Genomic DNA, 57,671 nt, shown 5'->3' on the forward strand with positions numbered 1-57,671 from the left:
GCGTTGACTTTTGGCACGCTGTTGAGTTCTCAAGGAACGGACGCTTCCTTCGTACTCACCCTCTCGGGCTTTCCTCCGGGCGCTTCCCTTCGGTGTTTCCGACTCTATCAGATCTTTTCGATCCGATTTCCTCGGTGCTTTCCAGGTTCACGCTTCCGCGTTTCCCTTTCCGGCGGATCCGACTTTATCAGAGATTCTGAGCCGGTTTTCCCACCCGCTTCCGGGACTGGTCCCGGCGCACGAAGCGTCCGGGTGCCCGATCGGGGGGAGCTGTAAACGTACTGGAGCGGGGCGCCCCGATGCAAATCGTGGCGCCCCGCTCCCTGTTCGTCCCTCGTCGGCTCCCCGACGGGTCGTCAGACCTCGACCACCACGGGCAGGATCATCGGCCGGCGCCGGTAGGTGTCGGAGACCCACTTGCCCAGCGTGCGGCGGACCAGCTGCTGCATCTGGTGCGGTTCGACGACACCGTCCTGGGCCGAGCGCTCCAGCACCTCCGTGATCTTCGGAATCACCTCACCGAAGGCGGAGTCCTCGATGCCGGAGCCGCGGGCCTGCACATGCGGGCCGCCCGTGATCTTGCCGGTGGAGGAGTCCATGACGACGAAGACCGAGATGATGCCCTCGTCGCCGAGGATCTTGCGGTCCTTGAGTGCCGGCTCGCCGACGTCTCCGACGGAGAGGCCGTCGACGTAGACGTAGCCCGCCTGGACCTTGCCCGAGATCTTGGCCTTGCCCTCCACGAGGTCGACGACCACGCCGTCCTCGGCGATGACGATGCGGTCGTGCGGGACGCCGGTGAGGGCGCCCAGCTCGGCGTTGGCGCGCAGGTGGCGCCATTCGCCGTGCACCGGCATCAGGTTCTTCGGGCGGCAGATGTTGTAGAAGTACAGCAGCTCACCGGCCGAGGCGTGGCCCGAGACGTGCACCTTGGCGTTGCCCTTGTGCACGACGTTGGCGCCCCAGCGGGTCAGGCCGTTGATCACGCGGTAGACCGCGTTCTCGTTGCCGGGGATGAGCGACGACGCCAGGATCACGGTGTCGCCGTCGACGATGCGGATCTGGTGGTCGCGGTTGGCCATCCGGGACAGGGCGGCCATCGGTTCGCCCTGGGAGCCCGTGCAGACCAGCACGACCTCGCTGTCCGGCAGGTCGTCCAGGGTCTTCACGTCCACGACCAGGCCTGCCGGGACCCTCAGGTACCCGAGGTCACGGGCGATGCCCATGTTGCGGACCATGGAACGGCCGACGAAGGCGACCCGGCGGCCGTACTCGTGCGCCGCGTCCAGGATCTGCTGGATGCGGTGGACGTGGCTGGCGAAGCTGGCCACGATGATCCGCTTGCGGGCTCCGGCGAAGACCTGACGCAGGACGTTCGAGATGTCACGCTCGGGCGGGACGAAGCCCGGGACCTCGGCGTTCGTGGAATCGGACAGCAGAAGGTCGATGCCTTCCTCACTGAGCCGGGCGAACGCATGCAGATCCGTGAGGCGGTTGTCCAGCGGGAGCTGGTCCATCTTGAAGTCGCCGGTGTGCACCGCCATGCCGGCGGGGGTGCGGATGGCCACGGCGAGGGCGTCGGGGATGGAGTGGTTGACCGCGACGAACTCGCAGTCGAAGGGGCCGATGCGCTCGCGCTGTCCCTCCGCCACCTGAAGGGTGTAGGGGCGGATGCGGTGCTCCTGGAGCTTCGCCTCGATGAGGGCGAGCGTGAGCTTGGAGCCGATCAGCGGGATGTCCGGCTTCTCGCGCAGGAGGAAGGGGACGCCGCCGATGTGGTCCTCGTGGCCGTGGGTGAGGACGATGCCCTCGATGTCGTCGAGACGGTCCCGGATGGACGAGAAGTCCGGCAGGATCAGGTCGATTCCGGGCTGCTCCTCCTCGGGGAAGAGGACTCCGCAGTCGACGATGAGCAGGCGGCCCCCGTACTCGAAGACCGTCATGTTGCGGCCGATCTCGCCGAGGCCGCCGAGCGGGGTGACGCGCAGGCCGCCCTTGGGGAGCGGCGGCGGCGGGCCGAGTTCAGGATGCGGATGACTCAAAAGACTCTCCTCAAACACGCGCGCCACGTACCGGTGGCACGTGGCGCGCGTGACGTTCGTGCAGAAGCAGTTGTCGTTGTGGGGTGCGGGCACCGGTGTCCCGCCTGTTCAGTTGTGAAGTACGTCTGCGCGGGCCGTCGCGCGAAGTCTGGTTACTGGAGTTGTACCCCGCCGGCGGCAAGATCGATCTTGAGCTGCTCGATCTCTTCCGGCGTGCACTCGGCCATGGGGGCGCGCAGGGGCCCGGCGGGCAGGCCCTTGAGGGTGAGCGCCGCCTTGGTGGTCATCACGCCCTGGGTGCGGAACACGCCCGTGTAGACGGGGAGCAGCTTCTGGTGGATCTCGGTGGCCTTCTGCACGTCTCCCGAGGTGTAGGCCTCGACGAGGGTGCGCAGCTCGGGGGTGACGAGGTGGCCGACGACCGATACGAAGCCGACCGCTCCGATGGAGAGCAGGGGCAGGTTGAGCATGTCGTCGCCGGAGTACCAGGCGAGGCCGGAGCGGGCGATGGCCCAGCCGGCGCGGCCGAGGTCGCCCTTGGCGTCCTTGTTGGCGACGATCCGCGGGTGCTCGGCGAGCCGGACGATCGTCTCCGTGCTGATCGGGACGCCGCTGCGGCCGGGGATGTCGTAGAGCATGACCGGCAGCTCGGCGGCGTCGGCGACGGCCGTGAAGTGCCGGTAGAGGCCCTCCTGCGGGGGCTTGTTGTAGTACGGCGTGACGACCAGGAGGCCGTGTGCGCCGGCGCGTTCCGCGGCGCGCGCCAGTTCGGTGCTGTGGTGGGTGTCGTTGGTGCCGACTCCGGCCACGACGTGGGCCCGGTCCCCGACGGCCTCCACGACCGCCCGTACGAGATCCGATTTCTCCGCGTCGCTGGTGGTGGGGGACTCGCCGGTGGTGCCGTTGATGATCAGGCCGTCGTTGCCTGCGTCCACCAGGTGGGCGGCGAGCCGCTGTGCGCCGTCGAGGTCGAGTGCGCCGTCCGCCGTGAAGGGCGTGACCATGGCGGTGAGGACCCGCCCGAAGGGGGTCTGCGGAGTCGAGGTCGGAGCCATGGGTTACACGCTACTCGTTGCTCAGGCCGGGGTCTTCCCTCGGGGGAGGCGACAGGGTGGGGCGAAGGGGGAGCCCGGCACTGCCTGCTCGGGGGTTCAGGCAGTGCCGGGCCCGTTCGATCAGGCTAGATGAACTTCACGAAATGTCGCAATACGGACACTTCGCGCGGCTGATCCGTACATGTGTGCTCGCTTGTGGGAGCGGGTCCCGTTACGGGGCGACGCGTCCGTTGGCGTTGAACGCGGCGTACGTGAGCGGCATGAGCCGGGCCCACTCGGCCTCCATCTTCTCGCCGACCATCTCGATCTCCCGCTGCGGGAAGGACGGGACCTTCGCCTGCTCGTGCTGGGTGCGCAGACCGAGGAAGTGCATCAGCGAGCGGGCGTTGCAGGTGGCGTACATCGAGGAGTACAGGCCGACGGGGAGCGCCGCGCGGGCGACCTCGCGGGCGACGCCCTCGGCCAGCAGCTTCTGGTAGGCCTCGTACGCCTGGTGGTACGTGTCGCTCAGCACCGTCCCGACGGCCGAGTGCTGCGCCGGGGTGCCCTCGACGAAGACGTACTTGCCCGGGCGGCCTTCCTGCACGAGCTTGCGCGAGGCGTCGGGGACGTAGAAGACGGGCTGCAGCTCCCGGTACCGGCCGGACTCCTCGTTGTAGGACCAGCCGACCCGGTGCCGCATGAACTCCCGGAACACGAAGATCGGCGCGCTGACCAGGAAGGTCATCGAGTTGTGCTCGAACGGGCTGCCGTGCCGGTCCCGCATCAGGTAGTTGATCAGTCCCCTGGAGCGCTCCGGGTCCTTCTGCAGTTCACCGATGGACTGCTCCCCCAGCGTCGAGACGCGGGCGGCGAACAGGACGTCGGAGTCGGAGGCGCTGGACTTCACCAGCTCGACGGTGACGTCGCTCCGCAAGGTGACGTCGGTGCGCGGTGACGGCTTGGGATCGTCGGCGGAGGTCAAGGGGGTCCTTCCCATCGCGGCTGCTGTGCGGCGCCCACTCTACGGGGCTCCCGAAGCCGTGGGGGAAGTGCCCTGCCGTGACGGAATGGGCGGGTGCGGGCACCTTTCGGGGCATCCGTTCGTCTGTGTTGGTGACAGTGACTCGTTCGATCCCGAAGTTCGATCCCGAAGTTCGATCCGGAAGTTCGACCCCGAAGGGAGACGCACCCCGATGTTCGGTCGGCGCGAACCCGTACCGTTCGCCTTCGTCGCCGAGGCGGACAGGTTCCGCAGCAATGTCACCCCGCCGCCCCGTGAGCGGGCCACCGCCGGTCAGATGGCCGGGCGCTGGCTGCTCGGGCTCACCCTGGTCGCCGGGCTGGTGGGTTCCCTGCTCATAGGGATGCCTTCGATGTCCACCGCCCCCTCCGGCGCGGACACACAGCGGTCGCAGGCCACCGACGGGCGCTGAGCCGCCCCGGCCGGCCCCGCACCGGCGCCGTCCGGACCCCCGAGGGTGGTGACGGGTGACACAGATAGGTAGCCTCACCGGGCACTGCCCACGCATGGATCGAGTGAGGACCAGCCGTGCCCCTGCCCTTCCTGACGGCCGACCGCGCCTTCGACACGGCGGACGACATCGCCCTGCCGCACGACGACCGGGACCGCTGGCGGCGCCCCTACCGTCCCGGTCCCTGGCGGGTGGGGGCGGCGGCGCTCCTGCTGCTGCTCGCCTCGTTCGTGCTGTTCGCCGCGGTGATCATCGCGGCGACGGCGACACCGGCGTCCGCCGGGACGGTGTTCGCGATCGCGCTGGCCGGTGTCGCCTGCGCGCTGCGCCTGCTGCGCATGGGCGTGTGGGTCAGTGCCCGGGGGCTGCGCCACGTGGCGTTCGTCAGCACGCGTACGACGGCCTGGGACCAGGTCGTCTCCGTGCGCACGGTGCAGCAGCCGGTGCGCTGGCTGGGGCTGCCGCGGACGGTGCAGGGGCAGGCGCTGGTCCTCGCCCGGGGGCGTTCCGGGGAGTCGCTGCCGCCGCTGCTGACCACGCACAACGCGGACTTCCTGGGGCGCGACCAGCTCGCCTTCGACCGGGCGGCCGACACCGTGGAGGCATGGGCCTCCGAGTACGGGCGCGACTGAGCCTCCCGTCCCCCCGCGCGCTCAGGACGAGGTCTTGTGCAGCGTGATCGCCCGCTGCATCGCCTTGCGGGCGCGCGGGGTGTCACGGGCGTCGTGGTAGGCGACGGCGAGACGGAACCAGCTGCGCCAGTCGTCGGGGGCGTCCTCGGTCTCGGCCTTGCGCCGGGCGAAGACCTCGTCGGCCGAGTCCCGGTCGATGCGGCCGCTGGGCAGGCGCTTCAGCTCGTCGACGGGCAGGGCGCCCTCGGCGTCGAGCAGGGCGGCGAGCCGGTTGGCGTTGCGGACGAACTCGGTGTTCTTCCACAGGAACCAGACACCGATGACGGGCAGGATCAGCACCGCGACACCGAACGTGACGGTGAGCGGTGTACCGGCCTCGATGAGCAGCACACCACGGCTGCCGACCAGGACGAAGTAGACGACCAGGACGGCGGCCGTGACGGCGTAGGAGATCTTCGCGCGCATGGGGTCCGCTCGGCTCAGTTCAGGTCGAGGAAGTGTTCCAGGCCGAAGGTGAGGCCCGGAGTGGTCACCACGCGGCGGACGCCGAGCAGGATGCCCGGCATGAAGCTGCTGTGGTGCAGGGAGTCGTGGCGGACGGTGAGGGTCTCGCCCTCGCCGCCGAGCAGGACCTCCTGGTGGGCGAGGAGCCCGCGCAGCCGGATCGCGTGCACCGGGACACCGTCGACGTCGGCGCCACGGGCGCCGTCGAGCGCTGTGGCCGTGGCGTCCGGGGCGGGCGCGCTGCCGGCCCGGCGGCGGGCCTCGGCGACGAGCTGGGCGGTGCGTGTGGCGGTGCCGGAGGGGGCGTCGACCTTGTTCGGGTGGTGCAGCTCGACGACCTCGACCGATTCGAAGTACGGGGCGGCGATCTGTGCGAACTTCATGGTCAGGACGGCGCCGATCGAGAAGTTCGGCGCGATGAGCACGCCGGTCCCCGGGGACTGGTCCAGCCGGCCCCCGAGCTGCGCGAGGCGGTCGTCGGTCCAGCCGGTGGTGCCGACGACGGCGTGGATGCCGTGGCGTACGCAGAAGTCGAGGTTGCCCATGACCGAGGCGGGGGTGGTCAGCTCCACGGCGACCTGGGCACCCTGTTCCGCGAGGGTCTCGAGCTTGTCGCCCCGGCCGAGGGCGGCCACCAGTTCCATGTCGTCGGCGGCCTCGACGGCCCGTACCGCCTCGGAACCGATCCGGCCCCTGGCGCCGAGAACCGCCACGCGCAGCTTGCTCATGTTCTTTGCTTCCTTACCGGGATGGGTCAGGCGACGGCGTCGTGCAGGCGGGACGCCTGCTTGTCCTTGAGGGGGCCGATGACCGACAGGGACGGCCGCCGTCCCAGGACGTCGCGGGCGACCGCGCGGACGTCGTCCGGGGTGACCGAGGCTATCCGGGCCAGCATGTCGTCGACCGACATCTGCTCGCCCCAGCACAGTTCGCTCTTGCCGATACGGTTCATCAGCGCCCCGGTGTCCTCGAGGCCGAGGACGGTGGAGCCCTTCAGCTGGCCGATGGCGCGCTCGATCTCGTCGTCGGGCAGTCCGTGCTCGGCGACCTGGTCGAGTTCGTCGCGGCAGATCTTCAGCACGTCGTGCACCTGGGAGGGCCTGCACCCGGCGTACACGCCGAACAGGCCGCAGTCGGCGAAGCCGGAGGTGTACGAGTACACGCTGTAGGCCAGGCCGCGCTTCTCCCTGACCTCCTGGAACAGGCGGGAGGACATGCCGCCGCCGAGGGCGGTGTTCAGCACGCCGAGGGCCCAGCGCCGCTCGTCGGTGCGGGCCAGGCCCGGCATGCCGAGGACGATGTGCGCCTGCTCGGTCTTCCGGCCGATGAGCTCGACGCGGCCGGCGGTGCGCAGCGTCCGCAGGCCGCCGCGCGGGGCGATCGGCTCGGCGGCCGGGTTCTTGAGCGCGCCGGCCTTCTCGAAGGCGGCGCGGACCTGGCGTACGACCTTGTTGTGGTCGACGTTTCCGGCGCAGGCGACGACGAGGTGGGTCGGGTCGTAGTGCTTCCTGTAGAAGCGGCGGATGCGGTCGGCGGTGAGGGCGTTGACCGTGTCGACCGTGCCGAGGACCGGGCGGCCGAGGGGGGTGTCGCCGAACATGGTGTGCGCGAACAGGTCGTGCACACAGTCGCCCGGGTCGTCCTCGGTCATGGCGATCTCTTCGAGGATGGCGCCGCGCTCGACGTCGACGTCCTCCTCGCGGATCACGGAGCCGGTGAGCATGTCGCACACCACGTCGATGGCGAGCGGCAGGTCGGTGTCGAGTACACGCGCGTAGTAGCACGTGTACTCCTTGGCCGTGAACGCGTTCATCTCGCCGCCGACGGCGTCGAGGGCCGCGGAGATGTCCAGGGCGGACCGGCGCGAGGTGCCCTTGAAGAGCAGGTGCTCCAGGTAGTGGGTCGCGCCGTTCAGGGCGGGGGTCTCGTCGCGGGAGCCGACGTGCGCCCAGATGCCGAAGGTCGCCGAGCGGACCGAGGGCAGTGTCTCGGTGACGATGCGCAGGCCCCCGGGGAGGGTGGTCCTGCGGACCGTGCCGATGCCGTTCTCGCCCTTGATCAGGGTTTGGGTACGGGCGACGGCCCGCGCCTCCGAGGAGGTGCGGGCCGTCGCCTTGGCGCTACGGGACGTCACTTGTCGGCGTCGTCCTTCTTGTCGTTGTCGGAGGCGCCCTCTTCGCCCTCGATCACGGGGATCAGGGAGAGCTTGCCGCGGGAGTCGATCTCGGCGATCTCGACCTGGACCTTCTGGCCCACGCCGAGGACGTCCTCGACGTTCTCCACGCGCTTGCCGCCGGCCAGCTTGCGGATCTGCGAGATGTGCAGCAGACCGTCCTTGCCGGGCAGCAGGGAGACGAACGCGCCGAACGTGGTCGTCTTGACGACCGTGCCCAGGTAGCGCTCGCCGACCTCGGGCATCGTCGGGTTGGCGATGCCGTTGATCGTGGTGCGGGCGGCCTCGGCGGAGGGGCCGTCGGCGGCACCGATGTAGATGGTGCCGTCGTCCTCGATCGTGATCTCGGCGCCGGTGTCCTCCTGGATCTGGTTGATCATCTTGCCCTTGGGGCCGATGACCTCGCCGATCTTGTCGACCGGGATCTTCACCGTGATGATCCGCGGCGCGTTCGGGGACATCTCGTCCGGCGTGTCGATCGCTTCCATCATCACGTCGAGGATGTGGAGGCGGGCGTCACGGGCCTGCTTGAGGGCGGCGGCCAGGACGGAGGCGGGAATGCCGTCCAGCTTGGTGTCGAGCTGGAGGGCGGTCACGAACTCCTTGGTGCCGGCGACCTTGAAGTCCATGTCGCCGAAGGCGTCCTCCGCACCGAGGATGTCGGTGAGGGTGACGTAGTGCGTCTCGCCCTCGATCTCCTGGGAGATCAGACCCATGGCGATACCGGCGACCGGGGCCTTCAGCGGCACACCGGCGTTCAGCAGCGACATGGTGGAGGCGCACACGGAGCCCATGGACGTCGAGCCGTTGGAGCCGAGGGCCTCGGACACCTGACGGATCGCGTAGGGGAACTCCTCGCGCGTCGGCAGGACCGGGACCAGGGCGCGCTCGGCGAGGGCGCCGTGGCCGATCTCGCGGCGCTTCGGGGAGCCGACGCGGCCGGTCTCACCGGTGGAGTAGGGCGGGAAGTTGTAGTTGTGCATGTAGCGCTTGCGGGTCACCGGGGAGAGGGTGTCCAGCTGCTGCTCCATGCGGAGCATGTTGAGGGTGGTGACGCCCAGGATCTGGGTCTCGCCACGCTCGAACAGCGCCGAGCCGTGCACCCGCGGGATCGCCTCGACCTCGGCGGCCAGGGTGCGGATGTCGGTGACACCGCGGCCGTCGATGCGCTTCTTCTCCTTGATGACGCGCTCACGGACCAGGGACTTGGTCAGCGAGCGGTACGCGGCGGAGATCTCCTTCTCGCGGCCCTCGAACTCCGGCAGGAGCTTCTCGGCGGCGAGCGCCTTGACGCGGTCCAGCTCGGCCTCGCGCTCCTGCTTGCCGGCGATGGTGAGCGCCTGGGCCAGCTCGGGCTTGACGGCGCCGGTCAGCGCCTCGAGGACGTCGTCCTGGTAGTCCAGGAAGATCGGGAACTCACCGGTGGGCTTGGCGGCCTTGGCGGCGAGGTCGGCCTGGGCCCGGCAGAGCACCTTGATGAAGGGCTTCGCGGCGTCCAGACCGGCGGCGACGATCTCCTCGGTCGGCGCCTCGGCGCCGCCCTCGACCAGCTTGATGGTCTTCTCGGTGGCCTCGGCCTCGACCATCATGATCGCGACGTCGCCGTCCTCCAGGGTGCGGCCCGCGACGACCATGTCGAAGACGGCGTCCTCGAGCTCGGTGTGCGTCGGGAAGGCCACCCACTGGCCGCGGATCAGCGCGACGCGGACGCCGCCGATCGGGCCGGAGAAGGGCAGACCGGCCAGCTGCGTGGACGCGGAGGCGGCGTTGATCGCCACGACGTCGTACAGGTGGTCGGGGTTGAGCGCCATGATCGTGGCGACGACCTGGATCTCGTTGCGCAGGCCCTTCTTGAAGGACGGGCGCAGCGGGCGGTCGATGAGGCGGCAGGTGAGGATGGCGTCCTCGGAGGGCCGCCCCTCACGGCGGAAGAAGGAGCCGGGGATCCGGCCCGCCGCGTACATCCGCTCCTCGACGTCCACCGTGAGGGGGAAGAAGTCGAGCTGGTCCTTGGGGTTCTTGGAGGCGGTGGTGGCCGACAGCACCATGGTGTCGTCGTCCAGGTAGGCCACGGCGGAACCGGCGGCCTGACGGGCCAGGCGGCCCGTCTCGAAGCGGATGGTGCGGGTGCCGAAGGAGCCGTTGTCGATGACGGCCTCGGCGTAGTGGGTCTCGTTCTCCACTAGCGTTTTCTCCGTTACTTGTCGTCTTTCGTCCCTGCCCGCCCGTGTGGCGGGGGGACGGTGGCGGAGAAGCGCTCCACTGGTGCGGGCCGGTCTTCGATCGAAGCACCCGGGTTCACTCTCCCGGGGGCCACTACCGAGGACCGGCGGCGGCGAGGTGCGCTCCTCCTCGTACGTCGTGACGTCCGATGACGTCGGTGGCGTGATGGCCCGCATACCCATGCGGGGCGGGGCATCACACCGTGTCGTGTCTCTTGCGTTGTGCTACCACACTACAAAGGCGCGGTGACAGTCCGCACGTACAGCAAAAGGAGCGGCCCCCTTGTCCCAGGGAACCGCTCCCTTCACGGCGTCCTACTTGGCGCCCGCCGCACCGCGGCGGATGCCGAGGCGGTCGACCAGCGCACGGAAGCGCTGGATGTCCTTCTTGGCGAGGTACTGCAGCAGCCGGCGGCGCTGACCGACCAGGATCAGCAGACCACGGCGGGAGTGGTGGTCGTGCTTGTGGGTCTTGAGGTGCTCGGTCAGGTCGGAGATCCGACGGGACAGCAGAGCGACCTGGACCTCGGGGGAGCCGGTGTCACCCTCCTTGGTACCGAACTCGGAGATGATCTGCTTCTTCACTGCGGCGTCGAGCGACACGCGTACTCCTCATAGTCTGTGAGTGGCCACCGAGTGCCCCCGGTCTTCGTCTCGGGGGGTCTTCCATGACTCGGAAGGCGGGGATCCGCTGGGCGCGGCCACCAGGGCGAGAGCTCGCTCCGGGGGTGCGTACACAAACGGCCGTCAGTCAGCGTACCAGGCGGCAGGGGGCTCTCTCCCCCGGTCCGCGGAACCGCCCAGGTCGGGCGGAGGGGGCCACTAGGGTGAGCGATCGAACCGTTCGTACGTCGGAAAGGGGTCGCTGCGGCATGGCGGAGACGACTGAGGAGATCAAGGCGCGCAAGGAGCGGGAGAAGGACGAGCTCTACGGCCTCGACATCTCCGGCGTCGAGTGGCACAGCGCGCCGGGCACCGAGGAGCACGAGGAACGGGTCGAGATCGCCTACCTGCCCGGCGGTGCCGTGGCGATGCGGTCCTCCCTCGACCCGGAGACGGTGCTGCGCTACACGGAGGCGGAGTGGCGGGCCTTCGTGCTGGGGGCGCGGGACGGGGAGTTCGACCTGGAGCCGGCGGGTCCCGAGGCGGAGTGAGCGCCGTACGCGCCCGGGAGGGCGCAGGAGCGCTGTGCGCCCTCCCCCGGCCGCGTGTCAGCCGGTCATCGACCGCACCGACGCGTACACGTCGAACACGGCGAGCGCCAGCGGTACCAGAGTCAGCAGGACGAAGCCCTCGGCGATCTCCAGGAAGCGTCCCCAGAACGGCGTGAGCCCGCTGCGCGAAGCCATCAGCCCGATGGCGGTGATGAGTACGGCCGCCGCGGCGATGGCCGCGACCAGCCAGACCGTGCGGATGTCGAGAGCCGCGCGGTCACCCTCCAGCGCGTCCCGGACCAGGGCGCTCGGCGGGTTGAGCGCCAGGCCGAGACCGAGCGCGATCAGGGATCCGAGGCCGGCCGCCAGGACGGTGGCGACCTGCGCGGTGTAGCGGAACAGCTGCGCGCGCATCAGCAGGGCGATGCCGGTGGCCAGGGCCAGCAGCTGCGCCCAGAGGCCGTCGGAGAAGCCCAGCACCAGGGCAGCGCCGACCGCGATCAGCGAGCAGCCGCCGACCAGTCCGACGAGGAGTTCGTGTCCGCGCCGGGCCTGGGCCTCGATCCGTCCGGCGTCCACCGGCTCATGCGGTTCGGGGTCGTCCGCGTACACGCTGCGCGGTGCGGTGTTCGGCGCTTCGAAACCGATGGGCAGGCGCGCGAAGCGCATGGACATGCCCGGAAGGAAGGCCAGCGCCCCGATGGCGACGGGGGCGCACAGGGCGGCGATCTCGGCCGGCGTCCAGTTCCGCAGCAGTGCCACGAAAGCCGCGACCAGGGCGAGGCCCGAGGCGACCGCGAAGGCGACGAAGGGGCCGTCGCCGCCGGGCGAGCACAGGGTGAGGATCACCGAGGCCACCAGCACGGCCGCGCAGGCGAGCAGGAACTGGAGCTTCCCGATGCCCTGCCCTTCGGAGAGGGTCAGCAGTCCGGAGCCCGCCACACCCACGTTGGGGAGTGCGCCGAGGCCCAGCGCGATGGCCGAGGCCCGGTCGTCGTAGACGCGCGCGCGGACGCAGGCGAGGACGACGAGGAGCACTCCGGCGACGCCCGCGAGGAGGCCGGGGAGGCTGTGCATGTCGTGCCGCGGGTCGGCGCTCCAGGCGACGAAGGCGAGCAGGGCGGGCAGCAGGCCGCCGCCGACGAGACCCGCCACGCGGGTGAGGTCCTCGCGCCACAGGGACCGGTCCCGGGTCACCGCGGAGGCGACCGCCTCGGAGACATCGTCGAAGACGGCCGGCGGCAGCGATTCGGAGAACGGGCGCAGGGTGAGGAGTTCACCGTCGAGAATGCGCTGCGCGGCGAAGGAACGGGCGCTGTCGAGGACGGTGCCGTCGCGCCGGACGAGGTGGTAGCCGACCGGCGCGCCCTCGGCGGCGGTCTGCCGGGACAGCCGGAGGATCTCCGGGTAGAGGTCGGCGACCGGTACGTCGTCGGGGAGAGCCACGTCGATGCGGCTGTCGGGGGCGACGATGGTGACCCGGCAGAAGCCGAACCCCGCCACGGTCCCGGGAGGGGCTCCCCGGCCGGATTCGCTGGTGCCGGTGGCGGCCGTCATGCTCACCTGCTGCTCCCCCTCGGTGCTGCTTCCGTGTCTGCGGTGTGAAGAACCCGCGCGCCTTCCCGGTGTACGCCGCAGGTCCCGGTGGTGCGGGGCGGACGGGAGGCCGGGCCCGGCGCGTGCGCGTCGCGCCACATCCCACGGAATGTCCTGTACGTCCGCCGGGCTTCCTGTGTGCTCACGCGAACATCCGGCACCCTACCGCCCGCCGGTGTGTGATGGGATCAGTAGGATCACGCGGCGGCCCTCGTCCGCCTGAGACGGGGTGGTGGACGGCAAACCCAGCGGGCCGGCAAGGGAATTGGTGAGCAGTGAGCCAGATCGTCGTGAAGCGCCCGCCACGAGCGCTGCCGCCGGAGGTGCCCGCGGGTGAGGTGATGGTCCAGCCGCCGCCCGAACTGCCCCGCAATCAGCACGAGAGCGTGCTGATGCAGTTGTTGCCGACGTTGGGAATGGGCGGCTCGGTCGTCTTCTTCTTCACCAGCGGGCAGCCGTTCATGCGGATCATGGGCATGGTGATGATCGCGTCGACGATCGCCATGTCGATCGCCATGGTGGTCCGCTTCCGCCGGGGGTCCCAGGGGCAGCTGGCCGATCTGCGCCGCGACTACCTGAGTTATCTGTCCCAGGTCCGGCGGACCACCCAGGAGACGGCGCGGGCCCAGCGGGACGCCCAGTACTATCTCCACCCCTCCCCCGAACAGCTGTGGGCACTCGTTGCCGAGGGCAGCCGGGTGTGGGAACGCAGGCCGGGCGACGAGGACTTCGGCCAGGTACGCATCGGCCTCGGCCCACAGCCCCTGGCCACGCCACTGGTCGCCCCCGAGACGGGCCCGGTCGAGCAGCTCGAGCCGCTCACGGCGGGTGCGATGCAGCGCTTCGTCTCGGTTCACGGCACCCTGGACGATCTGCCCATGGCGGTCTCCCTGCGCGCCTTCTCCCACATCACGCTGGGCGGGGAACCGGAGGCCGTACGGTCGTCCGTCCGGGCGCTCACGGCTTCCCTCGCCTCCCTGCACTCCCCCGAGGACCTGATCGTCGCGGTCGTGGCCGGACGGCAGGAGCTGCCGCACTGGGAGTGGGCCAAGTGGCTTCCGCACGTCCAGTCGTCCGGTGTCACGGACGGTGCCGGTACCCGCCGGCTGATCGGCGGTGACCCCCGTGAGGTGGAGGACCTGCTGACTTCGCGGCTGGCCGGACGTCCGCGTTTCCACCCGAACGCCGCGCCGCTGCCGGACACCCCGCACATCGTCGTCGTCCTCGACGGCGTGTCCTTGCCGCCGGAGTCCATGCTGGCGAGCCCCGAGGGCCTGCAGGGCGTGACGGTCGTCGAGGTGGCCGGGCGGGAGACAGCCGCTGCGCACGGTGACCTCTCCGTCGTCGTGGGATCCCGCGCGCTGCGCCTGGAGTCGGCGCACGGCGCGGTCTACGAGGGAACACCCGACGTGCTGTCGCAGGAGTCCGCGGAGGCACTGGCCCGTCAACTGGCGCCGCTGCGCATGGCCTCGGGCGGGGACGACGACGAACCACTGTTGGCGAACCTGGAGTTCACGGACCTGCTGAACCTCGGCGACGCCGCCTCCGTCGACACCAGGCGAACCTGGCGGACGCGGTCGCAGGCGGAACGGCTGCGGGTGCCGATCGGGGTCGGTGAGGACGGCCGGCCGGTGATGCTCGACATCAAGGAGGCGGCCCAGGAGGGCATGGGCCCGCACGGCCTGTGTGTCGGCGCCACGGGTTCGGGCAAGTCGGAACTGCTGCGCACCCTGGTGCTGGGTCTCGCGGTCACCCACTCCTCCGAGACCCTGAACTTCGTCCTGGCGGACTTCAAGGGCGGTGCCACCTTCGCCGGTATGGCTCAGATGCCGCACGTGGCGGCGGTCATCACCAACCTGGCGGACGACCTGACGCTCGTCGACCGCATGGGCGACTCCATCCGCGGTGAACTCAACCGCCGCCAGGAGATGCTGCGAGACGCGGGCAACTACGCCAACATCCACGACTACGAGAAGGCCCGCGCGGCGGGTGCTCCGCTCCAGCCCATCCCCTCCCTGCTGCTGGTCATCGACGAGTTCAGCGAACTGCTGACGGCGAAGCCCGACTTCATCGACATGTTCGTGCAGATCGGACGGATCGGCCGGTCGCTGGGGGTACATCTGCTGCTGGCCTCGCAGCGCCTGGAGGAGGGGCGGTTGCGCGGTCTGGAGACGTACCTGTCGTACCGCATCGGGCTGCGTACGTTCTCCGCCGCCGAGTCGCGGGCGGCGCTGGGTGTGCCGGACGCGTACGAGTTGCCGAACGTGCCGGGTTCCGGGTTCCTCAAGTTCGGCACGGACGAGATGCTGCGCTTCAAGGCGGCGTACGTCTCCGGGGTCTACCGGTCCGGAGGGCAGCAGGGAGTGGTCACGGGCGGCGGCCCCCTGCCGGTGGACCGACGGCCGGTGCTGTTCACGGCGGCGCAGGTGCCGGTTCGGTACGCGCCGGTGCCGCAGCAGGGCACGCGTCCGGCGGGCGGCGCGGACGAGGTGGACGACGCGCTGGCGGACACCGTGCTCGATGTCGTCGTCCGCCGGCTGGAAGCCCAGGGTCCGGCGGCTCATCAGGTGTGGCTGCCGCCGCTGGACAGCCCGCCGTCACTGGACGGGTTGCTGCCCGGACTCACCGCCGTGGAGGGCCGGGGTCTCACCCAGCCCGGCTACGAGGGCGCCGGGCGGCTGGTGGTCCCGGTCGGCATCGTCGACAAACCGTACGAGCAGCGTCGTGACCCACTGTGGGTGGACTTCTCCGGCGCGGCGGGGCACATGCAGGTGCTCGGCGGCCCGCAGTCCGGCAAGTCGACTCTGCTGCGTTCGCTGATCTGTTCGTTCGCGCTCACGCACACGCCGCACGAAGTGCAGTTCTACGGACTGGACTTCGGCGGTGGCGGTCTGTCGGCGGTCGCCGGGCTTCCGCATGTCGGTGGTATCGCCTCCCGGCTCGATCCGGAGAAGGTGCGGCGTACCGTGGCGGAGGTGTACGGCGTCCTGACCCGCCGCGAGGAGTACTTCCGGGCCTCGGGCGTCTCGTCCATCGCCGAGTTCCGCACCCGCCGAGCCCGCGGCGACATCTCGGTCACCGACCAGCCGTGGGGTGACGTCTTCCTGGTGATCGACGGTTGGGCCAACTTCCGCGCCGACTACGAGGCGCTCGACCAGGTGGTCACCGACATCGCCGCGCGTGGCCTGGGTTACGGCATCCACCTGGTCCTCTCGGCGTCCCGCTCGATGGAGGTACGGTCCGCGCTCAAGGACAACTTGCTGAACCGGCTGGAGCTGAGGCTCGGCGACACCATGGACTCCGAACTGGATCGCAAGGTGGCCGCGAACGTGCCCACCGGTGTGCCCGGCCGGGGCCTGTCACCGCAGAAGCTGCACTTCATGGCGGCGGTGCCGCGCATCGACGGACTGACCTCGGACACGGACCTGGCGGACGCCACATCGGCACTGGCGGCCGAGGTGTCGCGGCACTGGCAGTCGCCGGGTGCCCCGGAAGTCCGGCTGCTGCCACGCGAGTTCCCGGCGGAGCAGTTGCCTCCGGGGGACCGTTTCCCGCGGCGCGGTATCGCCTTCGCGCTCGACGAGAACAACCTCGAACCCGTCTTCGTCGACTTCGACCAGGACCCGTTCTTCCTCGTCTTCGGCGAGAGCGAGTCCGGCAAGTCGAACCTGCTGCGCCTGCTGATCAAGCAGCTGACCGCGCGTTACGCGGGTGACGAGTGCAAGCTGTTCGTGGTGGACAACCGGCGCTCCCTGCTGGGTGTCACCCCGGACACGCACCTCGCCGAGTACATCCCCATGTCCAACGACATGGAACACCACATGGCGGCGCTGGCCGACCTGATGAAGCGGCGGACGCCGACCGCGGAGGTGACCGCCCAGCAGTTGCGCGACCGGAGCTGGTGGCAGGGCCCGACGGTGTACGTGGTGATCGACGACTACGACCTCGTCGCCACGTCGAGCGGCAACCCGTTGAGCGGCCTGACCGAGCTGCTGCCGTTCGCCCGCGATGTGGGCGTGCGCTTCGTCATCGCGCGTTCCACGGCTGGCGCGAGCCGTGCGTCGTACGAGTCGTTCATGCAGCGCATCAAGGAACTGGGCGCCCAGGGAGTCGTCCTGGCGGGCGACCCGGCCGAGGGCGACATCCTGGGCGGGGTACGCCCACGGCCGATGCCTGCCGGACGGGGCGTGTTCGTGTCCCGGCGGCGGGGGAGGCCGTTGGTACAGACGGGACTCGTGTCGGAGGAGGAGTGGTGACGGTTCGCCGGTCCTCCGCTCCGGCAGCGCCCGTGGCCGCCGCCGGGAGGCGTCGCGATCCTGAGTGCGGCCACTGCACGGAGAAACCCGGTACGACCACATCCGGCTGACAGCGGTGAGGGGAGCCAAGTCGTGGCATGGGACGAGTGGGAGCGGTTGAAAGCCCAGGCTGCCGACCGGCAGTCGGCGCGCATGCAGGTCAACCAGGCGCCCGCCCAAGGGGGGCCCGGTGGCGGTGACAAGCCCGACCTGGTGGTGCGGCAGGACGACCTGGGTGCCGTGGGGCACGACGCCTTCGTTCTGCACGGTGACCTCGTGAAGAAGGTGGACATCGCCGGGGCGGGCCTGAATTCCGACCAGGCCGGCTCGACCCACCAGGCGGCATCGGCCCTGTCCAGGTCGCACTTCACCATGGGCGACGAACTGATGACGACGCTGTCGGTCTGGGAGAGCCAGGTGAAGGCGGTTCGCCAGGCCTGTGCCCACATTTCGAACCATCTGGACTTCAGCAAGAAGCTGCACGCCAACGACGATGCCGAGATCGCCGCCGTCATCATGAGCCGGGACGGCACCGAAATGCCCGCTTCGGAGCTCGACAAGTACTTCAAGTAGTACGGGGGAAGCCCGCGCATGTCCATCACCTACGACGACCTGATGCAGGTCGACCTCGGCGCGCTGAGTACCGCCGTAGCGGACTGGAAGAAGGTGGTCGGCCATCTGAAGCAGCTCGAGGCCGATGCCCGCGACGGTCTGAAGAAGAAGTCCGACCGTGCCCGCTGGGAAGGCCTGAACGCCGGCGTCACGCGGGAGTTCGTGAACAAGACGGCCAAGGAGTTCGCGGACCTCCATCTGGAGGCCAACAGCATCTTCCAGGTGCTGGACGACGCACACCGTGAACTCGAGGCACTGCAGAAGCGTGTCAGATCACTCACGGACGAGGCCAAGGGCAAGGGCTACACCGTTCAGGACAACGCCGACGGAACGGTGAGTGTCGGCATCCTGCCCAAGCCGGGGACCGGCGGAAAGGAGGGGACGGACGGCAAGGACGAGTCGAAGGAGGACCGGCAGCGCTATGCCGACTCCATTACGCGCAAGCTCGCGCACGCCAACGACATCGACGTCTCCACCAAGCTGGCGCTCAAGCGGGCACACGGAGACGACCCGTACAACGCCGGCCACGCGAAGTACGACTCCCTCAACGACGCACAGGTCGAGCGGGCCCTGGCACTCGCCAAGAAGCGCGAGAACCTCACCGACCGCGAGCTCACCGAGCTGAACAGGCTGCTCCGCCACAACGGGCGGGAGAAGGACGGTGAGTTCGCGACCGAGTTCTTCGAGGGCCTGGGCGGGCCGAGGCAGACACTCGAGTTCTACGCTGCGATGTCGGTCAACGGAACGGAAGAGGACGCCTCGAAGACGCGCCTGGCCGGGGTGCGGGACCTGCAGAGATACATGGGCCACGCACTGGCCAACGCCACCGACCCCTACACCCCGCAGAGTGTCCGAGGGGACCGGCAGCATCTTCCCTCGTGGTGGGGTGCGGAGTTCCGCAAGCTGGGCACCCAGGAGGTCGAGTGGACCCAGGGCATGATGAGCAAGCCCTACGGCTACCAGGTCCTGGGCGGCCTGCTCCGCTACGGGAACTACGATCCCGCCTTCCTGACCCCCATCGCGGAACACGTCACCCAGCTCCACGAGGACGACCCCCACCGCTTCCTGTCCAACAGGCCCACGGGCGCCGACGACAGGCTCGGCTTCAACCCCTCCGGGAAGCTCGGCACCGGCAACGACCCGCTGCACAGCGTGCTCGAGGCGCTGGGGCACAGCCCTGAGGCAGCCGAGCAGTTCTTCACGGAGAAGCCCACGGCGTACAACGAGGACGGGACGATCAGGTCGGGCGGGAAGACGGACTTCAAGTCCTACCTCGACCTGTTCACATCCAAGGACTTCGAGTGGACGATCGACACGAACAGTCACCACGTTCTCGCGGATGAGGAAGCGACGAGGAGGGCTCTCAACTTCGGGCCCAACGCCCTCGGCCACGCCCTCGAGGCCGCCGCGACCGGCCACCCGTACGACAGCGGAACGGCAGACCCCTCGGTCAAGCACAGTGAGGCGCAGGCCACGCTGGTCCACGACATCGTCGAGAAGTTCTCGAACAACCCGGACCTGCTCACGCACAACATGAACGGGGACCTCGAGAACGAGGAGACCGGCCCCCTCTACGCCCTGCGCGACAGTCTGGGCAACATCTCGGCGGATTACATGGGCGACTTCCAGCGGTCGATGTACCTGGAGAGCTCCGACAGCAAGACCTTCCCGGTCAACGGCGCGCCGGCCAACCTCGGATACGGGGACGCGCAGAGGTTCCTGGGTCTGGTGGGACAGGATCCGGACGCCTACGCCGCCATCACTTCGGCGCAGCAGGCGTACACGGCGAACGTGGTGCACGAGTTCCTGAAGGCGGAGGGGAAGGATCTCACCGCGGAGGACGGCGCACGCGTGGGGGACCTGGTCGCTCCGGGGGCGGCGATCGCGGGCATCATGAGCAACTCGCGGGCGGACGCGATTTACGACTACCACACGGCCAAGGACAATGAGTACAACGAAGCCGTGGCTGAGAATGCGAAGTGGGTCAACCGGATCGTGGGCATCGGAACGGGCGCCATCCCCGCCCCCTTCTCCGTCATCGGGGAGCCGATCAACTGGCTGGCGGAGGACATTTCCGAGAGTGTCGTGGAGAGCGTTGAGGAAGACACCACCAATGAAGCCGAGCTCAGCGCGGGTCGAGAGTATTCGAAGGGGAGGGAGGCGACGGTGAAGGCATCCCAAGTAGCTGTCACCACATACTTCGCTCACTACGACAGCACCGACCAGGGCATCAGAGAAGCGCTCCTGCGGGCGATCAGCACTCAAGCAGGAGTGAGCCACTCCGATGGCGCCCAGTGGAACTCCTCAGGAGACGCCGCGTGAAGAACCCCGGTCCCCGTTCAGTCGAATCCCTGCTCAAAGAGAGCAAGAGTCGGAGCGAGGGTCCTGTCCTAACGCCGGTGAGACTGCTTGTTGCCATTGCTCTTGCGGTCACTCTCACCGCCTGCGGGGCATCGGACGACGGGCTCTCTTATCCAGTACCGGATAATATCTGCGGAATCCCCGTAGACCAGGACATCCTAGAGCGCCTACTGCACGACGGCGATGAGCTGAAGCAGGACACAGGGCATTTCAGCCTCACCGAAGGCCAGATTTGCCACATGTATGTGGACGGGAACGACTCCGTACAGGGTATCGGCGACTGGCATGAGAGCGGATTCGAGCTACGCGATCACTTCGTGGGCCTCGACAGAAAGCATCTGCGCTACTCCAAGAAGGGTACGGTCGCCTCTTGGCCGTCGGGGGTGATCACCATCATCCCCTGTCCAGGTATCAGCGAGAAGGGGGATGTCCTGACCGTAGAGGTGAGCGACATCAGATCCGACGAAAACTCGCGCGAACTTCTGGAAGAGCTTGCTCCCGAATATTTCGACGGCTACGCGAAAAGGCTCGGCTGCCCGACCTGAGAGCCGACGTCGAGCGGTGCCCCCATGATCCACAGGCGACGCGCCCGTTGCTAGCCTGGCGGGTGCACGCCAATCGACTGGATGGGGGCGGATGAGGTGGCGTACGGGAGCGGTGGTGGACCGGGGCAGCCGGTCGGTATGGAGCTGAACCAGTATCCGGCCGATCCCGGCGGCTCGCCGGGGTCTGTGGGGGGCGGTTCGAGGGACCTGGCGTCCAGTCCCGCGCAGAAGAAGGCCGCCGCCAAGGCGATCCAGGACCACATCGAGCCGGACACCCGTAAGGCCGGTGACCGGGCGGACGAGGAGACCGGGGCCGCGGTCAAGGCGTTCGCCGCGAAGGACGGGGACGGGTGGGTCACCTCGACGGCGTTGAAGAAGGCGCACAAGACATGGGGTGAGCAGGTGCAGAACCTGATGAACCGCCTGAGTTCCGAGAAGGAGTCGCTGCGGAGCACCGGCATCCTGTTCCAGAACACCGACTTCGGCATCGGACAGGGGATCCGCAAGTCCTCCAACCTGGACGGCTACTGAGCCGTCCGCGTCCACCTCCGACCGACAACGCGCCACGGGGAACCATGCCGACGTACCACGAGATCATGACGACCGACCTGGCCACCCTCACCACGGCAGCCGACGGCTGGGACGACATGGCCAAGGAGTTCGGCAAACAGGAGAAGGCCTACAAGCGGGACGTGCACGGCATCTCCATGGGCCCCGCCTGGCAGGGACTGGCCGCGAACGCCGCCAACCGCCGCTTCGACACCACCCTCAACGAGTACCAGAACGCCCAGACCGAGGCCAAAGCCATCGCCTCCCTCCTGCGCGACGCCCACACCCAGTTCACCGACCTGCGCGGGAAACTGAGAACCGCCCGCCAGGAAGCCGTCGAGGCCGGCATGAAGGTGTCCGACCAGGGCCGCGTCTCCTTCGACACCCAGCAGCTCAGCGAAGGCGCTCGCAACGCCTACCACCACGACCCCGACTACCAGGAAAGTGTCCGCAAGAGCGTGCGCTCCTGGCAGGACCGCATCGACCAACTCGTCAAGGACACCACCGACGCCGACAAAGGCGTCGAGATCGCCTTCAAGGCAGTGATCGTGGATGCGAACCCCTTGGACGGGACCACTGCCGGGTTCAACGGAAAGGCCGTCGGCAACATCGACTTCTACGAGCGGGCCGCCGAGAAGGAGCAAGCGGAACGCAAAGCGGAAGCCGAGCGAAAGCAAAAGGAGAAGGACGAACGAGACAGCGTCAAGAAGGCGGTGGTACGGGGGATCGCGAGCGCGGCGCGCGGCCTCAGTAGTCCGGGTGACCTCGGCACCAAATTCCTCTCTGCCACTGTTGAAGGATTGGCAGGCGCGACGGGATACAACACCACGCAGGGAGTCACGCTCGGAGTCGGTGTCGGATGGGGAGGGGCCGGCGTGGGCTACGAGGTTTCCCTCGCGAGCACAACGACCCCGGACGGAAAGACTCAAATTGGCATTCTGACCTCCAAGTCGGTTTCTTCTTCTGGCGTTGACTTTGGCCTATCTGGGACAGCCGGAACGTTCAAGAGCAACGCCGACGACATCAGCCAGCTCGAGGGGAAGGGGTGGGACAAGGGCGGTTCCCTGAAAGCGGGCGTAGGCCTGTACGGGACCCATCAGACAGCTATCGGGACAAGCAACTCCAAAGGCGAAGGCGTAAACAGTGTGTCCTACGGGCTCGGAGTTGGCCTGGGAGCCGAGGTCAACGGCGGGTACAGTAACGCCGAGACACTCTGGCGCAAGGAATTTGGGGGTAAGAAATGACTGCAGTTGACCCGGTAGCACTTCTCTTCTTCTTTTTCGGCTGGTTTTTCGCGTTGAATATCATGGGTATTGCCGACCGGGTACACCGGCTCGCATCCCGCCGTGTAAAAATGATTGGAACCTCGATTACGTTTCGCATCATGGGTTGGATCTGGATCCTTGTCGGCGGCGTTCATCTCCTCATCCCCCTGCTGAGCTGAATCACCTCGACAACGGCGCTGCAGGACAGAAGAACAGAATGAATAGCAACGCTGGAAAGAGACCCGTGGACCAGGTAAGAATCTTGGGCGCCAGACGACCATCGTGACTCTGTGTATCAGTGGTCTCTTGGCAGGGCTGGGTGCGTGGCTGTACGTCGTTTCCGTGAGGAACCCGACTCCTGCCGGCAGTTGGCGCGGCACGAGCGCGTCTCGGCGGCGCTCGGGACGGGCAACGTGCACGACTCAAGTTGCGCTGAGCTCGGCCTGGCCATCAAGCAGGCGACGACGGGACAGGCGGACGGGGAGCGCTCGCTCGTTCAGGCTCAGGCGATGAAGGACGTGCTGGTGGCGATCGACGGTGTCATCGGGGAAAACGTGGCCCCGCTGGATCCGCGGCTGACCGGTCCCGTTTCCATGGCACTGGCCAGCTATACCGAGGACATCTACGAAATTCTGATCCCCAGTGACGTGGAGTACGTCCGCCATGCCCTGCCCTCCGACGAGGCCTGGACGGACGCCGAGGGGGCACACATGTCGGTTTCGCCCGATTCACTCGTACGCATCATGGTTTCTCTTTCCGTCGACCCTGAAGCGCACGGGAATCTGCGCAATGCGATGACCCGACACGTCGTTCAGAAACTCGCCGCCTCGCCCCGCAACACGTCCGAGGAGGCTCTTTCCTCCTATCCGTCGATCACTGCCTGGGAGCTCGGCACCATGGACGCCGTGGCACGTGCCGCGAGGGACGGGCTCAGCGAGGACAAGCGGGACTCGTGGGAAGAAGAGACCCTCGCCCGCCTGTCGTCGAAGACAACCGAGAGTGTGCCTTCCTTCGGCAACGATCCTGTCGGTCACCTCATCACCTCCTGGCAGAAGAGCCTCCCCTCGGACTCGCCCGACGACCTCCTCGAAGTCCTCGAAGTCCTCGAAGCGCAGAGCACCGAACTGGTCCGGGTGTGGACCACGGCTCTGGGTACGAGTGACGCGGTCCAGGCTTCTCTCGTCAACGAGGCCCGCGGCAAGGCCTGGTCCGCACAGCGTTCGGCACTGCGGGACCTGCGCGGCTGATGCTCCCGGGTGACACCCGGGCTGCCCGCTCCAGTCGTACGACAGGGTGGACACCTCCCGCGCGTGTCCACCCTGTTCGTTCTCGTGATGCCTTGCCGGCCTGCTACAGGAAGTAGCTGGAGCCCTTCAGGTCGCCGCCGCGGTAGTCACCGCCGGCGGTACCGACCCGCTTGCCGATGGCGACCAGGGCCTCGTGGATGCCGGTGGCGTGGTGGTCCCACTCCTTGGTCTTCTTCGTGAACTCCTCGTACGCCTCGCCGCCCCAGCCCGCGGCCGCGTCGAGGACGGCCTTCTTGAGGGCCTGGAGGTCCTCCTCGAGCTTCTTGGCCTGGTCACCGAGTTCGGTGGCGAGGGCGTCCATCGTGCCGTACGTGACGGCGAGTTCGTCGTAGTGGGCTCCGGACATGATTTCCTCGTTTCGTTGGGAGCCGGACGGTGTCGGTGGCTCGCGTCAGTACTTGCTGAGGGCCGAGGTCCGGCCGCCGAGGTCGTCCACCGTGATGCTGGCGATGTCGGCCTCGATCTGGCTCTCGAGGTTCTGCTTGTCCTTCTTGTTCAGCTGGATGCCCTCGATGAAGTCGTCGAGCATCCGGCCGATCGCGGCCATGTGGTTGTTGATGTCCGTCTGCTTCTTGTCGAAGGCGATGGCGCCCTGGCCCGTCCAGTGCTTCTCGATCATGTCGATCGTGCCCTGGAGGCGGGCGAGGTTCTGCCGGATCGAGTCGTAGCGGTCGATGACGTTCGTCTGGAGCTTGTGTACCTGGGCTTCGTAAAGCTTGCGGCCGTCAGCCATGTCGGCGGTCCCTTTCGTGAGAGGGGTGGTGTGCTGGTTGGTTCCGGTGTGGTCGGTGGCCCTATGCGTTCCGGCGTGAGCGGTACACCGCGAAGGCGGCACCGGCGATCGCCAGTACGGCTGCCGTGCCTCCGAGGGCCACCCAGAGGGTGGTGCTGTCGGAGGCGTCCGCGTCCGAGGCGGTTGCCTCCGTCTTGCCGCCCGGCGTTCCCTTCGAGCCCTTCGGGTCCTTCGGATCCTTCGAGGGCTCGGCGGACGGTGCGGTGGAGGAGGCGGCGACCGGGTCGCCTGCCTCGTCCAGGACGCCCGTGACGTTCTCCTTGGCCAGGGGATCGGCATTCGCCGGGCCCGGGTCGTAGTCCTTGTTCTCCAGCACCTTGCGCGGGCGGATCAGGCCGTAACCGAGGTAGGTGCTCGGGTCGTCCCTGGCCCAGTCACGGCCGGCCGTGTCGATGAGGCTGTTCAGAACCTGGTTGGCGGTCCAGTCGGGATGGGCGGACCAGATGAGGGCGGCGGAGGCGGCGGCGACTGCGGAAGCCATACTGGTTCCCTCGCTGGTGCAGTATGCGCGGAGTGTCTTGTCACACCAGGTGGGGATATCGAGTCCCGGAGCCGCCAGGTCGACGTAGTTGCCGCTTTCCGAGAACTTTCCGACAGTTCCGGACTCATCCGAAGCGGCAACTCCGATTACATAGGGGTACGCAGCTGGAAAAGCGATCGTCTCGCCCTTCTCGGCATCATTACCTGTGGCGGCGAAGATCAACTTACCCCTTTCGTGGGCATATTTGATCGCCTCACGATTTTCCGGCCAGGACAGTCTGTCACCGAAGGACATATTGATGATTTTTACGTCACTGTCGGCAATTGCTCGGATCACTTCCGACAGACGCGGGGCGTTCAGAGCTTCTTTTTTATTGAGCCCCGTAAGCGCAACCCGATAAGGGACAATTTTCGCGTCTGGGGCAAGGCCCTTCAAGGTGCCACCGGCACCGGTTCCTGCGATCAGTTCAGCCATGGTCGTGCCGTGGCCGGCATAATCATCGGTCGCCTTGTAACCAAAATCCTTCGGGATTTCATCAGTGAGTACCTGCCCCCTCAGCGACTGAGTGTCAGGGTTGACTCCCGTATCGACGACGGCAACCTTTACTCCCTTACCCGTGCTCACTTTCCACATCTCATCGGCTTTCATCGCCGACAGGTACCACTGCTGCGACTGGGTGTCTGCGGCTGCTGCACCGGTAATCAGCCCCGTAGACAGGAGGGCCACCGCCGCGCCAAGCACTGAGCAGACGCTGGCAGCCCATCTTCCGTAACGCCTGCGAGAAGGTGCACTCCGCCTGGCACGTCGGCTGAACCTTGACACCATCTTCTGTCTGTCCTTTTCAGTCAGGTCGGTCGGTCGCAGACGTGCCGTCACGTCGCTCGTCGCGGCGCGAACGACGGGTGTCGGTGCCGTGACTGCCGAGAGATCCACGCTGCGCCGCGGCGCCCCCTGCGGAGCGTCCACCGCCCGTGGTACCGGGCATTGATCCGTTGGGCATGCCGACGACGCCACCGGGGCTCCCGCTCGAGCGGCGGGGTGCCTGTCCCTCGTTCGGCACCGCCAGAGGCGCTCCGATCACCCCGTGCTGACCGGGCGTCCTCTGCCCGGCCGTACGTGGCCCACGCGTGCTTTCGTTACCGATGACCGTGCCCCGCGGTGACCTGGGACCGTTGCCGACAGGCGCGGTGCCCGTAACGGGCCGCCCTCCCACAACGCCGTCGCCGGCACGCCCGGTGCCACCGCGACCGGGCTGGACGGCACCCATGGTGCCCATGGGCCCACGGGGCGCACTGCCGACAGGGCCGGGTGACGCTACTGGCCTCGGCACCCCACCGACGATGCCACGGCCTTCAGGTCGTGGCCCCTGTCCCCCTGCCTGACCGGGCAGGGCAGCACGACCAGTGGGGCCCAGCGGACCTGCCCCGCGACTACCCATCGGCCCCTGAGGCACGGCACGCGGGCTCTGGCCCACAGGGCCATGCCCCGTTCGATTTGCGGGCCCGTTGCCTGGAGCGCCGTCGACCCGTCGCTGCGCCGACGGAGGGACCTTGGCTGCGGGCATCCCACCCGGTCCGGTTGTGCGCCCCACGGTCCCGCGCACGGCCGGAGGGAACGCATGGGAAGCGACGGGCGGAATCGCACCCTGTGAGCCGACAGGACCGGTCGTTGCCGGTGGTGCGCCCCCACCCGGTCTCACGGCCTCCTGGGAGGGCAGGGTACCGACACTATTGATCTCCGTACCGGCTGGTTGTGGGGCAGGGAGGCCACCACGTTCCTGTGCCGGCAGCTGCTCCCCCGGGCCCATATCCTTCGCACCTGTTGCCATGGAGTTGCGGACAGAGGTCGTTGGCTCGTCCACCGGCGTCAGGGCCTGATGAGAAACGGTCCCCTTGAACTGCTCGTCACCATTGAACGGCACCGGCGCCGGCACCCCCACGTCCGGCATCTTCGGGAAGACCGGTTCCTGTGCCGCCTGCATCGTGCCCGCGGACACCGTGTAGAACGACGCCAGGCGGTACATCTGGTTGATGGCCTCCTGGCGGTGGCCCTCCGCCTTGACCGCGGCCGTGTACTCCTCGTTGCCTTCGACCTGCTTGACCACGGGGATGTCGTCGACGGACTTGGGGTCCAGGCGGGTGTCGCGCGGGGGCATCGACTTGCGGACGGAGGCGAGGCCGGCGCCGGCGGCCAGGACCTGGGTGCCGATGACGTCGGCGTAGTCGGCGATGCCCTCGGCCGTCTTGACGAGGCTGCCGGCCCAGCCCTGGAAGGCGGTGTGTGCGTCGCCCTCCCAGTCGATCTTCCCGAGGTTACGGCTGAGTTCTCCCGCGGCGTCCTTGATGGCGTCGCGGGCGGCGACCAGGGCCTCCCCCGCGGAGTCCAGCAGCGCGGGGTCGGCGGACTCGACGATGTCGATCATGTCGTTGAGGTCGTAGCCCTCGAAGCTCGTGGAGCCGAAGTGGAAGCCTCTGAGTGAGGGGCCGCCGAAGGGGTTGATGACCCGGGACATGTTCGTGAACGCGTCGAGTGCGCCGTTCTGGGCCAGGGCTTCCTGGCGTTCCTCCTGGTGGAGTTCCGGGTTCTTCTTGTCGCCGCTCATCAGTACCCCGCGTCGGTGCTGTCAGCCTTGTTGTCCCGCTTGATGTGCTCGTTCAGCATTTCCTCGCGGGTCTGGTTGACCTCGGCCCGGATCTCGTGGAACCGGTACCGCTGTTCTTCCTCGATGTTGTCGAACGTGACGTCAACGCCGTGCACGGCGATCTGCATGGCCTCGAGTTGCAGGCCCAGCGACTTGGAGAGTGCGGTGATCCTCTCGTGGACGCGCTCGTACTCCCGGTGCAGCCGTTTGCCCTCCGGAAAGGCGCCGCTGCCGAAGGCGCTCTCCGGCAGGCTGTGGGCGCCGACCTTGGGCACGCCGCCCGCCGACGCCTCGAAGTTGGTCAGCAGGTCGTCCACGCGCTTCTTGAACGTCGACAGCGCCATCACGCCGCGGCGCACGTCCGCGCTGCCTCCGCCCGTGTCTGCAGGAAGCACTTCGCTTTCCTCCCCGTTGTCCCCGTGTCGCGACCGGTCCCGGCGCAAGTCGCCAGGCGCCTCACACCGTTGAAGCGGTCATGACGGTCACAAGGTCACTCTAGTTACTGATACCGACAGTCCCAACTGCCATATGCGAGAACGGCACTGTCCACGGATGTCCTCCGTTCCCCCGGTCCCGGCAGAACGGCTCGTCACAAGCGTCCCGTGTGTTCCAACGGCGCTCGGGCGATGTTCGTCACGTTGCACCGTGGCCATCGCGAACCCCCGTGCCACGGGCCCGTCTGCGGGCGTCCCGGACGGCCACGGCCGCCCCGCCGAGTCCGGCCACCAGGATCGCCGCTCCTACGGCCACGTAGGTCGCGAGGCGGGCGTTCCGCTCGTCGGCTGTCTCTCCGAGGGGGAGTTCGGCCGCCGCCGGGGCCTCGGCCCTGGCCGGGCCCTCACGGGGGCTGGGGGACTCGATGGGCCGGTCGTCCTCCGTCAGGGCGCGGACCGGGTCGACCACTCCCCAGCCGACCAGACGGTCATGGCCGGCGATCGAGCGTTCCGCCGTCTGCTCGATCTGGGCGACGATCTGGCGCCCGGTCCAGGTGGGGTGCTTGGCCTTGATCAGCGCCGCGACACCGGCGACGTACGGCGCGGAGAAGCTCGTACCGTTGTCGGAGCAGTGGCCTCCCCGGGGGACCGTGGAGATCATGTCGACGCCCGGGGCCGCCACGTCGACGAAGTCTCCGGACTGGGAGAAGGACGCCCGTTCGTTGTTGCGGTCGGAGGCCGCGACGGCCAGCACTCCTTCATAGGAGGCGGGGTAGGTCTTCTTGACGTTGCCGCCGAGTCCGTCGTTGCCCGCCGACGCGACAACGACGATCTCCTGGGCCAGGGCCTCGTCGACGGCGGCCTTCAGGTCCGGGTCCGGTTCGACGGCGTTCGAGGTGTCCTGGGAGATGTTGATGACGTCCGCCTCGGCCTGGACGGCGTAGCGGATCGCCTTGGCGAGGGATTCGGTGTCACCGTGGCCCTCGGCGTCGTTCTGCTGGATCGGGATGACGGTCGCCTCGGGTGCCATACCGACGAAACCGGTCTTGCCGGCGGGCCGCGCGGCGATGATGCCGGCGACTTTGGTGCCGTGGCCGACGGTGTCGGTGGTGCCGCTCTCGTCTCCCCGCTCGATGGGGTCGCCGTCCTCGTTCTTGAGGCCCTTGGGCAGGAAGTTGCGGCCGCTCTTCACGTCCACCGCGTCCTTCAGCTGCGGGTTGCGCACATCGACGCCGGTGTCGATCACGGCGACCCGTACGCCTTTGCCCTTGGACTGGCTCCACAGCTCGTCGAGCTGGACGCGCTGGAGGGACCACGGGCGGCCGGGGTAGCTGTCGTTGGGGTATTCGCAGTTGTCGGAGAAGGAGTCCGCGGCGGCGGCGGGCGGTGCGACGGCCACGGTGGTGGTCAGCAGGGCGGCCGCGGTGACCGCCGTGTGCAGGAGGGGGAGGCGTGTGTGTCGCATGGCGGCGGCCTTCCCTGTCACGAGCCCTGGGGCTGGCGTGCCGCCGCCGTGGACAGGCGGGGGCCAGTGGGGAGGAACGCGGACCAGGCGGCCGGGATGGGTGCGGGGTCCACGTCGGCGTACCCGAGGCGCGTCTGGGCCTGTTGGGCCTCCTGCTCCAGCCGCTTCCGCTCCTCGGCCGATGTGCCGATGCCGGCATCCTCGGTCGCGCTGTCGGCGTTGGACTGCAGCACGTAGCGCAGGCCGGTGTCGGTGACCAGGAAGACGGGGCCCGCCTCGGTCTCGGTGCCCTGGAACTGGCGGTAGAGCTGGCCGGATCCGGGGGTGACGTAGGCGCTGGAGGAGGCGGCGGGGAGGTCGGTGGGGAAGTCGGTGCCGGCCCAGGTGGTGAGGGTGGTGGCGCCCTTGCCGTCGACGTCGCGCAGGACGTTGCAGACCGTGTTGCGGCTGCCCTTGGCGTCCGACGCCTCGTTGACCGCCCGGGGGGCGCCGGTGGGCCAGTCGTGCTCCGCACCGAAGGGGTCACCCGGGACGATCGCGCCGGGGCTCGTCTCCAGCGCCTGGCCGGCCTGGCCGACCTGCGCCAGGTCCTTGCTGAACAGCAGCAGTTGGGCGACGAAGGCGGAGACCGGCGCGACCCGGCCGGGCAGCACGACGTAGTACTGCTCCTTGTTGTTGTCGAACGCCTTGAGCACGGTGCCGACCCTGTCGGCCGACGCGTCGAGCTGCCCGGGGGCGTCGGCGGGGGCGCCGGGGGTGCCCTTGATCTCGGGGAAGGTGATCGGGTCGCCCTCGTGCAGGGTCGCCAGCCACTCCCGGGACACCTGCTGGGGCTTGCGGCCGGAACCGACGACCGTGCGGAGCAGCAGTTCCAGTTCCTCGCCGGTGTCCGTCCTGTCCACCTGGTACGTCGTGCCGCCGGGGTCCACGATGAAGCGTTTGCCGTCGGGGCTCTCCACGTAGAGCAGTTCGCCTCCGGTCAGCTTCTGCTTGCCTTCGGTCAGTTTCCGCTCCCGGTCGGCGAGGACCAGGGCGGCCTTCTGGATGGACCGGCCGCCGGCACTCGGGCGTTCGCAGACGACCCACCGCTTGGCGGCCTCCGCCTCCTTCGCGGAGGGCAGGCGGTCGGGGGCGTAGGGGATGCCGATGGTGACGCCGTGCCCGATCTTGCCGCTGTCCAGAAGCGACTCGCTGACGGTGACGACATCCCCCTTCTGCGGGGCCAGGAGGAGTTTGGCGGACGCCATGTTCAGCACCGGGTGCAGCTGGACCTCGTCACCGGTTTTCAGTACGACATACCGGGTGGTCGACTCGCTGGCGATGATCACTTTCTCGTTCGGGGTGTCCCAGCCCTTCGGCGCCGTGGGTTTGAGCATGCCCCAGGCTCCGAAGACCGCCATGACGATCACACCGATGATGATCCCGGGCACGACGCCGCGCAGAGGGCGCGGCGCCCCTTCCTCCGACCCCTGCGGATACGACTGGACGAAGGCCGCGAGCAAGCGGCGCTTCGCGAAGGTGTAGGCGTTGAGCTGGTCCCGCCGAGATGCCATGGATGCGTGTCTCTCCCCGTGTTCCGCCCGTGTACCGCACGCGTTCCGCTTGGGGTGCCGAGGGGCGCCGTCCCCCGCCCGCCGCTGTCGGACCGGCCCCCTACTATGCCTGGTGCGGAATGCGATTCGGTGAGCGGGTAGTGTGCCCGGGCCTTCAAGGGCCTGGTGCGATGCTGGGATTGCAGCGAGTTGTCAGCAAATCGGGGGGATGAAGTGATGGCTTCCGGGACGCGAGTGCCGGGCCGTGGCCGGACTCGGGCGGCGCGTGGTTCCGCCGATTCCGGGGCACCGGCGGCACCGCAGGTGCCCGCGCGGGGCGGTCTCCACCTCAAGGTGCGTACGGGTAGGCCGAGTTCGTTTCGGCTGCAACGGCTCGTGCTGCTGGAGCTCGGGGCCGCGGTCCTCCTCGTCGGATGGGTGATCGGCCCCTTGGCCCTGGTGCCCGCGGCCGCCACCGCCGTCGTCCTGCTCCTGCTGGCCTTCGTACGTCGCCGGGGTCGTTCCCTGCCCGAGTGGATCGCCACGGCGAGGGCCCTGCGCGCCCGGCAGAGGAGCGCCGCGGCACTGGTGATACCGCCCGGCACGGAGCCGGGTCTCACCCCGGCCGTGGAGTGCGATCCGAGCCTGCGCACCGATACGTACGGCGGCCGCGAACGACGGCCAGTCGGCATCGTCGGCGACGGGACGTTCGTCACCGCCGTGGTCCAGGTGGAGGCCGACGCCACCGCTCTGCGGGCCGAGCGGAGCCGGCGGCCCCTGCCCCTGGCGCTGGTGCGGGACGCGCTCGAGGTGGACGACATCCGCCTGGAGTCCGCGCAGATCGTGCTGCACACCCAGCCGGCGCCCGCGCTGCATCTGCCGCGTCAGTCCGTGGCCGTGAGCAACTACGCGCCGCTGCAGGAACAGACGGGCGCCCCCGCGGTGCGCATCACCTGGATCGCGCTGAAGGTCGACCCGGAGCTGTGTCCGGAGGCGGTGGCCGCCCGGGGCGGTGGCCCGGTCGGCGCGCAGAAGTGTGTCGTACGTGCCGCCGACCATCTGGCCAGCCGGCTGACCGGTGCCGGTTTCCGTGCCACGGTGCTCGACGAGGAGGAGTTGATCTCGGCGATCGCCACATCGGCCTGCGCCAACCCCCTGGTGACGGCCGAGGCCGGACGGGTGGACCGGCAGGACCGGCGCACCGAGGAGTCCGGCCGCAGTTGGCGCTGTGACAACCGCAGGCACACGACGTACTGGATCCGCAGATGGCCCCAACTGGGCGGCGAGCGGGGTGTGTCCCTGCCCCAGTTCGTCGCGCGGGTCACTGCGGTGCCCGCGCTCGCCACCACCGTCAGTCTCACGCTCGCGCGCGCGGACCGGCAGGAGATGTCACTGAGCGGGCATCTGCGGGTCACCGGGCGCAGCGCCGAGGAACTGACCGCTGCGCGGCGTGCGCTGGAGGAATCCGCCCGGGAGACGGGTGCCGCCCTGGCGCGGCTCGACCGGGAGCAACTGCCGGGCGTGCTCGCCACTTTGCCGCTCGGAGGTGTTCGATGACGGCCACGACGACAAGCTCCGCCGACGGATCCGGCGCGTACGGCGCACTGGGTGCGGCGGCAAGCGGCGCCCGACCGCCGGCCCGGGCACCGCAGCCGGCCTCCGGGCGGCCTCGGGGCGGGCTGTTGCGCACCGGCTTCGGCCTGCTGGGGCCGCGTCATGGCCGGCACACCCTGTCCGCGGACGACCTCGACACACTGACCCTGCCCATCGGGGACGACGGGGTGGTCATCGGTGTGGACGCCGAGGGTCGCCCCGCCGTGCTCGGACTGAACCGGCCCACGCCCTACGATGTCGTGCTGATCGGCGGCCTGTGGACCGCCCAGGTCTTCGCTCTGCGGGCCGCGGCGACCGGCGCGCGGGTGGCTGTGGAGACCGGGCGTGCGCACGCCTGGACCCAGCTGGTCCACGCGATGGGCGGCGGGCAGAACGGGCTCGCGGTGTATGACGTGGGGCGCGTGCCACCGCAGGGCGCTTCAGCCGGTACTCCGGTGCTTGTGGTGCGGGACTGCGGTATGCGGCCGCCGCGGGGGCGTGTGGTGTCGGGGCCCTGGCAGTCGGTACTGACCCTGCTGCCCTACCTCAGCCCCGTCGCCCCCCGATTGCTGAGGCAGGCCCGGCTTGTGGGAGTGCAGCGGATATCGCCGGGCGAGGCCGGGGAGCTGAGCCGCTCGATCGCGCTGCCCCGGAGTGACGCCGAGGCCCTGCCGACCCTCGCCGACGGGCTCACCCTCTGGTGCGCCGACCGCGACCGGCAGTACGTGATGACCCAGCCGACCGATGCGGAGGTCGGCCTGCTGGGCATGCCGCGGCGGATGGACTGAACGGGGCGGGGGACGCGCGGTGCCGTTTCCTCACCCGGTGTTCACCGCATGCGCATATGGTCGCCGCGCTTGCCCGGTTTGCGGGCGGTTGTCGGGCGACTGACCGTCGGCCGTGTTCCGTTGGGGGCCCACAGGGCCGATGGTGGTGGGCGGACGGGCCTGCCGATGTGGGGCCTGTGGTGATTAGGCTGGGAGTGGGCGTGACGTCGGAACCCGTGAACCGGGCGGCGGCGTCCCGGGGGAGGCGGGGGAAACCGGCGGCGCCGGAGGATCTCGCACGACCTCGAGCGGCTTCGGACCACTGCGAAGCACGACGGACGACAGACGCGGTCGCCCCAGCGTGGCATGAGGGTGCACGACCAATCAGGAGGAACTGTGAGCAGCGATCGGGACGGGACGCGCGGGGGCTGGGCGACACCCGGCGATGACCAGCCCGACGCGGAGTCCGCCATCGAGACGACGGGCGAGTTCACCATCGACTACGCGCCGCCGGCCTGGTACACGCAGAACGCTTCGGGGAGTTCGGGTTCGGGGGCTTCGTCCTCCTTCCCCGGCGTCTCCGGTCCCGTCGGTTCCGCGGTTCCTTCCTCTTCGCCCGGTTCCGGTTCCTCGCCGGGGCCGACTCCGCCGCCGCAGGCGGTGGGAGCGTCCGACCCGTCGGTTCCTCCGGCGCCCGCGCCGGGTGCGCCGTTCACGCCGCCCGCGCCGCCGTCCGGGCCGCCGGTGGCGGTGCCCAGGCTTCCGGTGGGGAGCGGGTTCGAACCGCAGCGACCGGAAGCGGAGTCCGGGTCCGGGGCCGAGGGCACGGATTCCGGTGCGTCGCCGGCCGCGGGCGGGCCGGACGCTCCGGCGGGCGGGTTCCCGGCGCCGTGGTCCTCGCCGCAGGCCGGGCCGGGGCAGCCGGAAGCGAGCGATAACGGTGATCTGGAGAGCGGTGCCACGATTCGTTTCTCCGCCGCCGCGTTGAAGCGGGAGATCGCGGAACGCGAGACGGACGCCGAGGCGCCGGCCGGCGCGGCGGCGACGGCTGAGGCCGGAGGACCGGCGGGCGCCGGCGAGGAGCCTCCGGCGCAGCCCGCCGATGCCGCCGGGGAGGGCTCCGGCGGTGCCGGGGACGCCGCGGACGGCTCCGAGGCGGACCCGGACCCGGCGGAGGCGGAGGGCGTCCCGAGGGCCGAGGAGGAGACCGAGCAGCGGCCTGCCGGTGCCGCGAGCGAGGGGGAAGCCGACGGCGACTCCCTCTCCGGGGACGGCGTCGCGGTCGGCGACGGGGGAACCGAGGACACCGGCTCTTCCGTGACCGATGGGGCGGAGCCCGCCGGTGCGGCCGAGCCGGAGGCCGAGCCCGAGGACGCCGCGCCCTCGCAGGACGTACCGGCTCCCGCCGAGCCGGGCGTGAACGACGCGGTGCCCGCCGACGAGGCTTCCGCCGGGGCCGGTGAGGACGGCACCCCTCAGGATGCCGTCCCGGCGTCGGCCGACGTCCCGCCCGCCTGGACTCCCCCTGCGCCGCAGGTGCCGCCGGCGCCCCAGGCGTACCCCACCGCACCGGCGCCCGCCGGGGAGTGGCCCGTACAGCCTCCGCAGGCCCCGGCTCAGCCGCTGCCCGCGGAGGCTCAGGGCGAGCCTGCCGTCCCGGCGCAGCAGCCGCCGTTCCAGCAGCCGCAGGTGCCACAGCCCGCGCCGGCCGCCTGGAATCCGCCGCCGTCCGCTCCGGCTCAGCCCGCACAGCAGCCCGCCGCGCCGGCCGGCTACGGCTTCCCGCCGCCGGGCGCTCCCCAGCAGCCCCCCGCCCAGCCTCCGGCTCCGGCTCCGGCTCCGGCTCCGCAGGCCGGTTACGGCTTCCCGCCCGCCGGTGCGGCTCAGCCGCCGCAGAACCCGACCGCGCCCGGTCCGCTGCCCGACTACGGCCTCCCGCAGCCGGGCACTCCGGCCGCGGGCCAGCCGCCCGCACCCGCCGCTCCCCCGGCCCAGCAACCGCCCGCCCAGCCTCCGGCCCCGCAGGCCGGTTACGGCTTCCCGCAGCCGGGCACTCCAGCTGCGCCGGCCCAGCAGCCCCCCGCGGGGAACTCGCCTGCCCCGGCTGCCGGTTACGGCTTCCCGCAGCCGGGCGCCCCGGCCCCGGCCCAGCCCGGCAGTCACGGCTTCCCGCCGCAGCAGCCGCAGCCGCAGCACCCCGGTGTGCCGCCGCAGGCCCAGCCCCCGCAGGCCGGGCAGCAGATGCCGCAGCAGCCGGTCGATCCGCGGGTCGGGGCCGCCTGGCCGCAGCCCATCCAGCACGACCAGCGGCAGCCGACCAACCCCGGTGCCGCGCCGCTCGGTTACACCGCCGCGGTGGAGCTGTCGTCGGACCGGCTGCTCAACAGCAGGAAGCAGAAGGCGAAGAGCAGCCGGCCCTCGCCCGGCGGGTCGCGTTTCAAGCTGGGCGGGAAGAAGGAAGAGGCCGAGCGGCAGCGGAAGTTGGAGCTGATCCGCACGCCGGTGCTGTCCTGTTACCGCATCGCCGTCATCAGCCTCAAGGGCGGTGTCGGCAAGACGACCACGACGACCGCGCTCGGCTCCACCCTCGCCACCGAGCGCCAGGACAAGATCCTGGCGATCGACGCCAACCCGGACGCCGGTACGCTCGGCCGCCGGGTGCGGCGCGAGACCGGGGCCACCATCCGTGACCTCGTCCAGGCGATCCCGTACCTCAACTCCTACATGGACATCCGGCGGTTCACCTCGCAGGCGTCCTCCGGTCTGGAGATCATCGCCAACGACGTCGACCCCGCCGTGTCCACGACGTTCAACGACGAGGACTACCGGCGCGCGATCGACGTGCTCGGCAAGCAGTACCCGATCATCCTCACCGACTCCGGTACGGGTCTGCTCTACAGCGCCATGCGGGGCGTGCTGGACCTCGCCGACCAGCTCATCATCATCTCCACGCCGTCGGTGGACGGTGCGAGCAGTGCCAGTACGACACTGGACTGGCTGTCCGCGCACGGGTACGCGGACCTCGTCTCGCGGTCCCTCACCGTCATCTCGGGGGTGCGCGAGACCGGAAAGATGATCAAGGTCGACGACATCGTGGCGCACTTCCGGACCCGCTGCCGCGGTGTGCTCGTCGTACCGTTCGACGAGCATCTGGCCGCCGGTGCGGAGGTCGACCTCGACATGATGCGGCCGAAGGTGCGGGAGGCGTACTTCAACCTCGCGGCGCTGGTCGCCGAGGACTTCGTCCGGCATCAGCAGTCGCACGGGCTGTGGACCTCCGACGGCAACCCGCCGCCGGTCGCCGCTCCGCCCCTGCCGGGACAGCCCGTCCCGGGACAGCCCTTCCCGGGCCAGCCCGGCGCGTATCCACAGCAGCCGCAGCAGCCGCAGCCCGGACAGCCGTACGGCGGACCGGCCCAGGCACCTCCGGGACAGGCCGGGCAGCCGTACGCGCCGCCGCACCAGCCCTCCGCCCAGCCCTACCCCCAGGTTCCGGCGCAGCCCCAGCCCGGGCAGCCGCCGGCCGGCTACGGGTACCCCCACGCGGGACAGGGGCAGCAGCCGCCCCCGCAGCAGTAGGACTGTCCGCGACGGGGCGGAGGCGGTGGTCCGACGTTCGCGGCCACCGCCTCCGCCGTCCGTCGTCCGCCGGTCAGGTCCCGGCCCGGAGGGCGGCCGCTTCGCCATCGCCGCCCTTACGGACACGGGTACCGGGTCGTCGTCGCCGCCGTGCCCTCGCCCGTCCGAAAGCGAGCACAAGGCCCCGGTCAGTCACCGGCCGGAAGCGGCCCCGCGGAGGGGGCCGTCTCCGTGTGTGCGGGTGCGGCTACCGCGGTGTGCCGGCCGCGGCCACGAGCTCCCTGCAGCGCTGGACGTCCTCGGCCATCTGCTCCAGCAGCGCCTCGATCGTGTCGAACTTCGCCTGCCCCCGGACGAACGCCAGGAAGTCGACGGCGACATGGAGGCCGTACAGGTCGAGGCCGACGCGGTCGATGGCGTACGCCTCGACCGTGCGCTCGGTGCCGTCGAACTGGGGGTTGGTGCCGACGGAGATCGCGGCCGGCATGGCCTCGCCCTGGGCGTGCAGCCAGCCGGCGTAGACGCCGTCGGCGGGGATCGCGGTGTGCGGGAGCGTCTCGACGTTGGCCGTGGGGAAGCCCAGGTCGCGACCGCGCTGGGCGCCCCGCACGACGATGCCCTCCACGCGGTGCGGACGGCCCAGGATCTCGGCGGCGCCCCCGACTTCGCCCTCGGCGACCAGACGGCGGGTGAGCGTGGAGGAGAACGGCTCGCCGCCGCCCGCCTCACCGCTGACGTACAGGTCGACGACCTCGACGTCGAAGTCGTAGACCTCGCCCTGCTCGGCGAGGAAGTCCACAGTGCCCGCGGCCTTGTGGCCGAAGCGGAAGTTGGGGCCCTCGACGACCGCCTTGGCGTGCAGCTTGTCGACCAGCACCTTGACCACGAAGTCGGCCGCGGACAGCTTCGAGAACTCTGCGGTGAACGGCAGGATCAGGACGGCGTCCACCCCGAGACCGGCCATCAGTTCGGCGCGCCGGTGGTGCGGGGCGAGCAGCGGGGGGTGGCTGCCGGGGCGGACGACCTCGCTGGGGTGCGGGTCGAAGGTGACGACGACGGCCGGGACGCCCAGCTCGCGGGCGCGGTCCACGGCATGCCGGATGATCAGCTGATGCCCCCGGTGCACTCCGTCGTAGGAGCCGATGGTGACGACGCTGCGCCCCCAGTCCTGGGGGATGTCCTCCAAGCCACGCCAGCGTTGCACTGTGCCTGCTCCTTGTCGAAACCTTGCCGGACGGACCCGGGTCCGTGGACTTCTGTGCGCAGGTCCAAGGGTGCCATGCCGGGTGTCGCCGGCCCGCATCGGCATGGTCGACCGGGCGGGCCGTGTGACGCGGTGCACGTGCGGGCGGGGGCCGGGCGGGGATCAGGCGGGGACGCCCGCGCCCGCCAGGTCCTCGATCGTCCGCCGGGTGCCGGGGTCCACGAGCGCGGACCATGCGTGCGGGGCGTCCGCGAGCCAGCCGGCGACGGTGACGGCGAAGCCCGGGACGTGACGGACCAGGTCGGTCAGACAGCGCTGGAAGCGGCCGGCGCCGTCCGGGGCGCGGACGAGGAGCAGTCCGGTGCGGTGGACGAGGACGCGTGGTTCGGGACCGGTGGTGCGGGCGGCGGCGCGCAGCACCGCCTCCAGGACGGCGGGGTCGGACTCGCGGGTGAGCAGGGTGTCCAGCAGTTCGCGGCGCAGCGGGCGGGAGGCACGGGTGCCGGGGGCGGCGAGCACGCCGGCGAGGACCAGCCGGAGCGGTTGCGGACCGTCGTCGAGCAGGCCGGTGAGCAGGGTCCGGAGTGCGGCGCGGTCGGCGGGGCCGCCGTGGTCCAGTCTGCGGTCGGCGTACGCGGCCACGGGTCCGGTCAGCTCGGGGCGCCGTTCCGCGGCGTCCCGTACGAGGGCGGCGACCGGCCGGGCGAGGGCGGGGGTGACGGCGTCGGCGAGGGCGTGGAAGGTACCGGACGGGTCCGCCTCCCGGGCCAGCCTCGTACGGAAGGCGTCGAGGACGGGCTCCGGGTGGGTGGCGAGGGCGTCGGTCAGGGCGCTCGGCGGGAGGTGGGGGTCGCCGTCGGCGAAACGGGCGAGGGCCCGGGTGAGGTGGCGGTCCCTGCTGTCGGGGTCGCGGACGAGGAGGGCGAGCGCCCCGCCGTGCAGCTCCCGGTCGGCGGTGCGGACGAGGATGGTGAGGGCCGCGTACCTGAGCAGGGTGTGGTCGGCCGCGTCGCGCGCGTACGGCGCGGCCCGCAGGCCGTAGGTGATCGCCGCGGCCCGGCGTGCGGGGCGTTCGTCGCGGGCCCAGCGGTCGGCGGCCCGGCACATCGCCGCGGGCTCCTCCTCGGTCAGTACGGTGAGCAGTTGGTCGGCGCGCCGGTGGGTGCTGTCGGCGAGGGCTTCCGTGAGCGCGTCCAGGGCCTCGTGCCGGTGGGTGTGCAGCAGCGCCTGCGCGGCCGTCGCGACGGTCGCGTGGGGGGTGGCGGGCAGCGGCCGTTCGTCCTCGAACCAGCGCACCAGGTACGGCAGTACGGCGATGGGGTCGGCGGTGAGCAGCCGGGCGGCGGCGTCCAGGAAGCGGGGGCCGTTCTCGCACGGGGGGCCGTCGGCGTGGACCAGGCGGCGCAGCAGGGCGCAGCGCGCCGCCGGCGGCAGCCGGAGCGCGGTCCAGAAGGCGGGGACCAGCTCCGGGGGCACCGTCCTGCGCTGCTCCCGCCATGCCACGATCCGGTCGGACAGCAGGCGCAGCACGTCCGTGTACGGGGTCGCGTCGGGCAGGCGGGCGAGGGTCGCGGTGAGGAGGCGGGCGGCCCACCACGAGCCGGGGTCGGCCTCGAGGGCGTGGGTGAGGTCCGCCAGGCGTGAGGCGAGGCGGCCGGTGCCGTGCCGGCGGGCGAGGTGCAGCAGGGCCTCGACGACGGGGCCGATGCGGTGGCGCGGGACGGGCTCGGCGGGCGGCCGGGGGCGGTGGGCGTCGTGGACCAGGGCGCGCAGGGCGGCGTCCAGGTCGAGGTGGCTGCCCTGGAGCCAGTCGGCGAACTCCCCGTGGGCGAACCGGTAGCCGAGTCCGGCGGGGAGGAGGAGTCCCTCGGCGAGTACGGCGGCGGCCCAGCCGGTGCGCTCGCCGTCCCGACCGGGGTCGGGACCGGCCGGGAACACGTCCTCGAAGGCCTCCGCATCCAGTCCGCCGTGCCCGGTGCCGAGGCCGCGGCGGGCGGCTTCGTGCACCCTCCCGGCCACCTGGGCCGCCAGTCGGCGTACGGCGGTGCCGTGGAGCCCGTTCCCGGCGGCGAGGCGGGTGGCGATGCGCAGGCACAGCAGGTCCAGGTGGGCCGAGAAGACGTCGTCGCGGTCGGCCGGGACGTCGGGGGCGTCACCGGCGAGGCCGGACCTGACCTCGGCGAGCAGCCGCAGGGTCAGCGGGTGACGGGCGTCGGCGTCGGTCACGGCGCCTTCGGGGATGCCGTGGCGGGCGCGCGCCTCGCGGGCCTCCTCGGGGGTGAGGTCGCCGAGGATCACACACGCCGGGAGCCCGTCGGGGCCGTGCACTCCGGGGTGGAGCAGCTCTTCGGGGAAGGCCGCCTCCTCCCAGAACTCCGCGCGGCACGCCACCACGAGCCGTACGCCCGTGTCCCCGAGCCATCGCGCGGTGCCGGCGGTCCATTCGGGGAGGTGCTGGTACAGCTCCGGCGGCATCTGCTCGGGGTCGTCCAGGAGCAGCAGCAGCGGGTGGCCGGCGGTGCGGGCGAGCCGGGCGAGCCGTTCCGGGCCCAGGTCGCCGAGCGCGTCCGGGGTGGCCGGGAACGGGCGGCGGGAGGCGGCGACGACAGCGGCGGCGCGCTCCAGTGCGCGGCGGGCGGCGTCCGCGAGTGAGCGGTCGCCCTCGCGGAGATCGGCGCCGCGCAGCAACAGGGCGGGCCGCCCGGCCCGGTGGCGGCGGGCGGCGAGCGCCGCGAGCTCGGTACTGCGGCCACTGCCGGGCGCCCCGACGAGGCCCAGCACGGTGGCCCCGCCCTGCTCGAACGCGGCGAACTCCGCGAGGACGGCGGGGCGTTCGACGGCTTCCACGGCGGTCATCCGCACCCCGCCCGGCGCCTCGGGTACCGCCGGAACGGCCGCGCCGGTACGGAACCGGGCCGGGGCGAGGGCGAGTTCGCCCGGGGCTGTCATGGGCCCGACCGGGGCGGCCACGGAGCCCACGGCGGCCTCCGGCACCACCGAAGCAGCAGCGAACCGGAGCGAGGAGACCGCGTTCCCCGCCGTCACTTCCCGCCCCGTCCCCGGAGCCCTCAGTCCCCCAGGAAACCCGAGCGCCGCAACCGCCTCTCCCCCCACAGCGCCCTCCGGCCACACCGAAGCAGCAGCGAACCCGGCCACGGCAGTCGCGTCCCCCGCCCTCGAAGCGACCGCGCACCGTCCACAGGCACCGGCAGAACCTGCGGCGCCCTCCACCGCCCCTTCCCGCTCTGTCCCCAGCCCTCCGGGGGGCCCGACCGACGGAACCGCCTCTCCCCCCGCAGCGACGCCCCGCCGCACAGAAGCAACGCCGTACCCGGCCACGGCAGTCGCCTCCCCCACCGCCGAGGCGACCGCGCACCGACCGCAGGCAGCCGCCCAGTTGACGACGCCGACGGGAAACCTCACTGCATCCGCCGCGAGTTCGTTCCAGGTCGCCGTCAGTTCCCCCAGTCCGGCGAGGTTGAGGTCGGGGCCGTAGGCGGGGACCGTCGCGGCGTTCTCGGTGAGCAGCGCGGCGAGGGCGGGGGCCGTCGGGGGCAGCGGTACGGCGAAGCCCACGTCGCTGTCGGCCGAGCGGAGGGCGGTGCCGAGGACGCCGAGCACGGTGCCGGTTGCGGCGTCGAGGACCGGGCCGCCCGCGGCTCCTCCGCCGAGGCGCAGCGCGTCCCGGCCGGCGGTGCCGACCGCCAACTCCAGTGCGGTGGCGACGGGGTGCGGGCGGTCGGTGGCGGTGTAGGTGACGGCGGCCGTGCCCAGTACGCGTGCCTCGCGCCAGCCGCCGGCGGCGATCCGCACATAGGTGCCGCTCTCGACGCCCGTCCGCGCGGAGACCGGCAGCGGTGTCACGCCGAGGCCTTCCGTGCGTACGAGGGCCAGGTCGAGTGCGGGCAGTGGGGTGACGGCGTCGGCCGCCACCACGCAGTGGCGGTTCCCGGCCGCGTACAGCACGATCCGGGGCAGGCCGTCGACCGCCTCGTGGCTGGTGATCACCGTGCCGCGGTGGTCGGCCACGAAGCCGGTGCCGCGCGGGCGGCCGGCGAGATCGTGCAGACGGACCAGGCCCTCGTCGACGGGCTGGTCCGCGACGTTCAGCGGTGCGCCGCCCGGGAGGTCGCGGGGGCCGGGCAGGAACGGCGCGAAGTGGCCGGAGGGGCCCGGCGCCGACCACGGGCTGCGGAAACCCTCGCCGGAGTGGTCCGCGGCGAGGGAGTGGCCGTCACGGCCGGCGGGCTCCCGGTCCCCGGACGGCTCCGCGGCCCATGTGGGCCGGGGGCGCCCGGGCAGCTCCGCGCGCCCCCGGTGGTCCTCGCCGCCGGACGGGTCCGCGCAGTCCCGGGGTCGCGGGAAGCCGCAGGTGCCCGGGGTCCCGGTGGAAGCCGAGGGACTGCCCGGGACGTCCCGCTCCTCGCGGGGTCCGATTCGTGACGGCATCCTCGCGCCTCCCGCCGAACTTCCGTGCCCTGGTCTGTGACATTAGGCCCGAAATGATCAGCGGGACAGATCGGTCGGCGAACGCGCCCCCTTCCGCTCCCCCGGTTCACTCCGAGCGCCCGCACTTACGGGTGAACAGGCGGGCGTGGATGGATACACCCTAGGGGTGGGGGAACCGAGGGGGGACCGTGGAGCGGCGGCATGTCCATCCCCGTGGCGCCGCTCCACGGGCGGACCCTCGACCGAGCGACCGACCGACTGACCGAGCGACCGACCGACCAGCCGGCCAACCGACCGCGCCCTCGTCGCTCAGCCGAAGACGGCCAGGCTCTTCGCCTTCCCCCGCTGTTCCTCGACCAGCGCCAGGAACCGGTCCGCGGGCCCGAAGACGCCCACGGCACCGGAACCGGCGTACTCCTCGGGCATCTCCAGCCGGACCCCGTTGGTGAGCAGCCTGGCCCGCCGTTCGTCGACGTCCCAGCGCGGGAACGCGGCGGTGGCGGCGTCGGCGATCGGCATCACCGTCAGCTCCTTCTGGAGTTGGTCCAGCGTCCTGGCGGAGTCCAGCTTGTACGGGCCCACGCGGGTGCGGCGCAGTGCGGTGAGGTGGCCGCCGACGCCGAGGCCCGCGCCCAGGTCGCGGGCGAGGGCGCGGATGTAGGTGCCGGAGGAGCAGACGACCGACACCACCAGGTCCAGCACCGGGGTGCCGTCCTTGGCGGCGCCCTCCCGGACGTCGTGGACGGCGAAGGAGGAGACGGTGACCGGCCGGGCGGGGATGTCGAACTCCTCGCCCTCCCGCGCGCGCTTGTAGGAGCGCACGCCGTTGATCTTGATGGCGCTGACCTTGGACGGCACCTGCATGATCTCGCCGGTCAGCCGGGCGACCCCGGCGTCGACGGCCTCCCGGGTGATCCCGGAGGCGTCGGTGGAGGAGGTGATCTCCCCTTCGGCGTCGTCGGTGACCGTGTTCTGCCCGAGCCGTACGGTGCCGACGTATTCCTTCTCGGTCAGCGCCAGGTGGCCGAGGAGCTTGGTGGCCCGCTCGACGCCGAGGACGAGGACTCCCGTCGCCATCGGGTCGAGGGTGCCGGCGTGGCCGACGCGCCGGGTACGGGCGATACCGCGCATCTTGGCGACCACGTCGTGCGAAGTGAAGCCCGACGGCTTGTCGACGATGACAAGGCCGTCGGGCGTGGTGTGCTTCTGGGTCATTCGGCGGTGTCGTCCGTCTCGTCGTCTTCCGGCTTGCGGTACGGGTCGGCGTCACCGGCGTACGTGGCGCCCGCGGACGCCTCGCGCACCTTCGCGTCGGACTGGCGCGCCCGGTCGAGGAGGTCCTCGATGTTGCGTGCCGTGTCCGGCAGGGCGTCCATGACGAAGGTCAGGGTCGGCGTGAACTTCACGCCCGCCGCCCGGCCCACCTCCGAGCGCAGGATGCCCTTGGCGCTCTCCAGGCCCGCCGCGGCGGCCTTCCGCTCCTCGTCGTCCCCGTACACGGTGTAGAAGACGGTCGCCTCCCTGAGGTCACCGGTGACCCGGGTGTCCGTGATGGTGACGTGCGAGCCGAGCCGCGGGTCCTTGATCCCGCGCTGCAGCTTCTGGGCCACCACCTCTCGGATGAGGTCCGCCAGCCTTTTCGCCCGCGCGTTGTCGGCCACTGGTCCGTCTCCCGTTCTTTCCTGTCTGCGTATCTCTGGGCTGTCGTCGTCAGTCGTCTTCACCGTGGAAGCGCCGCCTGACGGACAGCAGCTCCACCTCGGGGCGCCCGGCGACCAGCCGCTCGCACCGGTCCAGTACGTCTCTCAGGTGCCCCGCGTCACCGGACACCATGGCCAGGCCGACGACGGCCCGGCGATGGAGGTCCATGTGGTCCACCTCGGCCGCGCTCACCGCGTACTTGCGCTGGAGCTCGGCGACGATCGGGCGGACGACGGAGCGCTTCTCCTTCAGCGAATGTACGTCGCCGAGGAGGAGGTCGAAGGACAGCGTCCCCACATACATGTGCAACCGGTTCACCCGCCGGTACGGGATCGATGGCCCCGCCATCCGTGGTGGGCAGGGACATCAGAACCGTACAACGAAGGGGGTGCGGCGATCGACGGATATTGCGCCCACCGACGCCCACCGGCGCCCCCGGAGCGCACCGGCGCCCACCGGAGCCCGGTGGACCGCCCGGAGCGCGCCGCCGGCCCCGCACACACGAGCCGGCCGGCGGGACCACGGTCCCGCCGGCCGGTACGCACCGTGGGGTGTTACACCCGCGGCTTCTCGCGCATCTCGTACGTCGCGATGACGTCGTCGACCTTGATGTCGTTGAAGTTTCCGAGGTTGATACCGCCCTCGAAGCCTTCGCGGATCTCGGTGACGTCGTCCTTGAAGCGACGCAGACCCTCGATGTTGAGGTTCTCCGCGATGACCTTGCCATCGCGCAGGAGGCGCGCCTTGGTGTTGCGCTTGACCTCGCCGGAGCGGATGAGAACACCCGCGATGTTGCCCAGCTTGGACGAGCGGAAGACCTCGCGGATCTCCGCCGTGCCGAGCTCGACCTCTTCGTACTCCGGCTTGAGCATGCCCTTGAGGGCCGCCTCGATCTCCTCGATCGCCTGGTAGATGACCGAGTAGTAGCGGACGTCCACGCCCTCGCGCTCGGCCATCTGCTGTGCCCGCCCGGCGGCGCGCACGTTGAAGCCGATCACGATGGCGTCCGAGCCCATCGCCAGGTCGATGTCGGACTCCGTGACCGCACCGACGCCGCGGTGCAGGACGCGGATGTCGACCTCTTCGCCGACGTCCAGCTGGAGCAGGGACGACTCCAGGGCCTCGACCGATCCGGACGCGTCGCCCTTGATGATCAGGTTCAGCTGCTGGACCTCGCCGGCCTTGAGCACCTTGTCCAGGTCCTCCAGCGACACGCGGCGCGTGCGCTTGGCGAACGCGGCGTTGCGCTCACGGGCGGCGCGCTTCTCGGCGATCTGACGGGCCGTACGGTCCTCGTCGACGACGATGAAGTTGTCGCCCGCACCCGGGACGTTGGTCAGGCCCAGGACCTGGACCGGCGTCGACGGGCCGGCCTCGGCGACGTTGTTGCCGTTGTCGTCGAGCATGGCGCGCACGCGGCCGTAGGCGTCGCCCACCACCATCGTGTCGCCGACCCGCAGGGTGCCTCGCTGGACGAGGACGGTCGCCACGGCACCGCGGCCGCGGTCGAGCCGGGACTCGATCGAGATGCCCTGCGCGTCCTGCGTGGGGTTGGCCCGCAGGTCGAGCGAGGCGTCCGCGGTGAGGACGACGGCCTCGAGGAGGCTGTCGATGTGCAGACCCTGCTTGGCGGAGATGTCGACGAACATGGTGTCGCCGCCGTACTCCTCGGCCACCAGGCCGTACTCGGTCAGCTGACCGCGCACCTTGGTCGGGTCGGCGCCCTCGACGTCGATCTTGTTGACCGCGACGACGATCGGGACCTCGGCCGCCTTGGCGTGGTTGAGCGCCTCGACCGTCTGCGGCATGACGCCGTCGTTGGCCGCGACGACCAGGATCGCGATGTCGGTCGACTTGGCACCGCGGGCACGCATGGCGGTGAACGCCTCGTGACCCGGGGTGTCGATGAAGGTGATCTTGCGATCCTCTTCGTTGACCTCGGTCGTGACCTGGTAGGCACCGATGTGCTGGGTGATGCCGCCGGCCTCGCCCGCGATGACGTTCGTCTTGCGGATGGCGTCGAGGAGGCGGGTCTTTCCGTGGTCGACGTGACCCATGACGGTGACGACCGGCGGGCGGACCACCAGGTCCTCCTCGTCGCCCTCGTCCTCGCCGAACTCCAGGTCGAAGGACTCGAGCAGCTCGCGGTCCTCCTCCTCCGGGCTGACGATCTGAACGGTGTAGTTCATCTCGTCCGCGAGGAGCTGGAGCGTCTCGTCGGAGACGGACTGGGTCGCGGTGACCATCTCGCCGAGGTTCATCATGACCGCGACGAGCGACGCCGGGTTGGCGTTGATCTTCTCCGCGAAGTCGGTGAGCGAGGCACCGCGCGACAGGCGAATGGTCTCGCCGTTGCCGCGAGGCAGCATCACACCGCCGACCGACGGGGCCTGCATGGCCTCGTACTCCTGGCGCCTCTGCCGCTTCGACTTGCGGCCGCGGCGCGCGGGACCGCCGGGACGGCCGAAGGCGCCCTGCGTGCCACCACGGCCACCGGGACCGCCGGGACGGCCGCCGAAGCCGGGACGGCCACCGCCGCCACCGAAGCCGCCGCCACCGGGACGACCGGCGAAACCGCCGCCGCCACCGGGACGACCGGCACCGCCACCGCCGCCGGGACGGCCGGCGAAGCCGCCGCCACCGGGACGACCGGCGCCGCCGGGACGACCCGCACCGCCCGGACCGCGGCCACCGGGGCCGGGACGCGGACCGGCAGCGGGACGCTGCGGCATCATGCCGGGGTTGGGACGCGGGCCACCGGGGCCGCCGCCGGGACGGGGACCGCCCTGCGGACGCGGCATCGAGCCCGGGGTCGGGCGCTGCCCGCCCGGAGCCTGCGGACGCGGACCGCCGCCCTGGCCGCCGGGGGCCTGGGGACGCGGACCGGCGCCGGGGGCACCGGGACCGCCGGGACGCTGGCCCTGCGGGCGCGGGGCCTGCGGACGGGCCATGCCGGTGGAGCCACCGGAGGTGAAGGGGTTGTTGCCGGGACGGGGACCGGCCGGGCGGGCGCCCGGACGCGGAGCGCCGCCACCGGGACGCTGACCCTGGCCGGCCGGACGGCCCTGGCCGCCCTGCCCCTGACCCTGGCCCTGACCCGGAGCGGGACGGCCGCCGGGCTTGGGAGCACCGGGACGCGCGCCGCCGGGCTTCGGACCGGACGGAGCCGGGGCCGCCGCCGCGGGCGGGGCCTGGAACTCCGGGGCCGCCGGAGCCGGACGCGGCGCGGGCCGCGGGCCCGGCGTCGGACGGGGACCGGGGGTCGCCGGCGAGGGAGCCGACGGAGCCGCCGGCGGCTGGGCCGCGGCGGGCTTGGGTGCGGCCGGCGGCTTCGGGGCAGCCGGACGCGCCGACTGCGCCGGGGAGGGCGCGCCGGGCTTGGGGGCCGCCTTGCGGGGGGCGCCGGGCTTCGCGGCGGACTTGCCGTTGCCCCCGCCCTGCTGGAAGGCGTCTGTCAGCTTGCGTACTACGGGCGCTTCGATGGTCGAAGACGCCGAACGGACGAATTCACCGAGTTCCTGGAGCTTGGCCATGACGACCTTGCTCTCCACGCCGAACTCCTTGGCGAGTTCGTAGACCCGGACCTTAGCCACTTCGCTCCTTTGAGGTCCGGGTTGCGTCCGGACCGTCGCTAGTTCATGGGCGTACTCATCGCGTACTCATCGAGTGCTCATCGCAATCTCGACCTGCTTTCGACTCGCGAGGTACCAGGCCGCACGGGGGGTTCCGTGCGGCGTTCTTACGGTGTTGCCCGTCCAGTCGGCGGGGGAGCCGCTGATCGGCAACCTTGTGCCTGCTCGACGTAGTGGCGCAACGCCTTTACGTCGAGCGGTCCCGGGACGCGCAGCGCCCTCGGGAACGCCCTGCGGCGCACCGCCTGGTCGAGACAGACCGGGACGGGGTGCACATACGCACCCCGGCCGGGCAGCGTACCGCGAGGATCCGGGACGCACGCGTCCTCGATCACCACGATCCGCAGCAGCTCGCTCTTGACCGCTCGCTCCCGGCACCCCACGCAGGTGCGCTCGGGGCATACGCCAGCTCGTGTCCGGCCAGACACTCCTCAGTCTACCTCCCCGGACCGACCTCACCCCTTTGGGGCAAGAATCGAACACCGCCGCGAGCAAAGCTGTCGTGATCTCAGCCCACCGCGGCTTGGATCTATTCCCCTGCCTGGTCGCCGGTCTGCTCGGTGTCCGGCCGGATGTCGATCCGCCAGCCGGTCAGCCGGGCGGCCAGACGGGCGTTCTGCCCCTCCTTGCCGATCGCCAGGGACAGCTGGTAGTCGGGCACGGTGACCCGCGCGGACCGGGCCGCCAGGTCGACGACCTCCACCTTGGAGACCCGGGCCGGCGACAGCGCGTTCGCCACCATCTCGGCCGGGTCGTCCGACCAGTCGACGATGTCGATCTTCTCGCCGTTCAGCTCGCCCATCACGTTGCGCACCCGGCCGCCCATGGGGCCGATGCAGGCGCCCTTGGCGTTCAGACCCGACCGGGTGGACCGGACGGCGATCTTGGTGCGGTGACCGGCCTCACGGGCGATCGCGGCGATCTCCACGGAGCCGTCGGCGATCTCCGGCACTTCCAGGGCGAACAGCTTCTTCACCAGGTTGGGGTGGGTGCGCGACAGGGTGACGGACGGGCCGCGTACGCCCTTGGCCACCCGGACGACGTACGACCGCAGCCGCATGCCGTGGGGGTAGGTCTCGCCGGGGACCTGCTCCTGCACCGGCAGGATGGCCTCCAGCTTGCCGATGTCGACCAGCACGTTCTTGGGGTCGCGGCCCTGCTGGACCACTCCGGTGACGATGTCGCCCTCGCGGCCGGCGTACTCGCCGAGCGTCGCGTCGTCCTCGGCGTCGCGCAGGCGCTGCAGGATGACCTGCTTGGCCGTGGTGGCGGCGATACGGCCGAAGCCGGACGGGGTGTCGTCGAACGCGCGGGCCTCCTGGCCCTCCTCGAGGTCCTCGGGGTCCTCCTTCGCCCACACGGTCACGTGTCCGGTCTCCCGGTCGAGCTCCACGCGGGCCTGCCGGCGGCTTCCCTCGGTGCGGTGATAGGCGATGAGGAGGGCCGACTCGATCGCCTCGACCAGCAGTTCGAGGGAGATCTCCTTCTCCCGTACCAAGAGCCGAAGAGCACTCATGTCGATGTCCACGATTACGCCTCCTCTTCCTTCGTGTCGTTCTTCTTGTCGGACGCGTCGTCCTTGCGGTTGAACTCGACCTGGACCCGCGCCCTGGTGATGTCGTCGAAGGCGAGCCTGCGCGCGGTGGGCCTGCGGCCCTTGACCCCGGGCACCTCGACGTCGAGTCCCTCGTCGTCGGCCCCGGTGATCCTGGCGACCAGTTCGCCGCCCTCGGTGAGCTGGAACCGCACGAGCCGGCCGGTGGCGCGCACGTAGTGGCGGTGCTCGGTGAGGAGGCGCTCCGCGCCGGGGGTTCCGACCTCGAGGGTGTACTCCGCGCTGCCCATCGCGTCGCTCTCGTCGAGCTTCGCCGAGAGCGCGCGGCTCACTTCGGCGATACGGTCGAGGTCCGCGCCGGTGTCGGAGTCGACGACGACGCGCAGCACACGCTTGCGGCCGACCGAGTCCACGGCGATCTCTTCGAGATCCAGGCCCTGGGAGCTGACGAGCGGTTCCAGAAGTTCTCGAAGCCTCTCGCTCTGGGTGGTGCTCATCCGGGTGACTCCTCGGCCGCGTGTGCTGTTGTGGGACGGTGCGCGTTGCTGCCTCAAAGGGTATCCGGTCGCGGGGGGTGTTGCCGTCCACCCCGGTCACGGAGGGTGCCGCTGACGGGCGCCGGGCCGGGGCCCGGGTACCGTGATCGCGGGCCAGCGGTCCGTTTCCCTTCCGTCGCCACGTTCGTACGAGTCCCCGAGGACGTCTGCCGTGCCGTACCCCTCGTCTCCGCGCGCCCGTTCGGGGCCGCGCAGAAGGAGCCTGCTCGCCGTCGCCCCGGCGGCCCTGCTGGTGGCGGGCTGTTCCGCCGAGCCCGGGAAGCCGGACGCCGGTGCCGGCCGTCCCTCGGCCGCCGACCGGACACGCGCGCGTGCGGCCCGGGACAGCGTGGAACTCGCCGGGCGGTACGACGCGGTCGTCGCCGCGCATCCGAGGCTGGCGGGGCGGCTGGGTCCACTGCGCGCGGAGGTCGTCCGGCACGCGGAGGCGTTCGGGGGTCGGGCGGAGGTCCCGCCGTCGTCGTCGCCGTCGCCGTCCGCGTCGTCGTCCCCGTCGCCGTCCGGTTCCGGTACGGCGTCCCCGGCTCCCTCCCGGGCCGCGGTGCCCGTGAAGGAGAAGGACGCCCTCGCCGAACTCGCGGCCACGGAGCGGGAGATCGCCGACCGGCGGACGGCGGCGCTGCTGGACGCGCCGGGTGAACTGGCCCGGCTCCTGGCCTCGGTGGCGGCGGCCGGCGCGGCCCATGTCTATCTGCTGACGGAGGCGGGACGGTGAGCGGGACCCGCGAGGCGCAGGACAAGGAACTGCGGGCTCTCCAGGCGGCCCTGGCCGCGGAGCACGCGGCGGTGTACGGCTACGGGGTCGTCGGCGGCCGGATCGGCGAGGAGCGGCGCACCGAGGCACGGACGGCGTACGACGCGCACCGGGCGCGCAGGGACGCGTTGGTGCGCGCGGTGCACGACACGGGCGGCGCGCCCGTCGCCGCCGCCGCCGGGTACGCGCTGCCGTTCCCGGTGCCGGACGCGGCGGCGGCGGTGCGGCTGGCGGCGGAGCTGGAAGGCAGGGTGGCCGGGGTGTACGCGGATCTGGTGCGCGCGAGCACCGGTGAGCGGCGCCGCGGGGCGGCCGAGGCGATGCGGGAGGCGGCGGTGCGGTCGGTGCGCTGGAGCGGGGAGAGCGTAGCCTTCCCTGGGCTCGCCGAGCGGGGCGGTACGGCTTCGGGGACACCGGCGCCGAAGGCGTGACGCCACGGGGGCGGCAGGCACCGCGTACAGCAGGAAAGGAACGACTCGCGCATGGCTTTCGAACCGCCGCAACGTCTGGTGAGGGCGCTCGGTGAGACGGCGCCCGAGGGTGACGACTGGCTGGAGAAACTGCCGGAGTCGGCGCACGGGGCCGTCGCACAGCGTGAGTTGACCGTGGAGCGGGTGCAGATGCCGGGCGGGCGCAGCAGCCTGGTGGTGCTGGTGCGTTCGGCCGACGGGGCCCCCTCCGTGCTGAAGCTGGCGCCGCGCCGGGCGCGTCCGGAGGACGAGCGGGCGGCGCTGGCCCACTGGAACGGGCGGGGAGCGGTGCGGCTGCTGGAGCCGGCGGCTTCCGGGAACGAGGGGGTGCTGCTGCTGGAGCGGCTGCACCCGGATGTGTCGGTGCGGACGCTGCCGGAGGCGAAGGCGCTGCTGGAGGCGGCGGGGACGCTGCGCCGGCTCTGGGTGGATCCGCCCGAGGACCACGGTTTCGAGACGGTCGCCGGGCGGACGGAGCGGCAGGCGCGGGCGATGGGGGCGAGTGCGGCGGCCGATCCGGAGGTGGCCCCGCTGGTGGAGGCGGCGCTGACGGCGCGTGCGGAGTTGCTGGCCGCGCCGCCGGAACACCGGCTGCTGCACGGGACGTTCCGGCAGAGCAAGGTGCTCGCCGGGGAGCGGATGCCGTGGCTGGCGGTGGGGCCGGACCCGGTGGTCGGGGAGCACGCGTTCGACCTGGCCCGGCTGGTGCGCGACCGCGTGGAGGACCTGATCGCCCAGCCGTCGGGCGCGACGACGACGCGGCGGCGGGTGAAGCGGCTGGCGGAGTCCCTGGAGGTCGACCGGGAGCGGTTGCGGGGCTGGACGCTGTTCCGCGCGGTGGAGTCGGGCGTACGGGCGCGGCGCGTGGGGCGTGAGCGGGATGCGGAGCTGCTGCTGGAGTTCGCGACCTGGCTGTGAGGCTCCGCCTTCGGGGGCGGGGGCTGGGGGGCGCCGTGCCCTTGGCGCACCGCGCCCCCTTCCGCCAGCCGTACCGCTGGGACACCACCCCGCAAGCCCTTCCGCCACGACACGGCCCTCGCAACCCCGTCCGCCACAACCGCCGACAGTCGCGCCACGGCACTGCGCTTGCAACCCCGTCCGCCGCAGCTGCGGGCAGTCGTGCCGCAGGGCGGCACGGGTGGGCGCGGCGGCAACCGGCGAACGCCGGACTGTGTCACCCCGCCCGGCCCGGATCGACGTGCCGGTGTCAGATGTGCCCCGGGGCTGCGGGGCCGGGCCTTGCCGACGTCGGCGCTGGGCGGCAGGGCACTGGTGCGGGCCGGGGGGTGTGGCGCAGCCCGGCGCTTCCGGGGTGCCGCTGCGCCCACCCGTGCCGCCCCAGCGGCACGACTGCCCGCAGCTGGGGGGCTGCGGGGCCGGGCGTTGGTGCGGGTCGGGGGTGGGGCGCAGCCCCGCGCTCGCGGGGTGCCGTCGCGCCCACCCGTGCCGCCCTGGGGGTACCCCCTCTGGGGGAGGCACGACTGCCCGCAGCTGCAGCGGGCTGCAGCGCCGGGCGTTGGTGCGGGCCGGGGGTGGGGCGCGGCTGGCCGTAGTTGGGGGGTGGCGTCAGGGCGTCAGGCGGGTGATTGCCTGCTCTACCGTCAGTTCCTCGCGTTCGCCCGTGCGGCGGTCCTTGAGTTCGACGATGCCCTCCGCAGCGCGGCGGCCCGCGACCAGGATCTGCGGGACGCCGATCAGTTCCGAGTCGGTGAACTTCACGCCCGGGGAGACGCCCGCGCGGTCGTCGACCAGGACCCGGACGCCGGCGGCGGACAGCTTCTCGGAGACGTCGAGGGCGAGCTCGGTCTGCAGGGCCTTGCCCGCGGCGACCACGTGCACGTCCGCCGGGGCGACCTCCGCGGGCCAGCACAGGCCCTTGTCGTCGGCGGTCTGCTCGGCGAGGGCCGCCACCGCGCGGGAGACGCCGACGCCGTAGGAGCCCATGGTGACGCGGGCCGGCTTGCCGTTCTGGCCGAGGACGTCCAGCTTGAGGGCGTCGGCGTACTTGCGGCCCAGCTGGAAGATGTGGCCGATCTCGATCGCGCGGTCCAGGCGCAGCCCCGTGCCGCACTTGGGGCAGGGGTCGCCCTCCTGCACCACCACGACGTCCACGTACGCGTCGACCTCGAAGTCGCGCCCGGCGACCACGTTCTTCACGTGCGTGTCGGCCTTGTTGGCGCCCGTGATCCAGGCGGTGCCGGGGGCGACGCGCGGGTCGGCGAGGTAGGTCACCTTGTCCAGGCCCTGCGGGCCGACGTAGCCGCGCACCAGGTCGGGGCGGGCGATGAAGTCCGCCTCGGTGACCATCTCCACCGCGGCCGGGGCGAAGTGCGCCTCGACCTTGTCCATGTCGACCTCGCGGTCGCCGGGCACGCCCACGGCGACGATCTCGCCGTCGACCTTGACCAGCAGGTTCTTCAGCGTGGCCGAGGCGGGCACGCCGAGCGAGGCGGCGAGGGTCTCGATGGTCGGGGTGTCGGGGGTGGGGATGTCCTCGGCGGCCGGGACGTCCGTGGCGTCGACCGGCTTCGCCTCGTAGGCGATCGCCTCGGTGTTGGCGGCGAAGTCGCAGTTCGGGCAGTCCGCGAAGGTGTCCTCGCCGGCCTCGGCGGGGGCGAGGAACTCCTCGGACTTGGAGCCGCCCATGGCGCCCGCGGTGGCCGCGCAGATGCGGTAGTCGAGGCCGAGGCGCTCGAAGATCTTCTGGTAGGCCGCGCGGTGCAGGGCGTACGACTGGGCGAGGCCCTCGTCCTCGAGGTCGAAGGAGTAGGAGTCCTTCATCAGGAACTCGCGGCCGCGCAGGATGCCGGCGCGGGGGCGGGCCTCGTCGCGGAACTTGGTCTGGATCTGGTAGAGGATCACCGGCAGGTCCTTGTAGGAGGACGCCTGGTCCTTCACCAGCAGGGTGAAGATCTCCTCGTGGGTGGGGCCGAGGAGGTAGTCGCCGCCCTTGCGGTCCTGGAGGCGGAACAGCTCGGGGCCGTACTCGTCCCAGCGGCCGGTGGCCTCGTACGGTTCACGCGGCAGCAGGGCGGGGAGCAGGACCTCCTGGGCGCCGATGGCGTCCATCTCCTCGCGGACGATGCGCTCCACGTTGGCGAGGACCTTCTTGCCGAGGGGCAGCCACGTCCAGATGCCGGCGGCGGTACGGCGTACGTAGCCCGCGCGGACCAGCAGCTTGTGGCTGAGGACCTCGGCGTCCGCCGGGTCGTCGCGCAGCGTCTTCGCCATCAACTGGGACATGCGCTGGACCGGTGCGTTCGCCATGGTTTTCGTATCTCCTGCTGCGTCTCGGTGATGACAGCGAGGTTAGCCGGGCGGGACGCGGCGGCGGAAATCGATTGTCCGCCGACCGCGGGCGTCCGCTATCCGCGCGGCAGCGGCAGCGGGGCGCCCATGACGGCGTACGGCCGGGGCGCGCTGGGGAAGTGGACCTGGCGGGCGAGGTCCTGGTAGCCGAGGGAGTGGTACAGGTGGCGGGCGGGGCTGTCGATGTCGATCGCGGAGAGGATCGAGCGGGGCTGTTCGGCACCGTCGGTGATCGTGGTGATCAGGGCGCGGCCGATGCCGTGCTGCTGGTGCCGGGGGTGGACGTGCAGCTCGGTGATGACGAAGGAGTCGTCGAGCCAGTCGCCGTGGCCCCGCATGCGCAGATAGGGCTCGACGACGGTGGACCACCAGTGGGTGCGGTCGTTGGGCATGCCGTAGACGAAGCCGACGAGGCGGCCCCCGACGGTGGCGCCGAAGGCCCTGGCGCCGGGGAAGGTCATGTGGCGCAGCACGATCTGCCGGCGGACGGCCACCTCGTCGGGTCCGAGCCCGAACGCCACCGCCTGCACCGCCAGCGCCTCGTCGACATGACCGGGCAGGTCGAGGGGGCCGATCACGATGTCGTCGGGCTCGGAGCGGCCGTGACCGGGAAAGCGCAGCATGCCGGGGAGACTACAGGGACACGCCGGTCAGAACAGCACGCTCATGAAGGCGCCGACCTCCTGGAAGCCGACCCTCTCGTACGTTCTGCGGGCGGGGGTGTTGAAGTCGTTGACGTAGAGGCTCGCCACGGGTGCGACGTCGGCGAGGGCGTAGCGCAGTACGGCCGCCATGCCGGGGGCGGCGACGCCCCTGCCGCGGTGCTCGGGGGCGACCCAGACGCCCTGGATCTGGCAGGCGCGGTCGGTCGCGGCGCCGATCTCGGCCTTGAAGACGACCTTGCCGTCGGCGTCGAAGCGGGCGAAGGAGCGGCCGGCGCCGACGAGCTCGGCGACCCGGGCCTGGTAGAGCAGGCCGCCGTCACCGGCCAGCGGGGAGATGCCGACCTCCTCGGTGAACATCGCCACGCACGCCGGCATGATCGTCTCCAGTTCGTCCTTGCGGACGCGGCGGACGTACGGGTCGGGGGCGATGCCGTGGGGCATGCGGTCGGTGACCATGAGGGGCTGGTGGGTGCGGACCTCGCGGGCGGGGCCCCACTGGGGTTCGAGCAGCCGCCACAGTTCGGCGATGGGTTCGGCCGGGCCGACGATGGAGGAGCAGCGGCGTCCGGCCCGGCGGGCGCGGTCGGCGAAGGCGCGGATCGCCCGGGGGGTGGCGCAGATGGGCACCAGGTTGGCGCCGGCGTAGCACAGGGAGGTCAGGGCGCCGCCTTCGTACCAGCCCCACATCTCGCCGCCGAGCCGCCAGGGGTCGAGGCCGGCGATCCGGACCCGGGCCGTCACGAAGGCGTTCGCGACCGGCTCGCGGTCGAGGACGGCGAGCGCGGCGTCCAGGTCGTTCGGTTCGAGGACCCGGGAAGTGGTCTGCGTCAACAAAAGCGGGGGCCTCACACAAAGGGGTCTGCCTGATTTCCGCACTGTACCCGCGGAAGCCGGGCGGCGCCGCCCCGGTTCGGCCCCGTCCTGCCACGCCGGAGGGCCTGTCCTGCCACGCCGGAGGGCCTGGCACCGCCCTCCGGCGTCGGCGGGAAGCCCGTCAGCCGGCGACGGAGACCTCGGGCTCGCCGGAGGCGATGCCGTCCTTCTCCATCTGCTCGGCGATCTTCATCGCTTCCTCGATGAGCGTCTCCACGATCTTCGACTCGGGGACCGTCTTGATGACCTCGCCCTTCACGAAGATCTGTCCCTTGCCGTTGCCGGAGGCGACGCCGAGGTCGGCCTCGCGGGCCTCGCCGGGGCCGTTGACGACGCAGCCCATGACGGCGACGCGCAGCGGGACGTCCATGCCGGTGAGGCCGGCGGTGACTTCTTCGGCGAGCTTGTACACGTCGACCTGGGCGCGGCCGCAGGACGGGCAGGAGACGATCTCCAGGCCGCGCTGGCGCAGGTTCAGCGATTCCAGGATCTGGATGCCGACCTTGATCTCCTCGACCGGCGGCGCGGACAGCGAGACGCGGATGGTGTCGCCGATGCCCTGGGAGAGCAGCGCGCCGAAGGCGACGGCGGACTTGATGGTGCCCTGGAAGGCGGGGCCGGCCTCGGTGACGCCGAGGTGGAGCGGGTAGTCGCACTGGGCGGCGAGCTGGCGGTACGCCTCGACCATGACGACCGGGTCGTTGTGCTTGACGGAGATCTTGATGTCGCGGAAGTCGTGCTCCTCGAAGAGGGACGCCTCCCACAGGGCGGACTCGGCGAGCGCCTCGGGGGTCGCCTTGCCGTACTTCTGGAGCAGGCGCCGGTCCAGCGAGCCGGCGTTGACGCCGATGCGGATGGGGGTGCCGTGGTCCTTGGCGGCCTTGGCGATCTCCTTGACCTGGTCGTCGAACTTCTTGATGTTGCCCGGGTTCACGCGGACCGCCGCGCAGCCGGCCTCGATCGCGGCGAAGACGTACTTGGGCTGGAAGTGGATGTCGGCGATCACCGGGATCTGCGACTTCCTCGCGATGACCGGGAGGGCGTCGGCGTCGTCCTGGGTGGGGCAGGCCACGCGGACGATCTGGCAGCCGGAGGCGGTGAGCTCGGCGATCTGCTGGAGGGTCGCGCCGATGTCGGACGTACGCGTGGTCGTCATCGACTGCACGGACACGGGGGCGTCCCCGCCCACCGCCACGGATCCGACCTGGATCTGCCGGGTCCTCCGGCGCTCGGCGAGCTTGGTCGGAACGGACGGCATGCCGAGAGAAATCGCAGTCATCTGCTGTGCAACCCCAAGTCGTGGATCAAGCTCCGGCTCCCCGTGAGCAGCGGGCTCCGGGCTCCGAGATTACGGCACCGGCCGAGGGCCGGGCACATCGCGCCCGTAAACCCACCCAAAGGACGATGGCCCGGAACGAAAGGGTTCCAGGCCATCGTGAACGGCGGGTGTC

The 57,671-nt window shown here is 70.9% G+C and carries 46 protein-coding genes; 17 read left to right on the forward strand and 29 right to left on the reverse strand.

Annotated features, from left to right (window positions below):
• Nucleotides 1-356: 356 nt before the first annotated feature.
• The 3 genes from ACZ434_RS15630 to thyX all read right to left on the reverse strand — a co-directional run bounded on the left by ACZ434_RS15630 (nt 357) and on the right by thyX (nt 4,061).
• A complete protein-coding gene (locus tag ACZ434_RS15630; RefSeq protein WP_468455921.1) occupies nt 357-2,042 on the reverse strand; it encodes a ribonuclease J in 1,686 nt (561 codons plus the stop codon).
• Between the two features lie 152 nt (nt 2,043-2,194).
• Nucleotides 2,195-3,097 carry a 4-hydroxy-tetrahydrodipicolinate synthase gene (gene dapA, locus ACZ434_RS15635; protein ID WP_468455923.1) on the reverse strand — a complete coding sequence of 301 codons (903 nt, stop codon included), beginning with the start codon at nt 3,095-3,097 and terminating at the stop codon, nt 2,195-2,197.
• 211 nt (nt 3,098-3,308) lie between these two features.
• The gene (gene thyX, locus ACZ434_RS15640; protein WP_468455925.1) at nt 3,309-4,061 is read right to left on the reverse strand and encodes an FAD-dependent thymidylate synthase; all 753 of its coding nucleotides are present in this window, start codon (nt 4,059-4,061) and stop codon (nt 3,309-3,311) included.
• Between the two features lie 211 nt (nt 4,062-4,272).
• On the opposite strand from thyX, the gene ACZ434_RS15645 reads away from it, so the two are divergent.
• Nucleotides 4,273-4,512: a hypothetical protein gene (locus ACZ434_RS15645; protein ID WP_468455927.1), complete on the forward strand. Its 240-nt coding sequence runs from the start codon at nt 4,273-4,275 to the stop codon at nt 4,510-4,512.
• A 116-nt stretch (nt 4,513-4,628) separates the two neighbouring features.
• Nucleotides 4,629-5,183 carry a hypothetical protein gene (locus tag ACZ434_RS15650; RefSeq protein WP_468455929.1) on the forward strand — a complete coding sequence of 185 codons (555 nt, stop codon included), beginning with the start codon at nt 4,629-4,631 and terminating at the stop codon, nt 5,181-5,183.
• A gap of 21 nt (nt 5,184-5,204) precedes the next feature.
• Here ACZ434_RS15650 and ACZ434_RS15655 read toward each other — a convergent pair whose 3' ends face one another.
• The 5 genes from ACZ434_RS15655 to rpsO form a co-directional block, all read right to left on the reverse strand.
• Nucleotides 5,205-5,648 carry a hypothetical protein gene (locus tag ACZ434_RS15655; protein ID WP_468455931.1) on the reverse strand — a complete coding sequence of 148 codons (444 nt, stop codon included), beginning with the start codon at nt 5,646-5,648 and terminating at the stop codon, nt 5,205-5,207.
• Between the two features lie 14 nt (nt 5,649-5,662).
• A complete protein-coding gene (gene dapB, locus ACZ434_RS15660) occupies nt 5,663-6,415 on the reverse strand; it encodes a 4-hydroxy-tetrahydrodipicolinate reductase (protein ID WP_468455933.1) in 753 nt (250 codons plus the stop codon).
• Between the two features lie 26 nt (nt 6,416-6,441).
• Nucleotides 6,442-7,821 carry a M16 family metallopeptidase gene (locus tag ACZ434_RS15665; RefSeq protein ID WP_468455935.1) on the reverse strand — a complete coding sequence of 460 codons (1,380 nt, stop codon included), beginning with the start codon at nt 7,819-7,821 and terminating at the stop codon, nt 6,442-6,444.
• Nucleotides 7,818-10,043: a polyribonucleotide nucleotidyltransferase gene (locus ACZ434_RS15670; protein ID WP_468455937.1), complete on the reverse strand. Its 2,226-nt coding sequence runs from the start codon at nt 10,041-10,043 to the stop codon at nt 7,818-7,820. Before ACZ434_RS15670 ends, ACZ434_RS15665 begins: the two co-directional genes overlap by 4 nt.
• A 354-nt stretch (nt 10,044-10,397) precedes the next feature.
• A complete protein-coding gene (rpsO, locus tag ACZ434_RS15675; protein ID WP_004924725.1) occupies nt 10,398-10,685 on the reverse strand; it encodes a 30S ribosomal protein S15 in 288 nt (95 codons plus the stop codon).
• A 269-nt stretch (nt 10,686-10,954) separates the two neighbouring features.
• Between rpsO and ACZ434_RS15680 the strand changes: the two genes are divergently transcribed.
• Nucleotides 10,955-11,236 (forward strand): DUF397 domain-containing protein, encoded by a 282-nt coding sequence (locus tag ACZ434_RS15680; protein WP_468455939.1) that lies wholly within the window; start codon nt 10,955-10,957, stop codon nt 11,234-11,236.
• A 57-nt stretch (nt 11,237-11,293) separates the two neighbouring features.
• Here the strand turns inward: ACZ434_RS15680 and eccD are convergent, their stop codons facing one another.
• Nucleotides 11,294-12,793 (reverse strand): type VII secretion integral membrane protein EccD, encoded by a 1,500-nt coding sequence (eccD, locus tag ACZ434_RS15685; RefSeq protein WP_468456385.1) that lies wholly within the window; start codon nt 12,791-12,793, stop codon nt 11,294-11,296.
• A gap of 314 nt (nt 12,794-13,107) precedes the next feature.
• Between eccD and eccCa the strand changes: the two genes are divergently transcribed.
• From eccCa to ACZ434_RS15725, 8 genes are all read left to right on the forward strand, one after another.
• Nucleotides 13,108-17,088: a type VII secretion protein EccCa gene (gene eccCa / locus ACZ434_RS15690; protein ID WP_468455941.1), complete on the forward strand. Its 3,981-nt coding sequence runs from the start codon at nt 13,108-13,110 to the stop codon at nt 17,086-17,088.
• Nucleotides 17,089-17,220: 132 nt separating this feature from the next.
• Complete coding sequence (locus tag ACZ434_RS15695) at nt 17,221-17,700, forward strand: hypothetical protein (protein ID WP_468455943.1); 480 nt, start codon at nt 17,221-17,223, stop codon at nt 17,698-17,700.
• An 18-nt stretch (nt 17,701-17,718) separates the two neighbouring features.
• Nucleotides 17,719-20,061, forward strand: a complete 2,343-nt coding sequence (locus ACZ434_RS15700) for a hypothetical protein (RefSeq protein WP_468455945.1) — start codon at nt 17,719-17,721, stop codon at nt 20,059-20,061.
• Complete coding sequence (locus tag ACZ434_RS15705; protein WP_468455947.1) at nt 20,058-20,645, forward strand: hypothetical protein; 588 nt, start codon at nt 20,058-20,060, stop codon at nt 20,643-20,645. Before ACZ434_RS15700 ends, ACZ434_RS15705 begins: the two co-directional genes overlap by 4 nt.
• Before the next feature lie 138 nt (nt 20,646-20,783).
• Nucleotides 20,784-21,176: a hypothetical protein gene (locus ACZ434_RS15710; RefSeq protein ID WP_468455949.1), complete on the forward strand. Its 393-nt coding sequence runs from the start codon at nt 20,784-20,786 to the stop codon at nt 21,174-21,176.
• Nucleotides 21,177-21,241: 65 nt separating this feature from the next.
• The gene (locus tag ACZ434_RS15715) at nt 21,242-22,438 is read left to right on the forward strand and encodes a hypothetical protein (RefSeq protein ID WP_468455951.1); all 1,197 of its coding nucleotides are present in this window, start codon (nt 21,242-21,244) and stop codon (nt 22,436-22,438) included.
• Nucleotides 22,435-22,638: a hypothetical protein gene (locus tag ACZ434_RS15720; protein ID WP_468455953.1), complete on the forward strand. Its 204-nt coding sequence runs from the start codon at nt 22,435-22,437 to the stop codon at nt 22,636-22,638. Before ACZ434_RS15715 ends, ACZ434_RS15720 begins: the two co-directional genes overlap by 4 nt.
• Nucleotides 22,639-22,782: 144 nt before the next feature.
• Nucleotides 22,783-23,706, forward strand: a complete 924-nt coding sequence (locus ACZ434_RS15725) for a hypothetical protein (RefSeq protein ID WP_468455955.1) — start codon at nt 22,783-22,785, stop codon at nt 23,704-23,706.
• Between the two features lie 103 nt (nt 23,707-23,809).
• Here the strand turns inward: ACZ434_RS15725 and ACZ434_RS15730 are convergent, their stop codons facing one another.
• The 7 genes from ACZ434_RS15730 to eccB all read right to left on the reverse strand — a co-directional run bounded on the left by ACZ434_RS15730 (nt 23,810) and on the right by eccB (nt 31,133).
• Nucleotides 23,810-24,112: a WXG100 family type VII secretion target gene (locus ACZ434_RS15730; protein ID WP_468455957.1), complete on the reverse strand. Its 303-nt coding sequence runs from the start codon at nt 24,110-24,112 to the stop codon at nt 23,810-23,812.
• Between the two features lie 45 nt (nt 24,113-24,157).
• Nucleotides 24,158-24,499, reverse strand: coding sequence for a WXG100 family type VII secretion target (locus ACZ434_RS15735; RefSeq protein ID WP_468455959.1), 342 nt, complete (start codon nt 24,497-24,499; stop codon nt 24,158-24,160).
• Between the two features lie 61 nt (nt 24,500-24,560).
• On the reverse strand, nt 24,561-25,781 hold the full coding sequence (locus ACZ434_RS15740; RefSeq protein ID WP_468455961.1) for a S8 family serine peptidase: 1,221 nt from the start codon (nt 25,779-25,781) through the stop codon (nt 24,561-24,563).
• A 100-nt stretch (nt 25,782-25,881) separates the two neighbouring features.
• A complete protein-coding gene (locus ACZ434_RS15745) occupies nt 25,882-27,642 on the reverse strand; it encodes a WXG100 family type VII secretion target (RefSeq protein WP_468455963.1) in 1,761 nt (586 codons plus the stop codon).
• Entirely contained in the window at nt 27,642-28,076 is a 435-nt protein-coding gene (locus tag ACZ434_RS15750) for a hypothetical protein (protein ID WP_468455965.1), read from the reverse strand. Before ACZ434_RS15750 ends, ACZ434_RS15745 begins: the two co-directional genes overlap by 1 nt.
• A gap of 238 nt (nt 28,077-28,314) precedes the next feature.
• The gene (gene mycP, locus ACZ434_RS15755; RefSeq protein WP_468455967.1) at nt 28,315-29,580 is read right to left on the reverse strand and encodes a type VII secretion-associated serine protease mycosin; all 1,266 of its coding nucleotides are present in this window, start codon (nt 29,578-29,580) and stop codon (nt 28,315-28,317) included.
• Between the two features lie 17 nt (nt 29,581-29,597).
• Nucleotides 29,598-31,133 carry a type VII secretion protein EccB gene (gene eccB / locus ACZ434_RS15760; protein WP_468455969.1) on the reverse strand — a complete coding sequence of 512 codons (1,536 nt, stop codon included), beginning with the start codon at nt 31,131-31,133 and terminating at the stop codon, nt 29,598-29,600.
• Between the two features lie 216 nt (nt 31,134-31,349).
• Between eccB and eccE the strand changes: the two genes are divergently transcribed.
• The 3 genes from eccE to ACZ434_RS15775 all read left to right on the forward strand — a co-directional run bounded on the left by eccE (nt 31,350) and on the right by ACZ434_RS15775 (nt 37,051).
• Nucleotides 31,350-32,669: a type VII secretion protein EccE gene (gene eccE, locus ACZ434_RS15765; protein ID WP_468455971.1), complete on the forward strand. Its 1,320-nt coding sequence runs from the start codon at nt 31,350-31,352 to the stop codon at nt 32,667-32,669.
• Nucleotides 32,666-33,493, forward strand: a complete 828-nt coding sequence (locus tag ACZ434_RS15770) for a hypothetical protein (RefSeq protein WP_468455973.1) — start codon at nt 32,666-32,668, stop codon at nt 33,491-33,493. The genes eccE and ACZ434_RS15770 overlap by 4 nt, the downstream gene beginning before the upstream one ends.
• 375 nt (nt 33,494-33,868) lie before the next feature.
• Nucleotides 33,869-37,051, forward strand: coding sequence for an SCO5717 family growth-regulating ATPase (locus ACZ434_RS15775; protein WP_468455975.1), 3,183 nt, complete (start codon nt 33,869-33,871; stop codon nt 37,049-37,051).
• Between the two features lie 247 nt (nt 37,052-37,298).
• Here the strand turns inward: ACZ434_RS15775 and ACZ434_RS15780 are convergent, their stop codons facing one another.
• The 9 genes from ACZ434_RS15780 to rimP form a co-directional block, all read right to left on the reverse strand.
• Nucleotides 37,299-38,255, reverse strand: coding sequence for a bifunctional riboflavin kinase/FAD synthetase (locus tag ACZ434_RS15780; RefSeq protein WP_468455977.1), 957 nt, complete (start codon nt 38,253-38,255; stop codon nt 37,299-37,301).
• A 162-nt stretch (nt 38,256-38,417) separates the two neighbouring features.
• Entirely contained in the window at nt 38,418-42,704 is a 4,287-nt protein-coding gene (locus tag ACZ434_RS15785) for a trypsin-like peptidase domain-containing protein (protein ID WP_468455979.1), read from the reverse strand.
• Nucleotides 42,705-43,013: 309 nt separating this feature from the next.
• Entirely contained in the window at nt 43,014-43,919 is a 906-nt protein-coding gene (gene truB, locus ACZ434_RS15790; protein ID WP_468455981.1) for a tRNA pseudouridine(55) synthase TruB, read from the reverse strand.
• A complete protein-coding gene (gene rbfA, locus ACZ434_RS15795; protein WP_468455983.1) occupies nt 43,916-44,365 on the reverse strand; it encodes a 30S ribosome-binding factor RbfA in 450 nt (149 codons plus the stop codon). Before rbfA ends, truB begins: the two co-directional genes overlap by 4 nt.
• 49 nt (nt 44,366-44,414) lie before the next feature.
• Nucleotides 44,415-44,708, reverse strand: coding sequence for a DUF503 domain-containing protein (locus ACZ434_RS15800; RefSeq protein WP_468456387.1), 294 nt, complete (start codon nt 44,706-44,708; stop codon nt 44,415-44,417).
• 251 nt (nt 44,709-44,959) lie between these two features.
• Complete coding sequence (gene infB, locus ACZ434_RS15805; RefSeq protein WP_468455985.1) at nt 44,960-47,998, reverse strand: translation initiation factor IF-2; 3,039 nt, start codon at nt 47,996-47,998, stop codon at nt 44,960-44,962.
• A 146-nt stretch (nt 47,999-48,144) separates the two neighbouring features.
• Nucleotides 48,145-48,465 carry a YlxR family protein gene (locus ACZ434_RS15810; RefSeq protein ID WP_468455987.1) on the reverse strand — a complete coding sequence of 107 codons (321 nt, stop codon included), beginning with the start codon at nt 48,463-48,465 and terminating at the stop codon, nt 48,145-48,147.
• Between the two features lie 101 nt (nt 48,466-48,566).
• Nucleotides 48,567-49,565, reverse strand: a complete 999-nt coding sequence (gene nusA / locus ACZ434_RS15815) for a transcription termination factor NusA (RefSeq protein ID WP_468455989.1) — start codon at nt 49,563-49,565, stop codon at nt 48,567-48,569.
• 2 nt (nt 49,566-49,567) lie between these two features.
• A complete protein-coding gene (gene rimP, locus ACZ434_RS15820) occupies nt 49,568-50,089 on the reverse strand; it encodes a ribosome maturation factor RimP (protein WP_468455991.1) in 522 nt (173 codons plus the stop codon).
• A gap of 211 nt (nt 50,090-50,300) precedes the next feature.
• Between rimP and ACZ434_RS15825 the strand changes: the two genes are divergently transcribed.
• Genes ACZ434_RS15825 through ACZ434_RS15835 form a run of 3 tightly spaced genes read left to right on the forward strand, consistent with a single transcriptional unit; the run spans nt 50,301 to nt 52,291 of the window.
• Nucleotides 50,301-50,864 carry a hypothetical protein gene (locus tag ACZ434_RS15825; protein WP_468455993.1) on the forward strand — a complete coding sequence of 188 codons (564 nt, stop codon included), beginning with the start codon at nt 50,301-50,303 and terminating at the stop codon, nt 50,862-50,864.
• On the forward strand, nt 50,861-51,334 hold the full coding sequence (locus ACZ434_RS15830) for a ferritin-like domain-containing protein (RefSeq protein ID WP_468455995.1): 474 nt from the start codon (nt 50,861-50,863) through the stop codon (nt 51,332-51,334). The genes ACZ434_RS15825 and ACZ434_RS15830 overlap by 4 nt, the downstream gene beginning before the upstream one ends.
• 51 nt (nt 51,335-51,385) lie before the next feature.
• Entirely contained in the window at nt 51,386-52,291 is a 906-nt protein-coding gene (locus ACZ434_RS15835; protein WP_468455997.1) for an aminoglycoside phosphotransferase family protein, read from the forward strand.
• Between the two features lie 648 nt (nt 52,292-52,939).
• Here the strand turns inward: ACZ434_RS15835 and ACZ434_RS15840 are convergent.
• The 4 genes from ACZ434_RS15840 to ispG form a co-directional block, all read right to left on the reverse strand.
• Complete coding sequence (locus ACZ434_RS15840) at nt 52,940-54,640, reverse strand: proline--tRNA ligase (protein WP_468455999.1); 1,701 nt, start codon at nt 54,638-54,640, stop codon at nt 52,940-52,942.
• A gap of 98 nt (nt 54,641-54,738) precedes the next feature.
• Entirely contained in the window at nt 54,739-55,305 is a 567-nt protein-coding gene (locus ACZ434_RS15845; RefSeq protein WP_468456001.1) for a GNAT family N-acetyltransferase, read from the reverse strand.
• Between the two features lie 27 nt (nt 55,306-55,332).
• Entirely contained in the window at nt 55,333-56,181 is an 849-nt protein-coding gene (locus ACZ434_RS15850) for a GNAT family N-acetyltransferase (protein WP_468456003.1), read from the reverse strand.
• Between the two features lie 160 nt (nt 56,182-56,341).
• Nucleotides 56,342-57,499: a flavodoxin-dependent (E)-4-hydroxy-3-methylbut-2-enyl-diphosphate synthase gene (gene ispG / locus ACZ434_RS15855; RefSeq protein ID WP_468456005.1), complete on the reverse strand. Its 1,158-nt coding sequence runs from the start codon at nt 57,497-57,499 to the stop codon at nt 56,342-56,344.
• Between the last annotated feature and the right edge of the window lie 172 nt (nt 57,500-57,671).

Source organism: Streptomyces sp. NPDC030893, assembly GCF_055571535.1.

What these genes read in the sequence shown, in the direction of transcription:
- dapA (WP_468455923.1), bottom strand. Translation starts at nt 3,097, where the DNA reads ATGGCTCCGACCTCGACTCCGCAGACCCCCTTCGGGCGGGTCCTCACC.
- ACZ434_RS15645 (WP_468455927.1), top strand. Translation starts at nt 4,273, where the DNA reads ATGTTCGGTCGGCGCGAACCCGTACCGTTCGCCTTCGTCGCCGAGGCG.
- ACZ434_RS15655 (WP_468455931.1), bottom strand. Translation starts at nt 5,648, where the DNA reads ATGCGCGCGAAGATCTCCTACGCCGTCACGGCCGCCGTCCTGGTCGTC.
- dapB (WP_468455933.1), bottom strand. Translation starts at nt 6,415, where the DNA reads ATGAGCAAGCTGCGCGTGGCGGTTCTCGGCGCCAGGGGCCGGATCGGT.
- ACZ434_RS15680 (WP_468455939.1), top strand. Translation starts at nt 10,955, where the DNA reads ATGGCGGAGACGACTGAGGAGATCAAGGCGCGCAAGGAGCGGGAGAAG.
- eccD (WP_468456385.1), bottom strand. Translation starts at nt 12,793, where the DNA reads ATGACGGCCGCCACCGGCACCAGCGAATCCGGCCGGGGAGCCCCTCCC.
- ACZ434_RS15700 (WP_468455945.1), top strand. Translation starts at nt 17,719, where the DNA reads ATGTCCATCACCTACGACGACCTGATGCAGGTCGACCTCGGCGCGCTG.
- ACZ434_RS15710 (WP_468455949.1), top strand. Translation starts at nt 20,784, where the DNA reads ATGGAGCTGAACCAGTATCCGGCCGATCCCGGCGGCTCGCCGGGGTCT.
- ACZ434_RS15715 (WP_468455951.1), top strand. Translation starts at nt 21,242, where the DNA reads ATGACGACCGACCTGGCCACCCTCACCACGGCAGCCGACGGCTGGGAC.
- ACZ434_RS15720 (WP_468455953.1), top strand. Translation starts at nt 22,435, where the DNA reads ATGACTGCAGTTGACCCGGTAGCACTTCTCTTCTTCTTTTTCGGCTGG.
- ACZ434_RS15730 (WP_468455957.1), bottom strand. Translation starts at nt 24,112, where the DNA reads ATGTCCGGAGCCCACTACGACGAACTCGCCGTCACGTACGGCACGATG.
- ACZ434_RS15735 (WP_468455959.1), bottom strand. Translation starts at nt 24,499, where the DNA reads ATGGCTGACGGCCGCAAGCTTTACGAAGCCCAGGTACACAAGCTCCAG.
- ACZ434_RS15745 (WP_468455963.1), bottom strand. Translation starts at nt 27,642, where the DNA reads ATGAGCGGCGACAAGAAGAACCCGGAACTCCACCAGGAGGAACGCCAG.
- mycP (WP_468455967.1), bottom strand. Translation starts at nt 29,580, where the DNA reads ATGCGACACACACGCCTCCCCCTCCTGCACACGGCGGTCACCGCGGCC.
- eccB (WP_468455969.1), bottom strand. Translation starts at nt 31,133, where the DNA reads ATGGCATCTCGGCGGGACCAGCTCAACGCCTACACCTTCGCGAAGCGC.
- eccE (WP_468455971.1), top strand. Translation starts at nt 31,350, where the DNA reads ATGGCTTCCGGGACGCGAGTGCCGGGCCGTGGCCGGACTCGGGCGGCG.
- ACZ434_RS15770 (WP_468455973.1), top strand. Translation starts at nt 32,666, where the DNA reads ATGACGGCCACGACGACAAGCTCCGCCGACGGATCCGGCGCGTACGGC.
- ACZ434_RS15785 (WP_468455979.1), bottom strand. Translation starts at nt 42,704, where the DNA reads ATGCCGTCACGAATCGGACCCCGCGAGGAGCGGGACGTCCCGGGCAGT.
- truB (WP_468455981.1), bottom strand. Translation starts at nt 43,919, where the DNA reads ATGACCCAGAAGCACACCACGCCCGACGGCCTTGTCATCGTCGACAAG.
- ACZ434_RS15800 (WP_468456387.1), bottom strand. Translation starts at nt 44,708, where the DNA reads ATGTATGTGGGGACGCTGTCCTTCGACCTCCTCCTCGGCGACGTACAT.
- rimP (WP_468455991.1), bottom strand. Translation starts at nt 50,089, where the DNA reads ATGAGCACCACCCAGAGCGAGAGGCTTCGAGAACTTCTGGAACCGCTC.
- ACZ434_RS15835 (WP_468455997.1), top strand. Translation starts at nt 51,386, where the DNA reads ATGGCTTTCGAACCGCCGCAACGTCTGGTGAGGGCGCTCGGTGAGACG.
- ACZ434_RS15840 (WP_468455999.1), bottom strand. Translation starts at nt 54,640, where the DNA reads ATGGCGAACGCACCGGTCCAGCGCATGTCCCAGTTGATGGCGAAGACG.
- ACZ434_RS15845 (WP_468456001.1), bottom strand. Translation starts at nt 55,305, where the DNA reads ATGCTGCGCTTTCCCGGTCACGGCCGCTCCGAGCCCGACGACATCGTG.
- ispG (WP_468456005.1), bottom strand. Translation starts at nt 57,499, where the DNA reads ATGACTGCGATTTCTCTCGGCATGCCGTCCGTTCCGACCAAGCTCGCC.